The sequence below is a fragment of the Paenibacillus sp. RC73 genome, assembly GCF_044908085.1.
Taxonomy (GTDB): Bacteria; Bacillota; Bacilli; order Paenibacillales; family Paenibacillaceae; genus Paenibacillus; species Paenibacillus terrae_A.
Genome location: NZ_JBIYCV010000020.1, coordinates 1 through 54,774, shown reverse-complemented (window position 1 = coordinate 54,774; position 54,774 = coordinate 1). Strand labels below are relative to the sequence as shown.

General features: G+C 45.5%; 52 protein-coding genes and 1 riboswitch. Of the genes, 45 read left to right on the top strand and 7 right to left on the bottom strand.

The window, feature by feature from the left end:
• The first annotated feature begins 980 nt into the window (after positions 1-980).
• From ABH897_RS26645 to ABH897_RS26630, 4 genes are read left to right on the top strand one after another with little or no spacing between them, the layout of a single operon-like run.
• The gene (locus ABH897_RS26645) at positions 981-1,613 is read left to right on the top strand and encodes a hypothetical protein (RefSeq protein ID WP_283652113.1); all 633 of its coding nucleotides are present in this window, start codon (positions 981-983) and stop codon (positions 1,611-1,613) included.
• Positions 1,591-2,127, top strand: coding sequence for an accessory gene regulator ArgB-like protein (locus tag ABH897_RS26640; RefSeq protein ID WP_404592928.1), 537 nt, complete (start codon positions 1,591-1,593; stop codon positions 2,125-2,127). The genes ABH897_RS26645 and ABH897_RS26640 overlap by 23 nt, the downstream gene beginning before the upstream one ends.
• Complete coding sequence (locus ABH897_RS26635) at positions 2,124-2,270, top strand: cyclic lactone autoinducer peptide (protein ID WP_014281452.1); 147 nt, start codon at positions 2,124-2,126, stop codon at positions 2,268-2,270. The genes ABH897_RS26640 and ABH897_RS26635 overlap by 4 nt, the downstream gene beginning before the upstream one ends.
• Before the next feature lie 17 nt (positions 2,271-2,287).
• Positions 2,288-2,686: a LytTR family transcriptional regulator DNA-binding domain-containing protein gene (locus ABH897_RS26630; RefSeq protein WP_044648284.1), complete on the top strand. Its 399-nt coding sequence runs from the start codon at positions 2,288-2,290 to the stop codon at positions 2,684-2,686.
• A 515-nt stretch (positions 2,687-3,201) separates the two neighbouring features.
• Here the strand turns inward: ABH897_RS26630 and ABH897_RS26625 are convergent.
• The 3 genes from ABH897_RS26625 to lexA form a co-directional block, all read right to left on the bottom strand.
• Complete coding sequence (locus tag ABH897_RS26625; RefSeq protein WP_283652111.1) at positions 3,202-3,342, bottom strand: hypothetical protein; 141 nt, start codon at positions 3,340-3,342, stop codon at positions 3,202-3,204.
• 42 nt (positions 3,343-3,384) lie between these two features.
• Complete coding sequence (locus ABH897_RS26620) at positions 3,385-3,555, bottom strand: hypothetical protein (protein WP_283652110.1); 171 nt, start codon at positions 3,553-3,555, stop codon at positions 3,385-3,387.
• Between the two features lie 563 nt (positions 3,556-4,118).
• Entirely contained in the window at positions 4,119-4,745 is a 627-nt protein-coding gene (gene lexA, locus ABH897_RS26615; RefSeq protein WP_013310545.1) for a transcriptional repressor LexA, read from the bottom strand.
• 190 nt (positions 4,746-4,935) lie between these two features.
• Here lexA and ABH897_RS26610 point away from each other — a divergent pair, with 190 nt between their 5' ends.
• The 4 genes from ABH897_RS26610 (at position 4,936) to ABH897_RS26595 (ending at position 7,241) form a co-directional block, all read left to right on the top strand.
• Complete coding sequence (locus ABH897_RS26610) at positions 4,936-5,304, top strand: LysM peptidoglycan-binding domain-containing protein (RefSeq protein ID WP_404520242.1); 369 nt, start codon at positions 4,936-4,938, stop codon at positions 5,302-5,304.
• A 105-nt stretch (positions 5,305-5,409) separates the two neighbouring features.
• On the top strand, positions 5,410-5,616 hold the full coding sequence (locus tag ABH897_RS26605) for a DUF896 domain-containing protein (RefSeq protein WP_044648282.1): 207 nt from the start codon (positions 5,410-5,412) through the stop codon (positions 5,614-5,616).
• Positions 5,617-5,743: 127 nt separating this feature from the next.
• Positions 5,744-6,253 carry a hypothetical protein gene (locus ABH897_RS26600; protein WP_283652109.1) on the top strand — a complete coding sequence of 170 codons (510 nt, stop codon included), beginning with the start codon at positions 5,744-5,746 and terminating at the stop codon, positions 6,251-6,253.
• Between the two features lie 193 nt (positions 6,254-6,446).
• Positions 6,447-7,241 (top strand): HAD family hydrolase, encoded by a 795-nt coding sequence (locus ABH897_RS26595; RefSeq protein ID WP_283652108.1) that lies wholly within the window; start codon positions 6,447-6,449, stop codon positions 7,239-7,241.
• 111 nt (positions 7,242-7,352) lie between these two features.
• Here ABH897_RS26595 and ABH897_RS26590 read toward each other — a convergent pair whose 3' ends face one another.
• Positions 7,353-7,895 (bottom strand): cupin domain-containing protein, encoded by a 543-nt coding sequence (locus ABH897_RS26590; protein WP_044648279.1) that lies wholly within the window; start codon positions 7,893-7,895, stop codon positions 7,353-7,355.
• Between the two features lie 295 nt (positions 7,896-8,190).
• On the opposite strand from ABH897_RS26590, the gene metH reads away from it, so the two are divergent.
• From metH to ABH897_RS26460, 26 genes are all read left to right on the top strand, one after another.
• A complete protein-coding gene (gene metH, locus ABH897_RS26585; RefSeq protein WP_404592927.1) occupies positions 8,191-11,631 on the top strand; it encodes a methionine synthase in 3,441 nt (1,146 codons plus the stop codon).
• 79 nt (positions 11,632-11,710) lie between these two features.
• The gene (gene rnz / locus ABH897_RS26580) at positions 11,711-12,649 is read left to right on the top strand and encodes a ribonuclease Z (RefSeq protein WP_404592926.1); all 939 of its coding nucleotides are present in this window, start codon (positions 11,711-11,713) and stop codon (positions 12,647-12,649) included.
• A gap of 500 nt (positions 12,650-13,149) precedes the next feature.
• On the top strand, positions 13,150-13,956 hold the full coding sequence (locus ABH897_RS26575; RefSeq protein WP_404580437.1) for a TIGR01457 family HAD-type hydrolase: 807 nt from the start codon (positions 13,150-13,152) through the stop codon (positions 13,954-13,956).
• Positions 13,957-14,029: 73 nt separating this feature from the next.
• Positions 14,030-14,848 (top strand): Fpg/Nei family DNA glycosylase, encoded by an 819-nt coding sequence (locus ABH897_RS26570; protein WP_283652107.1) that lies wholly within the window; start codon positions 14,030-14,032, stop codon positions 14,846-14,848.
• Entirely contained in the window at positions 14,838-15,686 is an 849-nt protein-coding gene (locus ABH897_RS26565; RefSeq protein WP_283656277.1) for a deoxyribonuclease IV, read from the top strand. Before ABH897_RS26570 ends, ABH897_RS26565 begins: the two co-directional genes overlap by 11 nt.
• Positions 15,687-15,759: 73 nt before the next feature.
• Positions 15,760-16,098 carry a cyclic-phosphate processing receiver domain-containing protein gene (locus ABH897_RS26560; protein WP_283652106.1) on the top strand — a complete coding sequence of 113 codons (339 nt, stop codon included), beginning with the start codon at positions 15,760-15,762 and terminating at the stop codon, positions 16,096-16,098.
• Complete coding sequence (locus ABH897_RS26555; protein WP_283652105.1) at positions 16,095-16,409, top strand: thioredoxin family protein; 315 nt, start codon at positions 16,095-16,097, stop codon at positions 16,407-16,409. Before ABH897_RS26560 ends, ABH897_RS26555 begins: the two co-directional genes overlap by 4 nt.
• Positions 16,406-17,179, top strand: a complete 774-nt coding sequence (locus tag ABH897_RS26550; RefSeq protein WP_283652104.1) for an ABC transporter ATP-binding protein — start codon at positions 16,406-16,408, stop codon at positions 17,177-17,179. Before ABH897_RS26555 ends, ABH897_RS26550 begins: the two co-directional genes overlap by 4 nt.
• Before the next feature lie 22 nt (positions 17,180-17,201).
• Positions 17,202-18,260 (top strand): 23S rRNA (cytidine(2498)-2'-O)-methyltransferase RlmM, encoded by a 1,059-nt coding sequence (locus tag ABH897_RS26545; protein WP_404592925.1) that lies wholly within the window; start codon positions 17,202-17,204, stop codon positions 18,258-18,260.
• A 187-nt stretch (positions 18,261-18,447) separates the two neighbouring features.
• Positions 18,448-19,941 (top strand): serine/threonine protein kinase, encoded by a 1,494-nt coding sequence (locus ABH897_RS26540; protein ID WP_404592924.1) that lies wholly within the window; start codon positions 18,448-18,450, stop codon positions 19,939-19,941.
• A gap of 38 nt (positions 19,942-19,979) precedes the next feature.
• On the top strand, positions 19,980-20,966 hold the full coding sequence (locus ABH897_RS26535; protein ID WP_404592923.1) for an SAF domain-containing protein: 987 nt from the start codon (positions 19,980-19,982) through the stop codon (positions 20,964-20,966).
• A gap of 22 nt (positions 20,967-20,988) precedes the next feature.
• Positions 20,989-21,702, top strand: a complete 714-nt coding sequence (locus ABH897_RS26530; protein WP_404592922.1) for a hypothetical protein — start codon at positions 20,989-20,991, stop codon at positions 21,700-21,702.
• Complete coding sequence (locus tag ABH897_RS26525; protein ID WP_404592921.1) at positions 21,699-22,556, top strand: hypothetical protein; 858 nt, start codon at positions 21,699-21,701, stop codon at positions 22,554-22,556. Before ABH897_RS26530 ends, ABH897_RS26525 begins: the two co-directional genes overlap by 4 nt.
• Positions 22,557-24,392: an ATPase, T2SS/T4P/T4SS family gene (locus ABH897_RS26520; protein WP_404592920.1), complete on the top strand. Its 1,836-nt coding sequence runs from the start codon at positions 22,557-22,559 to the stop codon at positions 24,390-24,392.
• Positions 24,382-26,466 (top strand): hypothetical protein, encoded by a 2,085-nt coding sequence (locus ABH897_RS26515; protein WP_404592919.1) that lies wholly within the window; start codon positions 24,382-24,384, stop codon positions 26,464-26,466. Before ABH897_RS26520 ends, ABH897_RS26515 begins: the two co-directional genes overlap by 11 nt.
• Positions 26,467-26,515: 49 nt before the next feature.
• The gene (locus ABH897_RS26510) at positions 26,516-26,995 is read left to right on the top strand and encodes a hypothetical protein (protein WP_014281476.1); all 480 of its coding nucleotides are present in this window, start codon (positions 26,516-26,518) and stop codon (positions 26,993-26,995) included.
• Between the two features lie 41 nt (positions 26,996-27,036).
• Entirely contained in the window at positions 27,037-27,432 is a 396-nt protein-coding gene (locus ABH897_RS26505) for a hypothetical protein (protein ID WP_404592918.1), read from the top strand.
• 1 nt (position 27,433) lies between these two features.
• On the top strand, positions 27,434-27,988 hold the full coding sequence (locus ABH897_RS26500) for a hypothetical protein (protein ID WP_283652096.1): 555 nt from the start codon (positions 27,434-27,436) through the stop codon (positions 27,986-27,988).
• A complete protein-coding gene (locus tag ABH897_RS26495; RefSeq protein ID WP_404592917.1) occupies positions 27,975-28,964 on the top strand; it encodes a hypothetical protein in 990 nt (329 codons plus the stop codon). The genes ABH897_RS26500 and ABH897_RS26495 overlap by 14 nt, the downstream gene beginning before the upstream one ends.
• Positions 28,965-29,168: 204 nt before the next feature.
• Positions 29,169-30,722 (top strand): ABC-F family ATP-binding cassette domain-containing protein, encoded by a 1,554-nt coding sequence (locus tag ABH897_RS26490; protein ID WP_283652095.1) that lies wholly within the window; start codon positions 29,169-29,171, stop codon positions 30,720-30,722.
• A gap of 88 nt (positions 30,723-30,810) precedes the next feature.
• Positions 30,811-30,919: riboswitch (TPP riboswitch) on the top strand.
• A 281-nt stretch (positions 30,920-31,200) separates the two neighbouring features.
• Positions 31,201-31,815 carry a thiamine phosphate synthase gene (locus ABH897_RS26485; protein ID WP_283652094.1) on the top strand — a complete coding sequence of 205 codons (615 nt, stop codon included), beginning with the start codon at positions 31,201-31,203 and terminating at the stop codon, positions 31,813-31,815.
• 64 nt (positions 31,816-31,879) lie between these two features.
• Positions 31,880-33,028, top strand: a complete 1,149-nt coding sequence (gene thiO, locus ABH897_RS26480) for a glycine oxidase ThiO (RefSeq protein ID WP_283652093.1) — start codon at positions 31,880-31,882, stop codon at positions 33,026-33,028.
• Entirely contained in the window at positions 33,025-33,228 is a 204-nt protein-coding gene (gene thiS / locus ABH897_RS26475; RefSeq protein ID WP_283652092.1) for a sulfur carrier protein ThiS, read from the top strand. Before thiO ends, thiS begins: the two co-directional genes overlap by 4 nt.
• Positions 33,229-33,230: 2 nt before the next feature.
• A complete protein-coding gene (locus tag ABH897_RS26470; RefSeq protein ID WP_283652091.1) occupies positions 33,231-33,998 on the top strand; it encodes a thiazole synthase in 768 nt (255 codons plus the stop codon).
• Positions 33,995-35,053, top strand: a complete 1,059-nt coding sequence (locus tag ABH897_RS26465) for a ThiF family adenylyltransferase (protein ID WP_404580423.1) — start codon at positions 33,995-33,997, stop codon at positions 35,051-35,053. The genes ABH897_RS26470 and ABH897_RS26465 overlap by 4 nt, the downstream gene beginning before the upstream one ends.
• A 143-nt stretch (positions 35,054-35,196) precedes the next feature.
• Complete coding sequence (locus tag ABH897_RS26460; protein WP_404520199.1) at positions 35,197-35,892, top strand: response regulator transcription factor; 696 nt, start codon at positions 35,197-35,199, stop codon at positions 35,890-35,892.
• 69 nt (positions 35,893-35,961) lie between these two features.
• On the opposite strand, the gene ABH897_RS26455 is transcribed toward ABH897_RS26460, so the two are convergent.
• Both ABH897_RS26455 and ABH897_RS26450 read right to left on the bottom strand, forming a co-directional pair.
• On the bottom strand, positions 35,962-36,462 hold the full coding sequence (locus tag ABH897_RS26455; protein ID WP_283652088.1) for a C40 family peptidase: 501 nt from the start codon (positions 36,460-36,462) through the stop codon (positions 35,962-35,964).
• Between the two features lie 281 nt (positions 36,463-36,743).
• Positions 36,744-37,385, bottom strand: coding sequence for a thiamine diphosphokinase (locus tag ABH897_RS26450; protein ID WP_283652087.1), 642 nt, complete (start codon positions 37,383-37,385; stop codon positions 36,744-36,746).
• Positions 37,386-37,534: 149 nt separating this feature from the next.
• Between ABH897_RS26450 and ABH897_RS26445 the strand changes: the two genes are divergently transcribed.
• Positions 37,535-37,999, top strand: coding sequence for a low molecular weight protein-tyrosine-phosphatase (locus tag ABH897_RS26445; protein ID WP_404580422.1), 465 nt, complete (start codon positions 37,535-37,537; stop codon positions 37,997-37,999).
• 156 nt (positions 38,000-38,155) lie between these two features.
• Here the strand turns inward: ABH897_RS26445 and ABH897_RS26440 are convergent, their stop codons facing one another.
• Positions 38,156-38,890 carry an alpha/beta hydrolase gene (locus ABH897_RS26440; RefSeq protein ID WP_044648253.1) on the bottom strand — a complete coding sequence of 245 codons (735 nt, stop codon included), beginning with the start codon at positions 38,888-38,890 and terminating at the stop codon, positions 38,156-38,158.
• Positions 38,891-39,145: 255 nt separating this feature from the next.
• Between ABH897_RS26440 and pdhA the strand changes: the two genes are divergently transcribed.
• The 10 genes from pdhA to ABH897_RS26390 all read left to right on the top strand — a co-directional run.
• Entirely contained in the window at positions 39,146-40,213 is a 1,068-nt protein-coding gene (gene pdhA / locus ABH897_RS26435) for a pyruvate dehydrogenase (acetyl-transferring) E1 component subunit alpha (RefSeq protein ID WP_283652084.1), read from the top strand.
• A 110-nt stretch (positions 40,214-40,323) separates the two neighbouring features.
• Positions 40,324-41,304, top strand: a complete 981-nt coding sequence (locus tag ABH897_RS26430; RefSeq protein WP_014281492.1) for an alpha-ketoacid dehydrogenase subunit beta — start codon at positions 40,324-40,326, stop codon at positions 41,302-41,304.
• A 34-nt stretch (positions 41,305-41,338) separates the two neighbouring features.
• Complete coding sequence (locus ABH897_RS26425; RefSeq protein ID WP_404592916.1) at positions 41,339-42,952, top strand: 2-oxo acid dehydrogenase subunit E2; 1,614 nt, start codon at positions 41,339-41,341, stop codon at positions 42,950-42,952.
• Positions 42,953-42,955: 3 nt separating this feature from the next.
• Positions 42,956-44,377: a dihydrolipoyl dehydrogenase gene (lpdA, locus tag ABH897_RS26420; RefSeq protein ID WP_404520196.1), complete on the top strand. Its 1,422-nt coding sequence runs from the start codon at positions 42,956-42,958 to the stop codon at positions 44,375-44,377.
• A 328-nt stretch (positions 44,378-44,705) separates the two neighbouring features.
• The gene (gene thyA / locus ABH897_RS26415; RefSeq protein ID WP_283652081.1) at positions 44,706-45,500 is read left to right on the top strand and encodes a thymidylate synthase; all 795 of its coding nucleotides are present in this window, start codon (positions 44,706-44,708) and stop codon (positions 45,498-45,500) included.
• A 19-nt stretch (positions 45,501-45,519) separates the two neighbouring features.
• Positions 45,520-46,008, top strand: a complete 489-nt coding sequence (locus ABH897_RS26410; RefSeq protein ID WP_404580417.1) for a dihydrofolate reductase — start codon at positions 45,520-45,522, stop codon at positions 46,006-46,008.
• 237 nt (positions 46,009-46,245) lie between these two features.
• Positions 46,246-47,733: a glutamate synthase subunit beta gene (locus tag ABH897_RS26405; protein ID WP_404580416.1), complete on the top strand. Its 1,488-nt coding sequence runs from the start codon at positions 46,246-46,248 to the stop codon at positions 47,731-47,733.
• A gap of 658 nt (positions 47,734-48,391) precedes the next feature.
• Positions 48,392-50,779, top strand: coding sequence for a type IA DNA topoisomerase (locus tag ABH897_RS26400; protein ID WP_404592915.1), 2,388 nt, complete (start codon positions 48,392-48,394; stop codon positions 50,777-50,779).
• 360 nt (positions 50,780-51,139) lie between these two features.
• Positions 51,140-52,150, top strand: coding sequence for an aldo/keto reductase (locus ABH897_RS26395; RefSeq protein WP_404520189.1), 1,011 nt, complete (start codon positions 51,140-51,142; stop codon positions 52,148-52,150).
• A gap of 837 nt (positions 52,151-52,987) precedes the next feature.
• On the top strand, positions 52,988-54,774 hold a 1,787-nt coding region (locus ABH897_RS26390), incomplete at its 3' end, for a condensation domain-containing protein (protein ID WP_404592914.1).

The following is a 54,774-nucleotide window of genomic DNA, read 5'->3' as shown; positions in this document are numbered from 1 at the left end:
CATCGCATTCATGGAACTTTAGGCTATATGACGCCTATTCAGTATCGCCTTGCAGCCCTTAAAAAAGTTGTTTGATTTACTGTTGACAATCCAAACAGATATATTCGGAGGTTCAGTTCACTTCACATTTGTTATTAATGAATAAAAAAGACTCAATGCGCCTATAAATCGCATTGAGTCTGCCCACAAAAACACCCACAAATTACCCACAAATAGTATATACGTTATGCTACTTTGGAAAAATTAATTATCTTTTATTATTTAATTATCGGTGTTTAAGTACCACATGATAATTTAGAAATCCATGGAACTTAAACCGGACCCAAGTGCATCAATGGGAACGTGATCAATATCTGACGCTTTACTAAAATGTGGAATCCCTTGGCGCTCTGAGCGTTGAGGGATTTTTAGTTTGGGGACAGTGAGTAAAAATTATAAATCCGATATATAGTTGCCCTCAAAATGCCCCCAAACTTTTTATTTTCAAAATACTTTTCAGTAAAAGACTCATATTTCTTCATGCTAGCCAATGAAAGAATTACATTAAGGGAAAAGAATTGCAAAGGAAGAGTTTGTGAATTGGATCGAAGTCCGTAAGCAAGAACATCGGTGTATTAATGCCATGTTGTCTTGTCTCTTTTGGCTGATTGTATTTGATGATTTTTTGGATCGTTTGTATCATCCTAAATAATCAAAGAAGAGAACTTGTATGAGTTGGGGCACGATATTGGACACGTTCCATGATCCCAGGTTTTCGAAAGGAAAAATTGGTGGTAAATGGTATTTCCCAGCTCGTGAAATGAGCTTTTTTGAAATATGGCTCTTAGAGCAATAAACACATTATAAGGAAACGATCGAAAAATATTTACCTAAAATAATACATAAAATATTCCAAATAAACAGATAATTGTATTGCCACGCTGTTATAGCAAATATAGAATTATAGTGTTGGTTACAACTGAGTGAAGGGGATATGTGTTATGTGGGAGCCTATACGGTTCTTGCTATTTTCTAATGTTGAAACATTTGCGGCGTTTGTTTTAATGCTTACTATTTTTAGAATCCGAGCTTTAGATTTTGTCTGGCCTGCCTTGTTTATCGGCCTGATCATGAACTTGCAAAGTATGGTGTTGAGAGAAGAAATGTCGTTGTCTTTTTTTGCTCCGACTATAAACATTATATTATTCACATTATTGATAACTACTGTTGTAAGGATGCCCATTATTTGGGCAGCTATCATATCCATTACAGGTACGTTTTTGTATACGCTGTTTCAAGCAATAATCATAGTAATGCTCTTTGGTACATTGACATCAGACATGCAGACCTCTCCAGAGGGATCGTTAGCTCAAGCTGTAACCAGTGCATGGGTGTTAGCTATATCATGGTTACTATTTAAATTCAAAATAGGCTTTACAGCAGATTATGAAAGCTTGCGTTTTAGGTGGGAACATGTACTTGTTGTTATTTTAATAATTGGGGTACTAGCAGCTAGTACATTTATGTTCTACGTCAATAATTTTCCTTTGAGTATTTTATTTATAGCTTTGGCATCTGGAATGTTTCTGTACTATGCGCTAAAAACGGAGCGTGATTATTATAAAAAATCTTGATTCTATCGCTCTTGATATTGCAACTCATATCAAAACAGTTGTACCGGATCATCCAGCTTCTATTGCGGTTTTAAAACATGGAATAGCCGTTGTGATTAATACAGTTTCAATCATTTTGTTAACTATTGGTATTTCATTTATTACGGGTAAGGTGCAGGAAACTGTACTGGCGATGATATCTTTTTCTATACTGCGTCAAGTTGTAGGAGGAATACATTTAAAGAGCAATATAGTATGCATTGTTGTATCTACAGCTTTACTTACCGCCCTGTCCTTTGTGAATTTAAACTATAATTGGATAGTTATTACTTCGATATTAAGTATAATACTTGTCTTGGTTTATGCTCCGTCTAGAATAGACGGGAAGACTCGTATACCTAAACGGCACTACCCATTGTTAAAAATTTGCGGGGTTGCAATAATAACACTTAATTTGTGGCTGGCTTTTCCGGTGGTAGCTGCTAGTTTTTTTGTTCAAAGCTTAACGTTAATAGAGAGGAGGTGCGAAAAATGAAAAGTCCTAAATTTAGTAAATTTAAGATTGGTATGTACTACAATGCTGCCATATTACTAACTTCACTTGCAGTTGTATCAGTGAGTACAGCGAGTTTGTCTTGGATTCACAGTCCCGAACCACCTGAAGAACTGTTGAAATAAAGTGGGAGATATATGAAATGCTAAACTTAACCGTCTCAGCTGATGATTCTCGAGGTATTAACAAGGGCGAAAACATACCAGTGGACAAGGTTCTTTTCATATCTAAAGGACGTAAGAGGGATCAGATTCTAGTTCACACATTCGAAAAAACATATTACATGATCGGCACCCTAAGGCATTGGGAAAGCTTCCTAAATAATAATGGGTTCCATTTCTTGAATGTAGACAGAAGCAATACTCTGAATGTGGAAAAGGTGAAAATTGTTAATGGCATTTTCAAAGACGCTTACTTTGAATGTGAGATAACAAAAACATCGAAGAGGTGTCCGATCTCTTATCACCGATTTGACGAGGTTATAGAGGAAATGGGTTTCATTAATTCGAACATAATCTTCACTGGAGTTGCTACTAGATAGCGGCTCTTTTTTTGTCAAAAATACTCGGCTTATATTGTCGAATCATAAGAGACATTCAGCACCCTGATTTTTGTTCATATGTCCCTAATTTTAGGAATTGATATAGGTAAGAGTTTCGAATTTCATAATCAAGGGAAAAAGAATGGGAGAAGGTAATGGGTTGTGTTGAGTTAACATTTTCGCTCCTTATGTTTATGAAACGAGGAAAAGCATTTCGTTCAGAGTACATAGGATAAATGATCATACAGTAAAGATAAAGACACAATAGTTCACAGGGGAGAATAGACATGAAAAAGCATTTTTTTGAATTTTCTCAGGACTGGGATTTAGATGAAGAGAATACGAAATTTTTATCAGTATTCACTTACTTCAAATGTTAAAATTCTGTTGAAAATGATAAAGTCCTACCGACTGCTAAAGGGCCCCTTAATATTGGTTCAATATCCGTTTTACACTATAATGCGGCACAAAAAAGCGGGAAGAAATCCTTCCCGCTTTTCGCTTAAAAACAATCATTAACGTCTGCGTTGTCTATCATTTACACTAAACAGATTAACAGCCAGTGCGTTACCTCTAGCACGTGCAATCGCTCTCTGATTTGAACGGATCGATAATCCTCTTCTTCTCACGTGACGTTTGAAATGTCTTTTACACATGATATCACCTCCCTTCACAAGAAATGAAGGTACGGATGAATTTTAGAAGTGTTTATGCTTACGGTTACGTTTGGAAATTTTGATGTTCAATGCATTGGTGGCTAGTGCGTTACCGCTTCTTGTTTCGGCGGCTGCGGCCTGAAAGACTTTTACGACCAGAAATTTGTTCTTGCCGATACGGTGCTTATACGTTTTGACTCGATTTTTGATCATCTTCTTATCTCCTTTGCTAAGGTCTACTTTATTCATATGTCAGTAGCGCTAGCAATGTATCAGCATAAATCTATTAAAAGCAAAAAGAAGCTATCACCTATGATCCTAATATTCAGAAACTAATAAAGTATGGAGATACGGAACGTAAAAAAACTTATGCTTACCTGCCGTATCCTTTCCCACTTTACGTTGTAGGAGAAAGTTACAGCAGATTAGCATAAGTAGAATAGTAAAGAATGAAGATAAGAAGCTGGTAAAAGAAATATTACTTATTATAAAGGGTTTTAAGTTTTTTCTCGTAATACGCTTCCTGGTTAAGAATACGATTATTCAGTTGTTCAGATAATATACCATATTTATCTAAAATAATGATATAATTCTTTTGATCCACCAATATACAGAACAGTAATTGCAGGTATAAACCGTTTAATCTATGGGCTATCAAAGGAAAAAGAATAGCTGTGAGGAACATTTTGTGTACATAAAATCAACACAAAACCGGCTTGCCATGGGCAGCCGGTTTTGTTGTAGCGGGAAGAATAACGGGGCTGAAAAATGAAAAATCAGTGGAAGTCCCGGAAGAGTCCTACAACCTTGCCCAAAATACTGACGTGCGTCAGACGAAGCGGTTCAAAGGCCGGATTTTCCGGTTGAAGTCGAATATGATCTTTTTCCTTGTAAAAAGTTTTAACAGTAGCCTCGTCCTCGTCTGTCATGGCCACGACAATATCGCCGTTATCGGCTGTCTGCTGTTGACGTACGATGACATAATCTCCGTTGGCAATACCAGCTTCAATCATGCTTTCTCCTACAACAGATAACATGAATATTTTATCCTCACCAACAAAATGTTGGGGAAGAGGAAAGTAATCTTCAATATTTTCTGTTGCTGTAATAGGCAGACCAGCTGTAACTTTGCCGACGACCGGAACACGACTAATTGAGTAATTAATCAAGTTGCTGTTATCCGATTCGTCTTGGCCGAGTAACTCGATGGCCCGCGGTTTCGTTGGATCACGACGAATCAGTCCCTTTTTCTCCAGACGATCCAAATGACCGTGAACCGTAGAACTGGAGGCCAATCCGACAGCCTCACCTATTTCGCGTACAGAAGGGGGATAACCCTTTAGACGCACTTCATTGCGGATAAATTCAAGAATGGCCTGCTGGCGGCTTGAAATCTTAGACATACCGTATCAACCCCATTTAGTAACGTTTGGGAAAATTATAGCATAGAACCTCCGTTCGTACAAACGTAAGTTCTAAATAATCCTAAAAAATAATCACGAACTTTTGTTCTCTTTTCTATTGAACAAAACAAATGTTCGTGTTATATTGTGAAAAAACATAGGAACAAACGTTTGGAGGACGCGACAAATGATGAAATATAGCACATATCAAAGTATTTTTCCAATGAATTTAGAAAAGATGCAAAATGTCCGGAATGAGAGAAGGGCGCAGCTTGTACGGACCATTTCCAACAGTCTCCTGCCCAAACTTCTTATTCTGGTTATCGTTGCCTGGATTGCGGGTGCAGGTGTACTGACGGTATTCGCGGCTCCTTCGGTTTCGAATGAAGAGGTGACCAAACTTATTGTGCAACCTGGGGATACATTGTGGCGGATTGCCTCCACTCATAAACCGGAACGAATGGATACACGGGTATATATAGAAGGAATTGTTCGGATTAACGGAATGGAAGATCGAGGAGTGCAGGCAGGCCAGCTTTTAAAGCTTCCGCACTTCTGATCAGTCACATTAGAGCTGTCAGGGAACGTGATACGGGAACCTTGACAAGCTCTTTTCTACATGTCAAAGTGTATTATATCTTTGCTTATATGGAGGGGACAGAATTTGGATATAGACAGCTTGGTACAGCGCATCAATGAATTGGCTCGCAAAGCAAAAGCCGAAGGATTGACGGAAGAGGAAACAACAGAGCGCGCCAATCTTCGGGAAATTTATTTGGATAACATTCGCCGTAATTTCCGGCAGCAACTTGATACGATTGAAATTGTGGACGAAGATACGTCGAAGGGAAATGGTGGGCTGACGCATTAATGTCGCTAAAGCGGCTTAGCCCGCGTAATTTGCTTTTCGTTTTTTAAGGTATCTATTTTTGGTATCTATATAGATTAGGATTGGTAGCAATTGTTTTAAGCAATATATTTGGGAAGGGAATTGAGAGATGGCCCGGTCATTTGAAAGAAAAGTTCGCAAAAACACAGCGCATTTGAATAAATCGCGCAAAAAGCAAGGCATCCAAACCATTAGTGGCGCCGGTTCTGCAATGGATATTTTCCGTGGACGTAATATTACCGTGCCAATCATGTTGGCTGGACTTGCAGTTCTGTATATGCTCATGAGTTATTTTTTGACTAAGACTGGTATGCGCGGCATGGACTGGCTTGTATTCGGCTTGTATTTGATGCTGGCTGTTATCTTTTTCATCCGCCGTCCTTATTTGAAGGTTGGAAAGAGCACGCTGTATATGTTGAAGGGTGGCAGAGAGCGTCCAATGACGGCAGAGGATATGAAAGCCATCAAGATTGAAAAGGGTTACGTAACGGTTGAAAGAAAAGGTAAGGGTGGCAACTTTATTTTTACAAAATCACTGGGCCGTTATGATACGGATGCCATTGCAGAGCGGCTTGAGAAGTTTGCGCTATCTAATCAGGTTCAAGTAGACAAAAAATAACGACTTCTGTTGGTTCGAATCGTTTAAATTGTCCGTGGGCCTGTAGCCTCTGTAAATAAGGTCGCATGATGTTATTTCATATAACACATTGCGGCCTCTTGATTAATATGGGCACATAACGATTGGAATGCTTGTAGACGCAACAAGGCAGAACAAGCGTACATATAAAGTGGAAAGAGAGTGGATAATACAGATGACGATTCAAGCGGTAATGTTCGATCTTGATGATACACTTCTGTGGGATGAGCGCAGTGTAGAAGAGGCATTTGACGCAACGTGCCAGACAGGTTCCCTGGAAGCAGGCGTTGATCCGAAAGCTTTGGAAGAAGCAGTCCGCAAGGAAGCGCGTGCTTTGTATGAGTCTTATGAAACCTTTAGTTTTACTCAATTGATTGGCATTAATCCGTTTGAGGGATTGTGGGCGAATTTTACGGCAGGAGAGCAGCCAGAGTTCCGGCAATTGGAACAGCTGGCCCCTGCTTATCGAAAGGAATCTTGGCGTAGAGGTCTCCAACAGTTGGGGATAGATAATGAAGAGTTAGCGCAAAAGCTGGCAACCCAATTTGCCTTGGAAAGACGCACCCGTCCCCATGTTTATGAAGAAACGTTTGAGATTCTGGAGCAGTTGAAAGGGCAGTATAAGCTTCTTTTGTTGACAAACGGCTCCCCTGATCTACAGCAGGAGAAGTTGGATGGGGTTCCGCAGTTAGCTCCATTTTTTGATCACGTTGTTATTTCAGGTTCGTTTGGTAAAGGTAAGCCGGACCCGTCTATTTTTCAGCATGCTTTGGGGCTTCTCGGTATTGAGCCTGAACATGCTTTAATGGTGGGGGATAAGCTGACGACTGATATTCAAGGGGCTCTGGCGGCAGGTGTGCACTCCGTGTGGGTGAACCGCAACGCCAAAACCAATACTACAGAAATCAAGCCAAAGTTCGAAATTAAGCATCTGTCCGAATTGGATGGAATTATTCAATCGTTTAAGTAAGTGCTTTTCGGCTCTTATTATAGTAACAAGCCCAAAATACTCCCTCCGCTCAGGCATCTCAGAGCAGAGGGAGTTGCTTTATCCACATTAGGATGGATTCGTATTATAGTATTATGCCTTAATAAACGATGGATCTTCAAACGGTTCGGCAATCCACCCATTTTCTTCGATGAACAAACGTACTGCGACGATCTTCTGATTTTCCATTAAGGTAAAGAAGTGAGGAATATTTTCTGGTACGGAAATAACGTCACCAGGTGAAAGCTCAACATTAAAATATCCGATTTCTTCAGGACCTTTAATGATGAAAATGCCTTTGCCTGCTACAATAGCACGGATTTCATCTTCGGTATGGGTATGAATTTGCTCAAACTTGGCAAGTAGCTCGTCCAAATTCGGCGTTGCTTCGGACAAGGTGATAACGTCCCATATTTTATACCCACGGCGGGCGGCTAAGTCCTTGATTTCGGCTTCAAAAGTGCTTAGAACAGCCACTTTTTGCTCATCTGTCAGGGTGAAGTTTTCTTGCAGCTCCCCGGACAGCTTGGAATCATCCCAATGCTCGTACAATACCTCTTGACTCTCCAAAAATTCACGTACCTTGTCTTCATCGCTAATTCGTACATTCGTATTGCGTATTAAGATTTCAGCCATAGATTATCCCTCTTTTCCACTTGGTTTAATGTTGTATACAGAATATCATGTCTTGAATCGTTGTACAATATAGGTCTGAAACATTTTATGTTGCAAATGACGGTTCGTCCTATTCCAATATAAAAAGAACCCTGGCCTAAGTGCGTCTCATTATGCAGCAAACTGTAAAAATGAATATCGAGAGTTGTTTTTGTGCAGAAGAAGCCGTATAAAACGTATGTTTTTACTTCAATCTATCTAAATGATACGGTTTCTGCTAAACTAGGATTTAACGTTTTGCGGGGGTGAAGAGATTTTGGATAAAGTTAGCTTACAGAATGCATTACAACGAAGAATACTCATTCTTGACGGGGCCATGGGCACCATGATCCAGCAAGAGGATCTTTCCCCCGACGATTTTGGCGGGGAAGAGCTGGAGGGCTGCAACGAGATGTTGGTCTTAACCAGACCGGATGTCATTCAAGGGATACATGAAGCATACTTGGAGGCCGGATCAGACCTGATTGAAACGAACACTTTTGGAGCGACATCCGTCGTTTTGGCGGATTACGATATACCGGAGCGCGCCCGTGAAATTAATCTGGTTGCAGCTAAACTGGCGCGTAGCGCGGCAGATAAGTATAGTACTGCGGACAAGCCTCGTTTTGTTGTAGGAGCTATGGGACCGACGACGAAAACATTATCCGTGACAGGTGGTGTTACGTTTGCGGAGCTGATCGAGAGCTATGAAGAGCAAGCCTTGGCGCTAATTGAAGGCGGCGTGGATGCCTTGCTTTTGGAGACCTCGCAGGATACGCTTAACGTCAAAGCCGGAAGTATTGGAATTCGGCAGGCTTTTGAGAAGACGGGTACGGAGCTTCCCATAATGATTTCGGGAACGATTGAACCAATGGGAACGACTCTGGCAGGTCAGAATATTGAGTCTTTCTGCATATCGCTGGAACATTTGCATCCGGTGTCGATTGGGCTGAACTGTGCTACAGGACCGGAGTTTATGCGGGATCACATTCGCTCTCTCTCTGATATGTCCTCAGCAGCAATTAGCTGTTATCCGAATGCAGGTTTGCCTGATGAAAACGGTCAATATCATGAATCACCTGATTCATTAGCCCGTAAAATGGCCGCTTTCGCCGAAAAAGGTTGGCTGAATATTGCAGGAGGTTGCTGTGGTACTACACCTGAGCATATCCGGGTTATGAGTGAACGTATGGCGCAGTTTGAGCCGCGCCCGCTGGAAGGCCATCACCCACCGGCTGTATCGGGTATTGAGCCTGTATATATTGAACAGGAAAATCGTCCCTATATGGTTGGTGAACGAACAAATGTTCTCGGCTCCCGCAAATTCAAGCGTTTGATCGTGGAAGGCAAATATGAAGAGGCATCTGAAATTGCCCGTGCTCAGGTAAAGAGTGGGGCACATGTCATTGATATTTGTGTACAGGACCCGGACCGCGATGAAATGACGGATATGGAAGCCTTTTTGAAGCTGGTCGTGAATAAGGTAAAGGTTCCTCTCGTGATTGATACCACGGATATTCAGGTCATTGATACCGCCTTGCAATATTCGCAAGGGAAGGCGATCATTAACTCCATTAATTTGGAGGATGGCGAAGAGAAATTTGAGAAAATGGCACCTCTTATTCATAAATACGGCGCGGCTGTTGTTGTTGGAACCATTGATGAACGTGGTCAGGCTATTTCACGTGAGGATAAGCTTGAAGTGGCCAAACGCTCTTATGATCTGCTGGTGAACCGTTACGGTCTGGCACCCGAGGATCTTATTTTTGATACGCTCGTATTTCCCGTAGGAACAGGTGATGAGCAATACATCGGTTCGGCCAAGGAAACGATTGAGGGTATTCGGATTATTAAAGAAGCACTTCCAGGAGTTCACACCATTTTGGGTATCAGTAACGTGTCCTTTGGTTTGCCGGAGGCGGGGCGTGAAGTGCTCAATTCCGTTTATCTATACGAATGTACCAAAGCAGGCTTGGACTATGCGATTGTAAATACGGAGAAGCTCGAACGTTATGCTTCGATACCCGAGCATGAACGGAAGCTCGCCGAAGACCTGATTTATAAAACGAACGACGATACTTTATCCGCTTTTGTGGCTGCTTTCCGTAATAAGAAAGTGGAGAAAAAAGAGAAGGTGTCCAATCTCTCGCTCGAAGAGCGGCTGGCTTCCTATGTAGTAGAGGGTAGTAAGGAGGGACTGATTCCGGATCTGGAGCAAGCGCTTGCCAAATATTCTTCGCTGGAGATTATTAATGGACCGCTGATGAAGGGGATGGAAGAGGTAGGACGTCTCTTTAACAACAACGAATTGATCGTTGCAGAGGTGCTGCAAAGCGCTGAAGTCATGAAGGCGTCGGTCGCTTTCTTGGAACCGTATATGGAAAAAAATGAATCCTCGGTAAAAGGAAAGATTTTGCTGGCTACGGTCAAAGGTGATGTGCATGACATCGGTAAAAACCTGGTGGAGATTATTCTATCCAACAATGGTTACCATATTGTAAATCTGGGTATAAAAGTACCACCAGAACGCATTATTGAGGCTTACCGTGAAGAAAAGGCCGACGCGATTGGCTTATCCGGTTTGCTTGTTAAATCGGCTCAACAGATGGTGTTGACTGCACAGGATTTAAAAAATGCGAATATTGATATCCCGATTATGGTTGGCGGAGCTGCTTTGACGCGTAAGTTTACGAAAAACCGTATCCGTCCCGAGTATGACGGAATGGTTGTCTATGCGAAGGATGCAATGGATGGTTTGGACATAGCTAACAAGCTGATGAATCCTGAGTCCCGCAAGAAAATGGCTGAGGAAATGGAGGCTGAACGGGAAGCGGAAGCCGCGACGGTCGTGGAAGCCAAGCCGTTGCCTAAACTTACCCGGGCTGTTCGCTCTAAAATCGCTCAGGATTTGCCCGTCTATATTCCGCCGGATACGGATCGTCATGTACTGCGTAACTATCCGCTCAATTATATTTTGCCTTATGTGAATATGCAGATGCTGATGGGGCACCATCTTGGATTAAAAGGAAATGTAGAGCAATTGCTGGCTTCGGGGAATCCGAAAGCGACTCAGTTGAAGGAAACCGTAGATAGCATTATGTTTGAAGCCGTTACGGATGGAATTATTCAGGCACATGCTGTATATCGTTTCTTCCCGGCGCAGTCACAGGGAGATCAGATTTTGGTTTATGATCCATCAGATGTGAGCAAGGTACTGCACACATTTACGTTTCCGCGTCAACAAGTAGAGCCTTATTTATGTCTGGCTGACTACTTGAAATCGGTGGAATCTGGAGTTATGGATTATGTAGGTTTTATGGTCGTTACGGCGGGTCATGGTATTCAGCAGCTTTCCACGCAATGGAAAGAAAAAGGGGATTACTTACGCTCTCATGCACTTCAGTCGGTAGCGCTGGAAGTGGCAGAAGGACTCGCCGAGCGACTTCATCATATTATAAGGGACAGTTGGGGCTTCCCGGACTCGGCAGACATGACGATGAAACAGCGGCATGGGGCTAGATATCAGGGCATACGGGTATCTTTTGGCTATCCGGCATGTCCTGATCTGGAGGATCAGGGGCCATTGTTCCAGCTGTTGAAACCTGAGGATATTGGCGTTGAGCTGACGGAAGGGTTTATGATGGAACCGGAGGCTTCTGTATCAGCCATGGTGTTCAGTCACCCTCAGGCGCAGTATTTTAACGTCGAAAAGGTATAACACCCTTATCAGATGGGATAGCAAAGACCCTCCGAGCTTCGGAGGTTTTTTGCTGGTCAGCAGGAAGAAGGTTAAAGTCATGGAATTTTATTTTCTCGGCACGAATGCAGGTGTGCCTACGATCCAGCGAAACGTGACGTCCATCGCACTCCGTTTGCTGGAGGAACGAAGAAGCATGTGGTTGTTTGATTGCGGCGAAGGAACTCAGCAGGAGGTACTACGTTCGCCGCTTAAGCTAAGCAGGCTTGAAAAAATATTCATTACCCATTTGCATGGAGACCATCTCTTTGGTCTGCCAGGCCTGCTGTCGAGCAGGGCGTATCAGGGAGGTACGACACCGTTAACGGTATACGGGCCGCCTGGCCTCAAGCAGTACATCGAATTATCGCTGGGAATCAGCCAATCCCGCATCAACTACCAACTACATATTGTGGAGCATACGGGAGGACTGTTGTTTGATGACGGGCAATTCCGTGTGGAGTCGGCTCTGCTGGATCATCGTATTGACAGCTACGGTTATCGTATTGTAGAGATGGATAAGCCCGGCAAGCTCAATCAGGAGCTGCTGGAGCGATACGGAATCAAGCCCGGCCCGGTGTATGGTAAGCTGAAACGTGGAGAAAGCGTAGAGGTGGAGGGGGGAGTCATGCTTCATCCCCAGGATGTATTGGGTGCACCGAAAAAAGGACGTATCATCACCATTCTCGGTGACACTCGACCTTGCCTGAATACCGTAGTACTAGCTCAGGATGCAACGGTTGTCGTTCATGAAGCCACTTTTCTGCATGAGCTGGCAGATACGGCGTATGAATATCATCACAGTACAGCGCTCCAGGCAGCGGAAGCAGCAAAAGCTGCAGGTGCGGGTCAGTTGATCATGACGCATTTTAGTTCCAGATATAAAGATCAGGAGCAGCTCCAGCCGTTGTTGGAGGAAGCACGGAGTGTATTCCCTAATTCATTGCTGGCGGAACAGCATGTGTTGTTACCGGTGCCGATATCGGTTCTTAAACGGTAGTTATAGAAGATAGACGTGTATGGGTGCCGGGGCTTGCTCCGGCGCCTTTGTTTTTCCTGTGAAATTATTTTCCGGGAAAGCGCAGGATGTGACAAGAGATGAGGACGACATATGGGTGGGACCGAATGAATTTGTAATACCACATGTGGAGACATGTCATATTCGGTTTTCTATATATCGAATTTTAAGGGGTTTGTATTTTGAGCAGGCTCAGGAGATACAGGAAATTTCTTTTGAAGACTAGGCATCTTCGATGGATTTCGACGGAGATGTAAGCTTATTCAATGGGAAAGCGACGGCTTTTAGCGAGGAATGGCACTATTTTGCACGGTTTACCAGCAATTCATGGACTTCATATGTATTTTTGACTTAAGATAGATAAGATGGAATGGAAGGGCCGACTTATTTTATGACCTGAATGATTAAGGTGGTTAAATAAGAAGGTGAACATCATTCATGGGATGAATTATAATTTCAATGTTATGATGAATTGATTTGAAGTGCGGGAGGGAATTACGATAAAATCGTTACTGATTGATCTGGATGGAACATTGTATCATGGGGACCGGATGATCAAGGGTGCGGATCTGCTCATATCCCAATTGCGCACGAACCAGATACCTTACGCTTATGTTACGAACAATGCTTCACGCACACCCGAGTCGGTGGCTGAGCATTTGGTAAGTATGGGAATTGAAGCGGTTAGTGATGAAGTATGTACTTCGGCGCTGGCAGCTGCACAATATGTTGCACAGCAAGGTCCTGGAGCACGAGTATACTGTATTGGTGAAACGGGATTACGTCAGGCGCTTACGGATGCCGGATTGCAGCTTGTGGAGGATCACCCTGATTATGTGGTGCAGGGGATAGATCGCCAATTTACATATGATAAGCTGGTTGCTGCCATGCGATGGATTCAGGAAGGAGCCACTTTTATTTTGACAAACCCGGATCTCCAATTACCTTCACAAGATGGACTTACGCCGGGGGCAGGAACGATTGGAGCTGCGATTGAGGCGGCATCACAGGTAAAGCCCGTCGTCATCGGCAAGCCTTCAAGCGTGTTAATGAACTATGCGCTGGATCGCTTGAACATTAGAGCGGATGAAGCTCTGGTTGTGGGCGATAATATGCTTACCGATATTGCGGCAGGTGCGGCGGCAGGTTGCAAAACAGCTCTGATTCTATCGGGTGTTTCGACCCGCGCTAATATGGACGGACATATGCGTGCCGTTGGAGTAAAACCTGACCTGATTTTCGACAATCTGGATGAATTGCAGGATTGGCTCCAGGAAGAGTTTAAGTAATAGTAAATATACATTTTAAAAAAATCTGCAAGAATCAAAAGTGATTTGCAGCTACGAAAGGAAAGATGTTGACATGCCGGAACTTCCTGAGATGGAGAACTACAGAACGCTATTGTCAAAACAAATTTTGGACATTCCGATTACCGGAGTGACGGTTAACCGTGTGAAATCCATTAATACCGATGTGGAAACGTTTGAGAAGCAATTGCTGGGAACTACCGTTGTATATATGGAGCGTCGAGGCAAGCACTTGATTTTTCATCTGAACACGGGCGGGCGGCTAGTGCTGCATCTGATGCTGGGAGGACTGTTGTATCTGGGAACGGAGGAGCAGCGTCCTGATCGCACGGTTCAAATTGAACTGGATTTTAGTGGAGTAAAGCTTTATTTTATCGGTCTGCGCTTGGGTTACCTGCACTTGCTGACGGCTAAAGAAACAGAAGAGGCGATGTCTGACCTCGGACCTGATCCGCTGGATCGTCGTATGACATTAGAAAAGTTCACAGCACGTCTAAAGGGACGTCGGGGTATTTTGAAAACAACGCTGGTGAATCAGCATGTTTTTTCCGGTATCGGCAATTGTTATTCGGACGAAATTGCTTATATCGCCGGATTTACACCAGGTTCCAAAGTACAAAACATCGTACAATCGCCAGAAAAAGTGGAAAAGCTGTATCATGCTACGCAATCCGTGCTTCGTGAAGCTACTGCGGAAGGCGGTTATATGGAAATGCCTCTGATGGAGGGGGATACGCTAACGGGCGGCTTTGATCATCAGTGTCGGGTGTATGACCGTGAGGGAGAAGAATCTCCAAATGGCGGGAAAATTGTGAGGGTTGAGCTGGCGGGAAAAAAAGCATTTTATTGCCCGGTACAGCAGCATGATGCCTAAACTGCTGATCGGCTCTCATGTTAGTACGCGAGGTGGTTTTTCCAAAGCCGCTGTACGTGCACGAGAGCAGGGTGGACGTTCTTTTCAATATTTTCCGAAAAACCCGCGTAGTCTTAGGCTGAAGGAATGGAATGCTGCTGATGCGGCTGTTTGCAAAGCTTACTGTGAAAAGCATGAAATCCAATCTATTGGCCACTCGCCATATCCTGTTAATCCAGCTCACGGGCGCGAACGCGGGCAGGAGCTTTATGAGCTGACAGTTGCTTCATTGCGAAACGATCTGGATATCGCTGAAGCCTGTGGCTCAAAGGGGACTGTCGTTCATTTTGGGCATACCCATGCGTCTGATCCGCTGGAGGGCTATCGAAATATCATTGGTTGTCTTGATGATGTGCTGGAAGGATGGCTGGGAAAGGCTAAAATACTGATTGAAAATCAGGCAGGGGATCACGGCCCGATGGGAACCACGTTGGAGGAAATGGTGCAAATTCGCCAGTTGTGTCAATATCCTGATAGCATTGGCTTTTGTCTGGATACCTGTCATGCGTATGCAGCAGGATTGTGGAACGGTGGACGTGATGAGGCGTTGATCGAAAAAGGGGATCGTCTGGGCTATTGGCCAGCCCTGTGCGGAGTTCATTTGAACGATTCCAAATACCCGTATGGCTCAAGAAAAGACAGACATGCGCGTGTTGCGCAGGGATGTATTGGTCTGGAGGGTATGCGTTGGATGACGGAACAGGAGCCTGTAAGGGGCATTCCAGTCGTTTTGGAAAGTGAAACGGGACATGATGGGACCCATCGCGAAGATATTCAATTAATCCTAAGCTGGCAGTAATACAGTTTGGCGGATGTTCTTCATCTTTAAGGCTTAGGAAGCTTGCATCCTTGGGAAAAAGGAGGAGACGTTAATGCATTTGTTTATGGACGATTATCGGCCTTGTCCTCCGGGCTTTAAGCTGGCAAGGGATGCGGAGGAGTGTTTGTTATTGCTTCATGAATACCCGATTTCGGTGTTATCGCTGGATTATGATTTGGGGCCGGGTCAGCCAACGGGGAAAGATGTGGCTGCTGCCATTGCAGGGAAGCAGTTGTATCCGCGTGAAATTTATTTGCATTCCTCTAGTGCGGAGGGCCGACGAGCCATGTATGAGCTGCTGTATGCCAATAAGCCGGAAGGAGTCACCGTGCATAACGGGCCGATGCCGGAGGAACGCATGCGCGAGATCCAAAAAGAGTCGGAACGATGAAGGAGTTGGGACAAAAGGAGGTGCGTCGCGCCATATGGGAGGGATGCAAGCTGGCATTGTTTGTGTACACTCCCATGTGTGGAACCTGCGCGGCTGCCCGGCGGATGCTGGAAGTGGCAGAGCATTTGCTCCCCGAAGGAGTCGTGGTGCAAAGCAACATTAACTATATTCAAGAACTGGTACAGGAGCACCGGATTTCCAGTGTTCCTGCGCTTCTTTTATATAACGGTGAGAACGGAAGTCCTGAAATCATCTACAAAATGGAATCTGTGGAACACTTGCTGAGCAGGATAAGGAGCGTGGTGGAATGATATCTATGAAGAACATCACATTGCAGCGGGAAGATAGACGAATATTAGACGATGTGAATCTTGAAATACGGGAAAATGAGCACTGGGTCATCCTGGGGCGTAACGGCTCTGGTAAAACAACATTGCTGGAAATGATGACCGGGTATATGTTTCCGAGTCGTGGAATGGTCAAAGTGCTTGGGCAAACATATGGTCAATGTGACATACGGGAAGTACGCAAGCAGATTGGATATATCAGCCAGACGTTAATGGAAAAATTGGCTTTAAAAGATCCGGTATGGGAAGTAGTTGCTACTGGAGCGTATGCTTTTTTACGTTTTTATCAGGAGATTCCGACAGAGACAAAGGAAAAAGCCGTATCTCTGCTGGAGGGGATGAATTTAGGTGCGCTGATGAATCATCCGTTGGGTACTTTATCTCAGGGGGAACGCAAAAAGGTAATGCTCGCTCGTTCGTTGATGGCGGAGCCTCGTTTGCTGATTATGGATGAGCCTTGCGCCGGGCTGGATCTATTTGAGCGGGAAAAAATGCTGGTTGAAATTGATCGGCTTCGCAAGCGGGATTTGTCAGTGGTCTATGTAACCCACCATATTGAGGAGATAGTTCCCCTCTTTACCCATGTGGCACTTATCCGTGATGGCAAGGTGGCAGCAGCCGGACCGAAAAAAGAGGTTTTAACGAAAGAATTGATTATGCATACCTATGAAGTTCCAGTTGAGCTGGATTGGGATGGCGAACGTCCCTGGATTCGGGTGTGCACTGGAGGGTAACGTTATTTTGGAGGAAATATATATGAGTACAGATGAACAGGGTGGAACCGCTTTGTCATCATCAAGATTTGTTTGCACGGCTAACCATGGGTTTGCACCTTATGCCCAGGAAGAGCTTAGAAGAATGTTTGGCTCGGTGAAAAGCACAATACTTTTACCTGGTGAAATTTTTCTGGCTACATTACCTGCGGATGCAAGTGAGGCTGTGGGAACGATTACGGGTCAGCCGCCAATGTTTTTGCGTCACTTATTTCCTGTGCATTTTCAGGAGGAAGGAACGAACTTGGCTCAGGTGCTGGAACGTTTGGTTTCTTTTATCCGTAACCGCCGAGAACTGATAGATCAGCGCGTTTCTTTGCAGGTGCGCAAAGGAGCTGACAGTAGTTGGGCTGAAAGCGCAGGTGCGCTCAAGCAGGCTTTAAGTGAGCAATTAAGTGATCTTCCTATGGAGCTTACGGTGCAGGGAGCAGAGGTTATTGTGTCCATTTTTGCGGATACGGATACATGGTATGCAGGTGTGTCGCATCCTCAGGATAATCTATCGGATTGGAGCGGAGGCGCAGTTCGTTTTCAAAAAGAGGACGGGCAAATCTCTCGTGCCAAATTCAAGCTGCTGGAAGCAGAAGCGACGTTTGGCATTGATTTTAGCGCTTTTCATCAAGGACTGGATATCGGGGCGGCGCCGGGTGGATGGACTTCCTTTTTGCTGGAGCGTGGACTCAAAGTAACGGCGGTTGATCCGGCAAAGATGGAGCCTTCGTTGATGAAGTATGCCAATCTGACTTTTTTGCGTAAAAATGCGAGTGAGGTCAAATTCAAAGAAAATACATTTGATCTGCTGGTCTGTGATATGAGTTGGAGTCCAAAGCAGATGGCAAGGCTTGTCACTGATTTGCTGTATAGTTTACGCAGTGGAGGTACTGCCATCGTAACGGTCAAGCTAATGCATAAAAAGCCTCTGGCGCTTATTCATGATGTGATCGCTTCGTTCGAGCAGTCCGGCATGCAGATTCAGCGGGCCAAGCAGCTATTCCATAACCGGGATGAGATTACACTGTATATGATCAAGTATGGAAAATAATGCTTTACAATCGGTATAGGTGTGCTATATAATAAATCCAAATTGTTCCTTAAAGTATAATAATCACGTTTAAATAAAGGGAAAGCATCCCGCGAACATCGTTTTCATGGTTACATGAAGATTGTGTTTTTGCGGTAGACTTTCCCTTTTTTGCGTTGTTTGCTTGTAGAAGGGAGGTAGGAGAGAAATGAAAAAACAATCGAATTTGGAATACGGTTCGATTGTGGGTGAGCGTTACCGGATTGTCCGCACGTTGGGTACGGGAGGTATGAGCAGCGTGTTTATGGCAGAGGATTTGAAGCTGCCAGGCAAGCAATGGGCTGTGAAGGAGTCCGTTGCCGACCCGCAACTGATGAACCTTGTACGCGCGGAGGCAGAGATGCTGATTTCGCTGAGCCATCCACGATTACCGAGAATTGTTGACTTCTTCGAGTATCCGCCATCCGGGGCGGTATATCTGGTTATGGACTATATTGAAGGAATTACGCTGGAAGCGTATATGAAGGGTTATCAAGGCCATATTCCGCAGGAGCAAATTGTTCCATTAGCTTTGCAGTTGCTGGATGTGCTGGATTACTTGCACACTCGCCAGTCCCCTGTCATCTACCGGGATCTGAAACCAACGAATATTATGCTGACACCGGAAATGGAATTTAAGCTGATTGATTTTGGCATAGCGCGGAGCTATAAGGCTGAACTGGATCAGGATACGGTAAAGCTGGGCACAGTGGGCTTCGCAGCCCCGGAGCAATATGGAGCAGGCCAAACGGATGCCCGTTCGGACTTGTACAGTTTGGGAGCGTTGTTGTTGTATCTCTGTACAGGTGGCAAATATAGCGAGTGGACGGCCGGAGTAGAAGGATATATTCGTGGAGAATTACCTCGTCATTTGATCCCGGTGATTCGTAAGCTGCTGCGTCATCATCCAGGGGAGCGATTTCAGTCTGCCGGAGAGGTGATTGGGGAGCTTCGACGCAGTGCAGATTTTCAGTCTGCTCAACAAGGAGTGTCCGTTGGCGATGCTTCTATCGAATATGGAGGTACAAGGGTTGTAGCTGTGCTGGGCGTGTCTTCTGGTTCCGGTGCAACGCACACGGCGATTGCGGTGAGCCACTATCTGGCACGAAGGTCCCGTTCAGTGGCTTTGGTCGAACTGCATAGTACAGCCAAAGCATTTGCCCGGCTTCAAGAAGTGGTAGACGGAGTACCCGTTGGGCGAGCGAGTTCAAGACGGCGCTTTGAGGTAGATGGAGTACATTATTGGCGGCAAACATCCCGTGCGGATGTCATTGCGTTACTGGGTGGCTCTTACCAATTTATCGTGCTTGATTTGGGGAGTGGGCAGGACAATGAGCGGCTGGAAGAATTTTTGAGAGCGGATTACCCGCTAGTGGTCGGTTCTGGAGCCGAGTGGAGAATTCAGGATATAGTCGGGCTGTCCCGCTCACTTCAGCGCCACCCACAGCATAAATGGAATTACTGCTTGCCGCTGGCAGCATCGGAGGCTGTGCGCAGGCTACGTAAGGAATTAGATCACGATCAAGTATTTGCTTTACCGTTCCATTCCGATCCATTTGAGCAGGAAGAAGAGATGGATCAGGTGCTGGATGAGATGTTTCGTGGAGCCATTCCCGATACCCGAAAGAAACGCTTCGGATTCCTCAAACGCAGTCACCGCTAGATAAAAGGTATATATCAAAAAGGCAGGGGAGAAGTTGTGTGTCCAAACTAAGAAAAAGCAGTAAGCAAAAGCTTTACGCCGGTTGTATTGGTGCGGGTATTGTTGGCGTTGTCTTCGCGAGCTACCTTATAATTAACACCCATCAATTAAATGATGTCAGGAAACAGGCCGAAGCAGAGGCAGCACAAAAATGGAAAGGTTATGAGCAAGAACAACGAACCGCGAAAAAGGGCTGGGTTGTTGTTCGTGACATTTCTCCGGGTGAACAGATTACACCTAGTGATCTGAAGGGAATCACGGTTCCTGGCTCTCAGGCTCCAGCCAATTTGGTTGCGGGTAAGAATGAAGCTTCCGGCGCCACGGCTAAAATTGAACTGAAAAAAGGGTCCGTACTTACATCAGCTATGATTACCGCCGATGAACCCACTCCTAAAGACCTGCGTAACCGGGAGCTGAAGGTGGTGGTCCTCCCAAATAGCCTGAAAGCAGGAGACGAAGTGGATATCCGCATTCAATTTCCAACGGGTCAGGATTATATTTTGCTATCCAAAAAGCGAATTTCCAAACTGGAAGGTCCGATCATCTGGGTTACTTTGAATGAGCAGGAGATATTATCGCTTTCGAGCGGAATTGTTGATGCCTATCTGCATAAAGCATCTATCTATGCATTAACGTATGTCGATCCGCAGTTCCAGCCGAAGGCGATCCCGACCTATCCACCCAATTTGAAGGTGTTAGAGTTAATGAACAGTGATCCTAATTTGATCCGCGTTGCTGAACAAAAGCTGTCCAAGCAGTTGCGGGAGTCTCTTGAAAATGCAATTAGTGCATCAAACAATGTAATATCGACACCTATAGAGAGAAGCCTGAGTGAGGAAGTTGCAGCACAGCATGCGGGAGCGAATGCAGATGGATCTTCGAGCGAGCGTACAAATACAGGGGACGGATATGGAAACGGGCAGGATGCCAAAGAACAAGCAGATATCTTAACGCAGAGCGGTAGCTCTGATCCATATGGTAAATAAATCAGAGAAAAGGGACAAACGTATGAAAACTTGGATATTTGCCGGGCTATGTGATAAAAGCGATACCTTGTTATACATCAGCAGTATATTGGCAGCATCCGGTCAACAAGTGTTGCTTGTGGATGCTACGCTGCGGGGACAGTATCGATATAGCATAGGGATGCTCGACAAACCCCTCCCCATTGTGCAGTTTGGCGATTTTGATGTGGCCATGGGTTTTACATCTTGGGAGGATCTGCATATCGGTATGATGGCTGATCGGAAAGCAGGTTTGACTTATGACATCGTTATTCTGGATGTAGAGTCGCCGGATTTCTGCCCCGTATCTGTTTGGCAAGAGGCAGAACAGCGGGTTTGGGTCAGTGACTATAGCCGGATGTTAATGGACAACGGACAGGTGTGGCTTGAGCATTTGTTTAGTCAACCTGAATTTCCGAAGAATCTTGTATTTCACAAGTTATTTATACAGGCTGTAGATTGTGGCGTGGAGGAGCCGTATTTGTGGGAATACATGAACCGCTTTCCGGCCTCTTGGCAGCAGGAGCCGTATATACTGCCATGGGATGAAGGGCATCTTGCCCTGAAGCTGGAAAATGAGCACAAACAACAGCTCAAGCTTAAGCCATTGTCCAGAATGTATAAGAAAGAACTGAGTCGTTGTATTGGAGAATTAATGGGTTGGGAACCCAAAGAGAGCCGTCATGCGTTAAAGCGTGCGGAAAGGAGGAAAGCATGAGTACCATTTTGTTTTGGAGCCCGGTTAAGGGAGCGAGTGGAAGCAGTTCTTTGGCGGCATCCATCGCTGTTACCATAGGTAATCTATATAGAGGGCGACTGCTGCTGACCCATCTGGGGCGCAGACAGAGCGGGATTGAGTCAGGATTTCCCATACAAGAACATCGGATGGACGATCCAAGCTTACAGCTTCAGGAGGGAGGTTGGGATGCTCTTGCACGATTAGCTCTGCGAGGGACATTATCCAGAGAAAATATTCGTAATTATACGACGCCTGTACTGGAGCAGACTCTCGATGTGCTTGAGGGAACCTCAAGCTTTGGAGCCGCTCCGCCCCTGTTATCCTCTGCTCTTGTAAGAGCAGTGATGGATACGGCGGATCAATATTATGATTTGACGCTGGTTGATGCAGGGAGTGGAGCAGGATGGGGAGCTGTACAGCATGAAGCATGTGTGCGATCCAAGCTGGCGGTTCTTTCGCTAACTCAAAATATGAGGGAGCTGGATGCCTACTTTGAATCTGTGTCTCCATTATCTACTTACTCGGAATTGCCGCTATTGATCGTGCTTGGGAAATATGATGTGCATTCTCAAGCAAATGTGACGAATATTCGCAGGAGGTATGGCTACAAGGGAGCACTCCATACTGTTCCTTATAGCACCGAATTTATGGATGCGTGGAACCGCAGAGACGTGATAGGTCATGTGCAGCGGGATGTACGAAGCGGGAAAGAGAAGGACCGTAAGCTTTTTATGCCAGTGGGATGGGCACAGAGCATACGGCAGATTAGCAAGGCTATTCTGGAGGCGGCAGAGTCCGATCTTCGGCTCAAAGCTTTGGAGAGGGGCGCTTAAATGCTGTCCCCTCAAATGATCAACGGGCTAATTCTTACATGCATCATTCTGTTGTGTATCATACTGGTTATCGTTAAATACCGAGGGAGCCTTCGCTTGCGGCATTCAACTATTCGAGTAGCTCCAGAGAGTGAAGATGCCACATTGGAGGTGCTGATGGAGTATATCAAAAATGCGCTGCACGAGCTAAGTCATAGTCAGATGGCGGATGCCGGATTACATGAGGAGGAATACAGGCGGCGTATCCATCAAAGGGCCGAACTGCGCAGGGCGTTAAAGGACTGTGCCAATGGCAGCAGTGGAGACAAACGTTTTGTTAAAAATTTGATGGCTGAGCTGCTGATTAACGGTTATGGCTTGAATGAAAAGATCGTTGATACCGTTATGCCATTCTCCAGACCAGAGCTGTTTAGCGTACAGGACCAATTCGAAATTGTATTTTACCAATATCAGCAAAAGTTTGGTGTCGATGCTCTTTCACGCTTACTGGATACTTATGATTTGGCGGAAATGAGATATTCGCAGCAAGATGAAGAGGATGGAAGCTATCATATCACAGCAGAGGATATCCGCTATATCTATGACTGTGAGCATCGCCCTCTCTCCTTTCTGGAGAAGGTAGATATTATTGTGCAGCGGATTTATCAGCACTATAAAGGCTTTTCCGTCATTGATGATATTCGTGACCAGCGGATCGACGGTGTCAGCGGGGGCGTTAGCGGTGTGCCGGAAGGCGGAATCCCTGTATCGGCCGATTGGCCTCAGGATCAATATGCATTTGAACCAACATCTGAACCGATAGCGAATGGTTATGAGAGTGTGTGGATTTTTTATAAAGGTAAGACCATCCACCTTTCGTTCCTTTCCTTCGGTTCAGAGCGGGAGCTTAAAAGGGTGTGCCAAAATATTTACAAATACAACTACCCGGGGCAGCTTTCCGAAGCCAATGGTTATAAGGTGAACGAAATGAAGGATGGGTCACGGGTTGTTGTGGTACGACCTCCTTTTTCAGAATCGTGGGCTTTCTTTGTCCGTAAATTCGATATTCAAAGCGCATCGCTTGAGCAATTAATTAAGGGAGAAAATGCCGAGTTTCCAATACAGTTACTTTCTTATTTAATGAAAGGCAGCCGCATCACAGCAATCACCGGAGCGCAAGGTTCAGGTAAAACGACGTTGCTGATGGCGATGGTCAAGCATATTTACGCTTCGTATACGCTTCGTGTGCAGGAAATGGCCTTTGAGCTGCATCTGCGTAGCATTTACAGCCGCCGTAACATTCTGACCTTTCGGGAAACGGATCATATTTCAGGGCAACAAGGGCTCGATTTGCAGAAAAAGACAGATGGAACCGTCAATATCCTTGGTGAAGTAGCGAGTGACGAGGTAGCCGCATGGATGATTCAAATGTCGCAGGTTGCCAGTCTGTTCACCATTTTTACCCATCATGCCAAAACCTTTCGCGATCTTGTGTTCTCTCTTCGTAATTCACTGCTTAAAACAGGAGTGTTTCAGCATGAAGGTATTGCTGAGGAACAGGTCGTTCATGTCATTAACTTTGATGTGCATCTCAAGCGTGATGCTGAGGGACGGCGATATATTGAACGGATTACGGAATGTGTGCCGCACGATTCCGATCATATAGATTCAGGCTCCAACTCTGCGTCGAGTTATAGCTATCGTCATGTTATGGAATATCGGAATGGGAGATACATCGCGATCGAGCCTCTAACAGTCAAAAGTGCAGAAGAAATGTGTGAGCAGATGAACGTCAAGGATGCCGGAGATTTTCGCAGATTCCTGACTCGCTATTGGGAGGAAGCCTATGAGTCTTAAAGTAATGTTACTGTGGGTTTTGCTCATTTCGGGTGGATGCTTTGCGCTCCTCTATGTGGCTTTGTGGTGGCTGCGTAAGCGCAATGGTCATGCAATCCGCGGAGGGCGAATTCATTCTGTGCGAGAGGGACGGAAGGGAAAAGCAGTGCTGCAACGGCAAATGCAATCTGGAATGCACAAGTTGTATACACTAGGCATGAGATTCCCTGTTACATCCGGGTATATCACGAGTGTACGCAAGCGATTATCCGGTTTGCACGCTTACGATGAATATAAGCTTCGCCTTGAGACGATGAAAATGACGCTGTTCATCTGGGTGGCTTTTGCTTGTAGCGGCGTTGTGTTGCTTATGATGAAACCGGGGCTAGAGTTTGCCGTACTGGCTCTGTTATGCGGAGTGGTGATTAACAGTCTCATTTTGGATATGGCGATTAGCCGGATGGAAAAAAGACTGCTTGCACAGATGATCGAATTGTTCGCCAATGTACGCCATCATTATCATCAGCACGGCATGGTGGAAGAGGCAATATCCGAGGCGGCCGATTTGGCAGGGGCTGAGGCTGGAAGGCATGCGCGACTTATTCATGAGGCGCTGACGGACGCTGATCCGCACGAAGCGCTGGAAAGATACTATGAGTCCGCTCCTAATCGGTTTTTAAAAGCATTTGCCGGTATTTCATATATGGTAATGGAGTTTGGTGACCGGATTGAAGAGGGAGGCTCCATTTATTTAAAGGGACTTGGCAGTCTTGCGCGCGAAATCCAACTGGAACTGCTGCGGAGAAATAAACTGGACTACCTGCTCAAAAGTTTAAATGTGATCGCACTTGCACCTGTTTTTTTTACAATGCCAATCGAAAGATGGGCAAGGTCCAGCTTTCCATCTATGGATGAGTTTTATCAGGGGAAATGGGGCTTTATCACAAAATTGTCCGTCTATATTGTAATTATTGTATCTTACTTCCTGCTACAAAAGCTGCAACAGACTGACGAGACTGGATATCGTGCGGGCAAAGGACGGCGGGTCTGGGAGCAAAAGCTGTACCGTTTGCCCATTATTCGTAATGTGGTGGATGCTTTAATTCCGCAGCAGCATATGCCCTCTTATTTCCAACTGACCCAGCTGCTAAAGGAAAGCGGTGCAGAGGTCAAGCTGGAGTGGCTGTACATACGCAGAATCACTCTTTTTATCGCAGGATTGGTGCTCAGCATTAGCATGGTATTTATTTTACATGAAGCTGAGAAAACACATATTCTCCACGCTCCGGTTCAATCGGGCCAAATGTTTGGACGTTTGAGTCCGGTGGAGGAAAAAGAAGCTTTAAAGCAGAGTGAGATTGACCGCAAAATGATGCATGCGCTAAATATGAAGGCGGACAGCACCTATGAGCAGACGTACGCAGCGCTGGAGCACGTTTATGGTGGCAGAAAAACTCCGGAGCAGCTTTCAGAAAATACGCGTCGTATTCTGCAAAAGCTGGGAGCGTGGAACGCGGAATACATCAAGTGGTGGGAAGTGCTGATTAGTTTGGTTGCCGGGTATGTAGCCTATCAGATGCCTATGCTCTTGTTGTATTTGCAGCGAAAAATGCGGCGCTTGGATATGAGGCATGAGGTTTACCAGTTTCAGACGGTCATTTCAATTTTGCGAGCCATGGAACGAATGTCTGTTGAGGAAATATTGGAATGGCTGAACCGATTTTCGGTTATTTTCAAAAGACCTTTACAAAAATGCTTGCTTCATTATGAGCACGGGCCTGAGGCAGCACTTGACTTGTTGAAAGAAGAAGCGCCACTCCCCGAATTTCAACGCTTGGTGGACAAGCTGCATCTGTCTTTGGGCAAAATTACGATTCGAGAGGCCTTCGACGATTTGGATTCCCATATGTCTTACTATTTTGAACAAAGAAAACAGGAGTATGAAAAAATTATAGACAGCAAGGCCATCTGGGGAAGGATGATCGGTTTTGCTCCGATGTACGGTCTTATCTTTTTATATTTGGTCATCCCTTTGATCGGTATGAGCTTTGTCCAAATGGATAGCTATTACGAGCAAATACAAAAAATTCAGTAAGTAGTTCTATTTCGACTATTACGATATCACAGCTAAGGAGAGAAAAATAATGAATAACGCATCAACAGCCTTAAAAGTAGCTGCTGGCATATTTTTGACCATTGCACTGATCACAATTGTAGTTATTTTGTTTATTTCGGCACAGGAGGCAACCAAAACGGCACAAAACAATTTTGCCGATATCCAGACCGAGTTGTCTCAAGCCTCTTTTACGGTATATGACGGTACAACGATCAGTGGGTCCCAAGTGACCAATGCGCTGCGGAAGTTTCAAGGTAAGGACCAATTCGGAATTCAGATTAAAACCGGAAAAAACATGACGGGTCAGTGGTATGGTAATGCTCTGAACATTAGCCCAGACAGTGAACAGTATGGAGCGGTGAATGGTGGAAGTGATAAGACAGGAAAAATAACGAATACACTGAATGAGAAAGAAAACGAATATGTAAATCCAAGTGGTAAATTCAAGGCGGAAATCGTCAAAGATAAATCAAACGTTGTACGGGGGCTGTTGTTCACCCAATCCTAGGAAGAAGAATAAGGATATCAATTGTAAGGGAGATGGGTAGCATGTCTGATCACGCTTCAAGTATGCTGCGGCTTGGTGTGTCAGTTACGCTGTTTATAACCGCATGTGCAGCGGCAGCAGAACTGTCCAGTCAGATGGGTACTGCACTGGAATTAAGATCGCAGCAGGAGGAGCATTCCGAGGGGCGTATCAATCGTACTTTAGAGGTGAGTATGCCAGAACGGGTCAAAGGAACTCAAGTTATGCAGGCAATTCGTATGAACTTGCAGGAAGGCATTCCTGTTCAAGTCGATGGTACAGTGTACGATATGTATTCTGAACCGTTCGAGCCCGATGTATCAGCCCTCGATGCTTCCTCTTTATATTCCATGCATCCACAGCGTGATCAGTATGGAGATATACAATCCATACGTTTTGAGAAATTGGGGGAGGACTGAAGTGGTTCAATCTATATCCAAGCTGTTGGGGGCACTGCTCGCTGTATTGCTCTTGTACATAGTGCCCGCAGCTCAAGCCGCTGAACGACAGGACGATATATCCGGGTTAAATACGTATCATTCAACCGTACGTTTTGTTGATATGGTGAGAACCAAGGGATATATTACACCGACGATGTATAACGATTTTATGCGTGAGCTAGAGCTGACGGGTAATACGTATGAGGTTGAATTGGAGCATATGCACAAAAAATATGTACCGGACTATGCAGATGCGGCGAGGCCGGATAGCTTTCTCGGCTACTATTCCTCCGTATATGACGGTTACTATAACCCGCAAATCTTGCCTGTACTGTTTCCAGACAATCAGCAGCCAAAGTCAGATCAAACACGTCGGTATACCATAATGTCAGGAGATTATTTTACAGTGCGGGTGCACAATACGAATCGCACTCCTGCGGACTTGTACAAATCATGGCTTCTTGGTGGGGCAGATAGCGGCAAACCGGCGGTTACAGCTTCTTACGGGGGCATGGTTCTGAATGAAGATTACTGATTTTGCAATTATATTTATCCTGCTGTTTTTGCCCTTTGGCGTAGTTAGTGACCTGCGGGTGCAGAATCAGCGCGAAGTACAGCAATTGGAAATGAAATATACCTCGGCCCTCCGTACCGCAGTTCAGGATGCAGGTGTCGTGCTTTCACAGAATGAGCGTCAGGAACGAGAGGCTGGGTATGGATCGGACAAGTTTTTTCGTGTAGATAAAGAAGAAGCGCTGCACACGTTCCTGCATACCCTTTTTCTTAATATGGGAATTGATGGGGATACAGTGGCACAACGCGCATTATTGGATTATATGCCTGCACTTATGATTCTGGACTATGACGGCTATTATGTGTTCGCTTCCGTAACTTACACAGATAAGCATGGACAAGCTGTCCAAGGACCCAAATGGAGTGAAAAAAAACCTTATGCCTACGTTGATTCAGCAGGTAACAGTGTAGGGTTTACTTTGGATAATTATGTACATGCCTATGATGCGAGGAATCACAGGTGGATAGAAGGCTTTCAGAAGGAGCTTCAGGGACAGACAACGATCTCGTTGCTTAATGACCCGGAAGCTTTTGAGCAAGTACGACGTTCCACTATTGTCCACAGCATTCAGGAGGATCTGGGCCGACTCATTAATCTCCATAACGAAAAGGCAGCACATAATGGTATATCCTATACATTCACGCTACCGCTTATCTCACAAGAGGAATGGTATAACACGGTAGATGATGTGGGGCTGATGGCGTTTATCCAGGGAATCCCGGTTGGAGACAGGTACTATAATAACTATGGGTTTGGTGGCGGAAGAGTTGTGAGGAAGCAAGCCATGATCGGCGGCGTAGAGCCGGATACCGGAATGAAATATTTTTACAGAGATTCTTGTCCAGCTCCCTTTAAAGCGACAGAGCGTTTTACGGATGAAAAATCTGCGGCGGCCGCAGGGTATTTTGAATATAAATGTTATAATGTTTATAAATAAATCTTTAAACAATCTTTAAATAAATCACTCCCATGAGTGGTTTTTCTTTTTTTATAAGCAGGCAATATCAAAATCCTTCAAATTCACCCATTTTCAATATTCCGATAAGGCTACTGGATGTGCTACAATAAGGCTTTGAAAGAAATGCATATGAAATAAGAACAGTCGGCATTGCCGATGACAATAAGGAGCCAAAAACAGCTTATGAGTTTATTGACTGTAGAAAATGTATCCCATAACTTTGGGGACCGCGCATTGTTTAAAAATGTATCCTTCCGATTGCTTGGAGGGGAACGTGTAGGTTTGGTGGGAGCCAATGGTGTTGGTAAATCGACACTGATGAACATCCTGACCGGAAAATTGCTTAAGGATGAAGGCAAAGTGGAATGGACTCCACGTGTACGTTATGGGTATTTGGATCAGCACACCAAGCTGACACCTGGTAAAACGGTGCGGGATGTACTGAAGGACGCCTTTCTCCCATTGTTGGAATTGGAAAAGGAAATGATGCAGATCACTGACAAGATGGGGGAAGCTTCTCCTGAAGAACTGGAAGTGCTGCTGGAACAGATGGGTGAAATTCAGGAACAACTGGATATGGGGGATTTTTATCTCATCGATGTGAAGGTTGAAGAAATGGCGAATGGATTGGGCCTTTCCGCAATAGGACTGGAGCGGGATGTTTCCGCACTTAGCGGTGGACAACGGACGAAGGTCCTACTTGCCAAGCTGCTATTGGAAAAGCCGAATGTGTTGCTACTGGATGAGCCTACCAACTATTTGGATGTAGAGCATATTGAATGGCTTACACGTTATCTGAAGGATTATCCATATGCGTTTATTCTTATTTCTCATGATACTGAGTTTATGAATCAGGTCGTTAATGTCATCTATCATCTTGAATTTGCCAAGCTGACCCGTTATTCAGCCAACTATGAAAAGTTCCTTGAAATGGCAGACCTGAACAAAAGCCAGCATATTGAAGCTTATGAGAAGCAGCAGGATTTTATTAAGAAACAGGAAGATTTCATTCAACGCAATAAGGCGCGCGCCTCTACGTCAGGTCGGGCGAAGAGTCGTGAGAAGCAGCTTGATCGAATCGAGCGCATCGATAAACCGGAAGAAGCGGCTAAGCCAACATTCCAATTTAAAGAAGCACGTGCGAGTGGGAAAACGGTGTTTGAGGGTATTGATTTTGAAATTGGCTACACCCATGCCCTGTTGCCTAAAATGTCCATGACGATTGAACGCGGCGATAAAATTGCGATTGTGGGCTACAATGGTGTCGGTAAATCGACATTGCTCAAAACCATTCTGGGAAAAATTCCGCCGATCAGCGGCAAGACCTATCAAGGGGATTTCTTGCAGCCAGCTTATTTTGAGCAAGAGGTACGAGCAGAGAAAGTTACACCGATTGAGGATGTGTGGAATGAATTCCCGCACTTGAACCAGCATGAAGTACGGGCGCATTTGGCGCGTTGCGGTTTGAAAAATGAGCATATCACCCGTCCGCTATCCGCGCTCAGTGGTGGTGAGCAGGCCAAAGTCCGCCTATGCAAACTGCTAATGCGGGAAAGCAATTGGGTGCTTTTCGATGAGCCTACCAATCACTTGGACATCAAAGCAAAGGATGAGTTGAAACGTGCCTTGAAGGAATACAAAGGAACGGTGCTGCTCGTATCTCACGAACCGGACTTTTATGAGGATTGGGTAACCAAAACGTGGAATGTGGAAGAATGGACAAGTAAAGTCAACTAAATATCCAGTTCTGTACCAAGCTTCACAAGAAGCAGGGTTTGCAGGATTAGGAAATTATGCTAAGCTATCTTTAGCTGATACAATAAAATAGTTACACTAGGGGAGCCGCCCATGCGGCTGAGACGGAATAAACGGATTTCGGACCCTTTGCACCTGATCTGGGTTATGCCAGCGTAGGGAAGTGAGCGCCGTACAAACGAGGTAACGAATTTATTACTTTGTTTGTATGTGGGACGATATACGTATACGGATATAATGATCCGTTTGGTTATTGGACGTACGTTAAACCACTTCCTTCGGGAAGTGGTTTTTTTGCGTTTTCGTTCTTGTTCATATATTCGTATTCATATACCGTACCCCTTCATTTTTTTGCTGGTAAACGTGGTTAGTCCATAACGTATAGCACGATATGAGACTGTAAAGATACAGGGTCAGCTTACAACCATTTAGTCCATTGTGAGGTGAGAATAAGATCGAATTGCACGTAATTACGATGGAAGGCGATTTTAGTGCACATGCACATACTGCCCAAGTGGCTGCTGCTATTCATCCGTATGTTCATTATGTACACGTGCGCTTGAAGCAGAAGGGCGCATCTGAATTGCTTGCTTTAACCCGCAGTATGGTGAATCGAGGAGTTCCTTTACAGCAAATTGCAGTAAATGACCGGGTGGATGTTGCTTTGCTTACCTCCGTTGGAGCTATCCAGCTACCGGCTAACGGATTACCTGTTGCAGCTGTCAAAAGCTTACTTTCAGAGGATATGCGCTGTGGGGTGTCGGTGCATTCCTTGGAGGAGGCACAGGCTGCCGAACGGGCAGGAGCGCATTATGTACTCTATGGCCATGTGTATGAGACTCACTGCAAGCCTGGTGTTACTCCGCGAGGTATAGCACAGCTTGAGCGCATATGCAGGCTGCTGAACATTCCTGTGATTGCTCTAGGCGGCATACAACCACGCCATATTCACGAGCTGTATACTGCGGGTGCAAGCGGAATTGCGGTGATGTCCGGCATCTGGGAGGCTGAGTCCCCCGTTGCGGCTGCGATGGCGTACAAGCGAATGGTGGATCGGGTAGTGCACAGCATGTAGTGGTGAAATGAAAGTAGGAGATCGCTGCAAGCAGAATCGTTAGTGGAGAGGAGAGATGGAACATATGCCAGAGATAAAAACAGAGGTACAAGCTATTGGACACGCTGAATGCTTGGTGATTGGTGGAGGTGTCATCGGTAGTTCCATTGCTTATCATGTGGCCAAGGAGGGTCGCAGTACGATATTGGTGGAACGATTCATTCCGGGCGGGGGAGCCTCAGGGGCTGCGGTTGGGATGCTGGCAGCAGAGAGTGAAGAATTCACCGACCCTGAATTGGCACAGTTCGCTCGCACAAGCCGGGATGCATTTCCCGAGCTGGTTCGTGACCTAGAGCGTTTGTCTGGTGTTTCGGTGGAATTCCGTACAGAAGGATTTGTGACTCCCTTCCGTTCGGAAGCAGAGGGGCAAAAACGCTGGAATGCGGCTATTGCGCAAGAGGTTGATCATCCTGTGTGGTGGGATGCCAGAGAATTGGCTCGCCGAATTCCAGGTTTGGATGGTCAAGTGATCGGGGCTATATACCGATCAAAGGAGACACAGATTTCTCCTGCCCAGCTTTGTCGTGCTTATACGGGGGCAGCTGTCGTACTGGGAGCAACAATATGCTCTGGTACACAGGCGGAGCAACTTGTAGTACAGCATGGGCGAGTTTGCGGCGTACAAACAGACAGTGGCTTTTTTTCCTGTGATCAGGTCATTATTGCTGGAGGCTTGGATAGTATGAGACTGCTGGAGCAGGTCGGTTTTGAATATCCGCTTTATCCGGTCAAGGGTGAGGCTGTTTCAGTCTCCTTGAAGGAACATCCGTTGGAATATACCCTTTACGCCGATGATATTTACTTAGTGCCCAAGCGGAACAACGAGCTTTGGATTGGAGCGACGAGTCTGCCGCATCAGTTTGACAAAGAGGTGAGCATTGGAAGCCTGGAGGGGCTGCTGGCCCGTGCTTCTGCCTGGTTGCCTCGCGTCCGTGAAGCTTCTTTTATATGCACTTGGGCGGGCTTGCGTCCGCAGGCAGTGGCGGGGCGTCCTTGTATTGGGCCTGTTCCCGGCGTAGAAGGAGTATATGCCGCGGTCGGGCATTACCGGAACGGTGTGTTGCTGAGTGAAGCTACCGGGCGTGCGATAGCAGCTCTGTTAAAAGGGGCTAGTGTGGCTGAGCTTGGAATAAGCGGCTTTTCTCCTGAACGTATAAAGGAGGCGAGCGAATGAAGCTGACGATTAACGGTCAGAACATGACCTTTTCCAATCGGATCATTCATGTGGATCAACTGCTGAAAGAGCTGGATTTGAAAGTGAAAACTGTAGTGGTGGAGCTGAATCATCATATATTGACTCGTGAAGATCATGATGAAGCGGTACTGAAGGATGGAGACAGCTTGGAAATTGTACATTTTGTGGGAGGCGGTTAATCATGTTAACGATTGGTAAAGCATCTTTTACGTCAAGGCTGTTATTGGGTACAGGAAAATTCCCTGATCTGGATATTCAATCCAAAGCTGTGGAAGCTGCGGAGACCGAAATATTAACATTTGCCGTGCGAAGATTAAATTTGGAGGAACGGGATAAGCAACATTTTCTGGATACACTGGATTTGAGTCGTTATGCGCTGCTTCCCAATACGGCAGGAGCGACAACGGCGGATGAGGCAGTGCGTATCGCTAAGCTGGCGAGAGCCTCAGGTCTGTGCGACATGATTAAGGTGGAGGTCATTGGGGATAGCAAGACATTGCTGCCTGATCCTTTTGAAACACTCAAGGCCAGTGAAAAACTGCTGGAGGAAGGTTTTATCGTGCTGCCCTACATATCGGATGATGTGATTCTAGCCAAAAGGCTGCAAAAGCTTGGCGTACATGCTGTTATGCCTGGAGCTTCACCCATTGGTACAGGACGCGGCCTGCTAAACCCATTCTCATTGGAACTTATTATTGAACAAGCGGAGGTTCCGGTTATCGTCGATGCCGGCATTCGCTCACCTGGAGATGCAGCAATGGCGATGCAACTGGGGGCAGATGCCGTGCTGTTGAATACAGCTGTATCAGGAGCTCAGGACCCTGTGAAAATGGCTGAGGCGATGAAGCTGGCTGTTCGCGCGGGCAGATACGGCTTTGAGGCGGGCCTGATTCCTGTAAAACGTTATGCATCTGCAAGTAGCCCGACAGAAGGCTTGGTTCAGGCATGAAGGCGACTGAAAAAGCTGGTGTACAAGTACAACCAAGTGATCGCTATTCCAGACAGGAAAGATTCGCCCCTTTCGGGCCGGAAGGACAACGCCGACTAGCTTCGTCCCACGTACTGATCATAGGCGCTGGAGCGCTGGGTACCGGAATTGCGGAAACGCTCGTTCGCGGAGGCGTAGGCACTGTGACCATCGCAGACCGGGATTATGTGGAGTGGAGTAACTTGCAGCGCCAGCAGCTTTTTCAGGAGAGTGACGCCGCAGAGAGGTGTCCCAAAGCAGTAGCTGCCCAGCGAAGACTAAAGGAAATCAGTTCGGAAACGATCATACACGCACATGTACTGGATGTTGGAGTAGAGGAATTGGAGGAGCTGATTCAGGGAGTAGACCTCATTATGGATGCCACCGACAACTTTGATACCCGGCTACTTATGAACGATATGGCACAAAAGCATCGCATTCCCTGGATTTATGGGGGATGTGTTGGCAGCTATGGGGTAACGTATACTATTTTACCAGGGAAAACACCTTGTCTTCATTGTCTGCTTGGAGCTGTACCGTTCGGCGGTGAAACCTGTGATACCGTAGGGATCATTCCACAGGCGGTGCAGATGGTTACGGCCAACCAGACCACGGAAGCTTTCAAGCTACTCGGCGGATATCCTGATGATCTCAGGGGAAAGCTGCTTTCGTTTGATCTGTGGAAAAATGAGTATGTAGCGATAACAGTGGATAGCGCCAAAAAAACGGATTGTCCTTCTTGCGGTAGCCACCCGACGTATCCGTATTTGTCGGCAGCTCATCGCCAGAAAACAGATGTGCTGTGCGGCAGGGATACCGTTCAAATTAGACCAGCAGAGTCGATACAGGTGAATCTTAAAGAAACAGCAGACAGGCTGGCTTCTTTGGAAGAGGGAACAGTGGAGCACAATCCGTTTCTGGTTTCTTTTAGTGTAGGGACGCACCGTTTGGTTATTTTTGAAGATGGGAGAGCATTAATACACGGAACAAAAGACGTCACAGAAGCAAGGAAAATCTATCACCGCTATTTAGGCTAAACCGTAAAAGCAGGAAGTCTTCCTTCGTGGAATGATTTCACTGCTTTTTTGTTACAATATAATAAATAGGTTCGAATCGTTTGTATCAAATACGTCTGTATCCATATTGCAGTCCTATGTCCAAACACAGGTGGGTGAGAAGAATGAACCCGTTAATTTTACTCGTGGATGGGAATGAAGCATCTGCTACTACGTATACACGTCAGTTGGAGCAGGAAAGCTATCAGGTGGTTAACGCCCGCAATATAGCGGAGGGAAAGTCTTATTTAGACGAGAATTCTGTGAATTTGCTGCTTCTGAATATGGATAATGAGCAGCCTGATACACAAGGCTTGATCCGTACCATGCAACAAAATGATCCCACTGTTCCAATATTCATAATGACCTCATCAGATGATGAGAACCATATTGTTTCCTGTTTTGAGCAGGGGGCACACGATGTGATTGTCCAACCCTTTTCCCCTAGAGTGTTTCAAGCCAGAGTGGCTAATTTATTGCGGATTTTTGGTGCTGCACGTGTTGTGAAAAGGCCGATACAGGCGGGTGATTTACATATTGATAGTGGAAGCAGACTGGTAAACAGAGGCGGGCAGAAGCTGGAATTAACTCCGAAGGAATTTGATCTTTTGCTTCACCTGGCTATACATCTTAATCAGGTTTGCAGCAGGCAGCAAATTTTGAAGGATGTTTGGAAGCATGATTATATTGTAGATACGAACGTAGTGGACGTGTATATCAGGCATTTGAGAGTCAAGGTAGACAAAGGGCAAAGATTCAAAATGATTCGCACGCAACGAGGTATCGGCTATTCACTCAGAACACCCCCGGAAGCAGAGTAGTATAGTATTGGAAAATATAAAAAAGCCGAGACCCTGTGTCCCGGCTTGAATACGTTAATCAAATGAATGCTACAGCACGCGGCGTGCTTTGATGTATGTTCTTTTCCAGTTGCCGGAATTCAAATCGGAGAGTGTAACGCCCGGTTTACCGTATGTGTGTAAAATTTTACCTCCGCCTGCATAGACCGCTACATGTGTAATGTTGCGACCTGTGGCGCGACTACCGCTCGAAAAGAACACAAGGTCACCCTTTTTCAGATTGGACTTGGATACGGCATGTCCAACATTCGATTGTGCAACAGAGGTGCGAGGCAAGTCAACGCCGTATTTCTGAAATATGTGCTTCATGAAGGAAGAGCAATCAAAATTGCGTGTAGTGCTTGTGGAAGCTCCAAATTTGTAAGGAGTCCCCATATAGTTTTCACCGTAGTTAATTATTTTTTGACCTACAGAAGTAGTAGCGGTGGCAGCTTGAGCCGTATTTGTTCCCTCTAATGCAAACGTTCCAAAGCCGATAGTAGCTGCCATTCCTGTGATAATTGCCTTTTTTATGATTTTATGCATGTTCATGTTGTAAGTACCTCCAGAAATTGATTTGTGCAATATTTTGCTGAGTTGCTAACTAACTTACAGCGTTGAGTATAACAGCTTTAAAGTCGCCTAATAGTTGGAAAAGCACGCTCAAATGCTTGAGGGACAAGGCTTACAAGCCAATTATTAAAAAACGATTAAAAATTACAATTTGTAAAAAATATCGAATCTCAAAAATCGGAATACATGATAAAAACTCTTGATTATCAAGGGTTTCAAACGAAAAAAGTTCTTTTTCAAAGGTTACAATAATGTAATAATTAATCTTTGCTTTGGATCACAAGCAGCAGTCCACTTTCGATGGAAATCGTTCCTTTTGGAGCGATCAGCTGGTTGCTGACACCGCGCGATTGTCCCATTTTAAGTGTGGCATTATGCAGTGGGTACATGAATCCATCCAGTTCTATACCGGTTACTTCGGCAGTCATAGGAATTAGCGATGTATATGTATAGCCCATAGGCTCAATCTCCAGCGTTGATCCAGTGAGTTCAATATAGTTATGGGCGTCCATAATGGCACAGCCTATATGATGTTGCATCGCACGTACCAATATTTGAACATTAGCCAGAGTATGATCCATCCGCGTACCCGTAACGCCAAGCATAAGCACATGCTCTGCCTGCTCATCCATGGCAATTTCCAGAGCAAGCTCTGTATCTGTCAGGTCCTTGAGTACCGGATCGCACGAAAGCATACGTTTACTTGCAGATTCAACCCGTGACTTTTCCTCAGGTGTTACTGAATCAAAGTCTCCTACAGATACGTGTGGCGTAATGCCGTGTTCGATCAGGAAAAGGGCGCCTTTATCTGCACCAATAATGAAATCCCCGGGTTGTATTTGTTGTAGCTCTTCCTCGCCAAGACGACCGCCGGAAAATACAATTGCGCGCTTCTTCGTCATATCCAACATCCTTTCTTCTGCCATACGTCTACATAGCTCATCAGCTTTTAAGTATAACGCGTTAAATATGGCTTGCACAATTTTGGAGGGCATAGCTACAATGGAACAGGAAAAAGGAATTGTAATGTGTAATTAGGAAGGAGAGCGAAATGATTAACGTTTTGTTTGTGTGTTTGGGTAATATTTGCCGTTCCCCTATGGGGGAGGCGGTACTGAGACATAAAGCGCAGGAACGGGGACTAGATGCGAAAATTCGGGTAGACTCGGCAGGAACAGGAGACTGGCATATCGGAAATCCCCCGCATGAGGGAACGCTAAAGCAACTCAAGCTGCACGGAATTAGTGAACAAGGTATACAGGCGCGACAGATGAAAGGCCATGATTTTGAAGCGTTTGATTATATTGTGTGTATGGATGATTCCAATGAACGAAACATACGCAAACTCGCGGGCGGAGCGGAGGCTGACATTTTAAAATTCATGGACCTGCTGCCACAAGAAAAGCTGAGAGAAGTACCGGACCCGTATTTTACCGGGAATTTTGAAGAAACATACCGATTAATGGACGCGGGTTGCAATGCCTTGCTGGACAAAATCATAGAAGAAAAGCTATAATGTGAACGACAGAAGACGGCAAAAAATGCCGTTTTTCGTTACAATTTTGAAAGCGTATCCAACATGCGGAGAAAAAAGAGGAAAGAGCATAATGACCTAATCTGGTCAACAAATGCCCAATCCCCGGTAATCTCTGTAGCTTTGGAAAAGCTTCACTCAGGCGCGATCTAAAAAATACATTAGCGCGTCAGGCAGCTCATTTTGCCAAAAGCCCCACAAATGCTTGCCGTCCTTTTCTCGATAGGAAACCTCGGCGTTCCGCTCGCGCAGCAAATCAGCGCATTGGCGGTTAAGCTCTACAAAATTGTAAATGCCGGTGTCGCTCTCAAACGCATCTTCTTGAAGACCAACCGTCATCCACACCCGCAGATGGGACAGATCACGCTCACGAGCGATAATTTCTTGTGAAGCTTCATAGTAAGCACCGGACAGGCTGATAATACGATTGAACAGTTGGGGATATAGCAAGGCTAAATGCAGAGACACACTGCCCCCTAGTGAATCTCCAGCCAGAATCCGGGACGATGCATCTCTTCTTATAGGATACTTCTGTTCCACATAGGGAATAATCTCTTCTGCAAAACAGGCGGTATACGCCTCAAAGCGATTGCCGAAGGGAGCATACTCCTGAGTTCTGATTTTCGTGTTGACTTCAACGCCGACGATGATGAAAGGCTCAACGCCTTCGTCCAGAATGAGACGGTTTGCCTGTGTTGCTATACGGCCAAAATTGAAAAATTCCTCTCCGTCCTGACAGTACACAACCGGATAGCTCAAAATTTCATTATAGCCGGGCGGTAAATAAATACGGAGTGTTCTGGTTTCGCCAAGAAAGCGGCTGTTTATTTCGTCTTTTAGGATGGTTCGTTTCAAATACCGGGAATCCGTCATTATTTGTCACCTTTCTGGGGTATAATTTTGCATTCGGGATCACAATAAGTTAAGATTACCCTGATTGCAATAGATGTTTAAAATTTCAATCATGTACTAAGCTGTTATAGTAAAAAGTGTTACCTGTTACATACACAAAAATGTGGCGAACTCAAAAAAAATAACTAAATCTTTGACGCAAGCGATATAACAGGTGTATAATAATCCTATAACAGCGGAACTTGATATTCAAATTTTTTTGTTGAGGTGAAGAAAATGAGCAAGGTTCCTTATGAAGTGTACACAGAGGAAGTTGAGGCTCTGTCCGTGCTTTCTCCGGATGGTGAAATTATCAATAAAGATAAATTGCCTGAACTTACAGATGATCAGTTGAAAGAAATTATGTATCGCATGGTATTTACACGTACTTGGGATGATCGTGCCGTTAACTTGGGTCGTCAAGGACGTCTCGGCTTCTACGCTCCGGTATCCGGACAAGAAGCAACAATGATTGGTAGTGAATATGCACTCCAAAAAGAAGACTTTATTGCCCCAGGCTACCGCGATATTCCGCAAATCGTTTGGCATGGCCTGCCATTATATCAAGCATTCCTGTATTCCCGTGGTCATCAACATGGTGGCCAAGTGCCGGACGGTGTTAATGTATTGATGCCGCAAATCATCATCGGCGCGCAAATTTTGCACGCTATGGGTATTGCAATGGGATACAAACTGAAAAAACAAAAACAAGTCGCCATTACATATACAGGTGACGGCGGTTCTTCCGAAGGTGACTTCTACGAAGGCCTGAACTATGCTGGTGTATATAAGCTGCCAGTTATTTTCTTTGTGCAAAACAATGGCTACGCAATCACAACTCCATTTGCGAAGCAAACGGCTGCTCTTTCGATCGCTCACAAAGCGATTGCTGCCGGTATCAAAGGCGTGAAAATCGACGGAATGGACGTACTCGCAGTTATCAAGGCTGTTCAAGAAGCTGCTGAACGCGGACGTAACGGCGAAGGCGCGACGTTGATCGAAGCTGTAACTTACCGTTTCCGTCCACATTCCCTGTCTGACGATGCAAGTAAGTATCGTTCGAAAGAAGAAGAAGGCGAATGGAATGCGAAAGATCCGATTGCCCGTTTTGCGAAATATCTTGAGAAAAAAGGTCTTTGGACTGAAGAAGATACAGCACGCGTAAAAGAAGAAGCTAAAGCGAAAGTGAACGAAGAGATCAAAAAAGCCGAGAAAACAGAAAAAATGACCATTTCTGGCCTGATCGACAGCATGTTCGAATCTACGCCTAAGCATCTGGAAGAACAAAAAGCTGATTTTAAATAATTGAGCTTGAAATAAATCAGAGAGACCGGGTGGGATCCCGATCCGGTCTCTCTTTCAATTGGACCTGAACTGAAACTGATCTGTCAATGTTTAAGGAGGAAATGAAGCAAATGGCACAAATGAACATGAAAGAAGCGATTCGTGACGCACTGCGCGTAGAGTTGAAACGCGACCCTAACGTCCTGCTTTTCGGTGAAGATGTAGGTCATGTAGGCGGTGTATTCCGCGCAACAGAAGGTCTGCAAAAAGAGTTTGGCGAAGAACGTGTATTTGATACTCCGTTGGCGGAATCCGCAATCGGGGGTCTTGCTGTGGGTCTGGGTGTCCAAGGATTCCGCCCTGTAGCTGAAATCCAGTTCGTAGGCTTTATCTTTGAAGCACTCGACCAAATGGCGATTCAAGCATCCCGTATGCGCTATCGTTCCGGTGGACGTTACAATTCTCCAATCGTATTCCGTACGCCTTTTGGCGGCGGGGTTAAAGCGGCTGAGCTGCATACAGATTCCCTGGAAGGACTTCTGGCTCAAACACCGGGTATCAAGGTTGTTGTCCCTTCCAATCCTTACGATGCAAAAGGTCTGATGATCGCGGCTATTCGCGATAACGATCCAGTATTTTTCATGGAGCATTTGAACTTGTACCATGCATTCCGCGCTGAAGTTCCTGAGGATGATTACACAGTTGAGCTGGGTAAAGCGAACGTAGTTCGTGAAGGTTCCGATGTTACAATCATCACTTATGGTTTGATGGTACACACTTCTGTCAAAGCTGCTGATGAACTGGAAAAAACAAAAGGTATTAAAGTCGAAATTATTGACCTGCGTACCGTTAGCCCAATTGACATTGATACAATCGTGGCTTCCATTCAAAAAACAAATCGTGCCATCGTTGTTCAAGAAGCGCAAAAGAGCTCTGGCGTAGCTGCTGAAGTGATTGCACAAATTAACGAAAAAGCAATTCTGCATCTGGAAGCACCAGTTCTGCGTGTGGCAGGTCCAGATACCGTTTATCCTTTTGCTCAAATTGAAGATACTTGGTTGCCAACGCCAACACGTATCATTGATGCGGTTAATAAAGTACTGGAATTTTAATTAAAGCACACCGTAAATTTGGGAGGTTTTAAACGTGGCTAAATTTGAATATAAATTCCCGGAGCTGGGTGAAGGTCTTCACGAAGGCGAAATCATCAAGATGCACATCAAGCCCGGCGACAAAGTAACAGATGAAGATATCATCATGGAAGTACAAAATGACAAGGCTGTAGTTGAAGTTCCATGTCCGGTCAATGGTACGGTTCAAGAAGTATTTGCCAAAGACGGAGACGTCTTTAACATAGGTCAAATCGTAGCTGTAATTGATGCAGAAGGTGAACTTCCTGAACAGGAAGAAGCACCGGAAGCACCAGCTGCTAGCTCTGAGCCGAGTGCTGCTGCACAAGGCGGGGCTGCAGGTACAGCTAGATTTGAATATAAATTCCCGGAGCTGGGCGAAGGTCTTCACGAAGGCGAAATCATCAAGATGCACATCAAGCCCGGCGATAAAGTAACAGATGAAGATATCATTATGGAAGTACAAAACGACAAGGCTGTAGTTGAAGTTCCATGTCCGGTCAATGGTACGGTTCAAGAAGTATTTGCCAAAGACGGGGACATCTTTAACGTAGGTCAAGTTGTGGCAGTAATTGCTGCAGAGGGTGAGCTTCCTGAACAAGAAGAAGCACCGGCTGCCGCTAAACAAGAACAGGATGCTGCACAAGGCGGAGCTAACACAAAACCAGCTGCAACTCCTGCTGCAACAAACAAAGACGTGCTGGCTACTCCTAGCGTACGCAAATTTGCACGTGAGCAAGGTGTAAACATCGCTCAAGTGAGTGGATCTGGAAAAAATGGTAAAATCACTAAAGAAGATGTAGAAGCCTTCAAAAATGGTGGAGGCCAAGCGGCTGCACCAGCAGCGAAAGAAACTGCAAAAGCACAAGAGCCAGCTAAAAAAGAAGCGAAAGCTGCAGCGCCATCTGCACCAGCAGCAGATCCGCGTGCTGAGGAAGATCGCGTACCATTTAAAGGTATCCGCAAAGCGATTTCCAACGCTATGGTTAAATCGGCTTACACAGCTCCACACGTTACGATTATGGACGAAGTGGACGTAACCGAGCTGGTTGCTTTCCGTACTCGTATGAAACCAATCGCTGAGAAGAAAGGCACGAAAGTAACATACCTGCCATTCATCGTAAAAGCATTGGTTGCAGCTTCCCGTCAATTCCCGGCTCTGAATGCCTCGATCGACGAAGAAGCAAACGAAATCGTCTACAAAAAATACTACAACATCGGTATTGCTACAGATACAGACAACGGTCTGATCGTTCCTGTAATTAAAGATGCTGACCGTAAGAGCATCTGGATGATCGCTGATTCCATTCGTGATCTGGCTGTACGCGGTCGTGATGGTAAACTGGCTGCCAATGAGATGAGAGGAAGCACAATTTCTATCTCTAACATCGGTTCCGCAGGCGGTATGTTCTTTACTCCAATCATCAACTTCCCTGAAGTTGCGATCTTGGGAACTGGCCGTATCAGTGAAAAAGCAGTCGTGAAAAACGGTGAAATTGTTGCTGCTCCTGTAATGGCTCTTTCCTTGAGCTTTGACCACCGTATTATTGACGGTGCAACTGCTCAAAACTTCATGAACTATATCAAACAGCTGCTCGCTAACCCTGAGTTGCTTGTTATGGAGGTGTAATCAATGGTAGTAGGAGACGCTTCTCTGGATATTGACACATTGGTTATCGGTGCGGGTCCTGGCGGCTATGTAGCTGCTATCCGTGCTGCACAATTGGGACAAAGCGTATTGATCGTTGACCAATCGGAGTTGGGCGGTGTCTGTTTGAACCGTGGATGTATTCCTTCCAAAGCTTTGATCTCTGCAGCTCATCAATACGAAGCTGCCCAACACGGCGAGTCTTTTGGTATTACTGCTGAGAACGTAAAAGTTGACTTTGCTAAAACACAAGAATTCAAAAACAGTGTTGTTAAGAAAATGACTGGCGGCGTAAGCGGTCTGCTCAAAGGCAACAAAGTTGAAGTTTTCAATGGTGAGTGCATGTTCATCAACGAAAACGAAGCGCGTGTATTCAACGAACATGAATCACCACGCTACCGTTTTAAAAATGCGATTATCGCAACAGGTTCCCGTCCAATCGAATTGAAACCATTCCCATTCGGCGGACGTATTCTGTCTTCTACAGAAGCGTTGAACCTGCCTGAAATTCCAAAAAGCCTGATCGTAATTGGCGGTGGATACATTGGTGCAGAGCTTGGACAAATGTACTCCAAATTCGGTTCCAAAGTAACAATCATTGAAGGTATGGATACCGTTCTTCCTGGCTTCGACAAGGATATGACTTCGATCGTAGCGAAGAGCATGAAGAAAACTGGTATTGAAATCTTCACTGGCGCTAAAGCGGAAAGTGCAGAGCAAACAGATAAAGACGTAACGGTGAAATTCTCCGTTAACGGCGAAAGCAAAGAAGTAACTGCTGATTACCTGCTTGTGACCGTTGGACGTCGTCCAAACACGGACGGTGAACTGGGTCTGGATATGATCGGTGTAGAACTGGATGAGCGCGGACTGGTGAAAGTTGACCACCAAGGACGCACTAGCATTCCTCATATCTTTGCAATCGGCGATATCGTTGCTGGTCTTGCTCTGGCTCACAAAGCTTCTTACGAAGGTAAAGTGGCTGCTGAAGCGATCGCAGGCGAACCGTCTGTAGTAGACTACAAATGTATTCCGGCTGTTGTTTTCACAGATCCAGAATGCTCCAGCGTAGGCTACACTGAGACACAAGCCAAAGAAAAAGGCCACAATGTCAAAGTTGGCAAGTTCTCTTATGGAGCAAACGGTCGTGCCGTTTCCCTGAACGCTACTGAAGGCTTTGTTAAAATCGTAGCTGACGCAGACACAGGTCTGGTACTGGGTACGCAAATCGTAGGTCTGGAAGCTTCCAACCTTATTGCTGAGCTGGGTCTGGCGATTGAAATGGGTGCTACACTCGAAGATATCTCCTTGACTATTCATGCTCACCCTACATTGGGCGAAATCGTTATGGAAGCAGCGGAAGTCGTGCTGGGTCATCCGATCCATGCATTGGCACCACGTCGCTAATCCCAATTCATTATCTTGTTTTTGATTTTCATACATGGAAAGAGAGGCAAGGAGCGCTATATCTGCGTTCTTTGCCTCTTTTTTTCATATTTTAGGATTTTCAGGACGACGATGAAAATTCACACAGTGGATAGTCAATAATGCGTAGTCCATGATAAACTAAATATAGATATGGGTGCAGAATAGCAGGTCTTTTCTAGATTAGAATTTGACGCTGCGGGCTTTGGAATACTGGATGCTGTTCGTTAACGTGAAACGGTTTTACGTTCAGTTACGTCCAGATTTTATGAATACTGGTGTTTATTCATGCTTAAAGGAGAGAAATAAAGTGCGCAATTACTTGGAACTGCTGGAGGATATATTGGAGAATGGAGTGAAAAAAGAGGACCGTACAGGGACGGGAACACTTTCTGTTTTCGGAAGACAGCTCCGCTTTGATCTGGCCAAGGGCTTTCCCTTGATGACAACTAAAAGAGTACATTTGAAATCCGTTATCCATGAGTTGCTGTGGTTCTTGCGGGGAGATACTAACATTTCTTACCTCAAAGAGAACGGGGTTACCATTTGGGACGAATGGGCAGATGAGCAGGGGAATCTGGGCCCTGTGTATGGCTCACAATGGCGTGCGTGGGAAACAACAGACGGACAACATATCGACCAGATTACAAATGTCATTGAAGCGATTAAAAACAACCCGGATTCCCGACGACATATCGTCAGTGCCTGGAATGTGGCTGAAATCGATTCAATGAAGCTCCCGCCATGCCATTTCGTATTTCAGTTTTATGTGGCCGGAGGGAAGCTTTCCTGCATGCTGACCATGCGCTCAGTCGATACCTTCCTTGGCCTTCCTTTCAATATCGCCAGTTATGCATTGCTAACGCATATGGTTGCACAGCAGTGTGGTTTGGAGCCAGGCGAATTCATTTGGTCAGGCGGCGATGTGCATATTTATTCAAATCATATGCAACAAGTGCATACGCAGCTAGAGCGTGATCCTTATCCATTGCCTCAGCTCAAAATCCTTCGTAAACCGGATTCGATATTTGATTATACGTACGAGGACTTTGCTTTTGAGAACTATGAATATCATCCGGGTATCAAGGCGCCTGTCGCTATCTGATTTGGGGGAGCTGTGAGTTATGAGCATTTCGATGATATGGGCTATGGCACAAAACGGCGTCATTGGCCGGGATAACAGTCTTCCTTGGCGCCTGCCGAGAGATATGACATTTTTCAAGGAGCAGACCATCGGTAAAACCGTACTCATGGGGCGCAAGACATGGGAATCCTTTGGTGGAAAAAGCCTGCCTATACGGCGTAACGTTATTTTGACCCGCGATCAGAGCTATCTGGCGGAGGGCGCAGAAGTGATCCATTCTCTGGAAGCAGGTCTCCAATTGGCGGCGCAGGGAGAACTGATGATCATCGGCGGCGCAGAGATTTATTCACTGTTCTGGACACATGCTGATCGGCTAATCGTTACCAGAATTGATGAGAATTTCGAGGGAGATACGACTTTTCCTGAGCTGGATTGGAACGGCTGGAATGTAGTCAGTGAAACTCCCGGTGTCAAGGATGAAAGAAACCCGTACGACTACCGTTTTGTCGTTTACGAGAGGACGAAGTAAGATTGGATACATTTGACCTCGCTCATTTGAAAAATTAATGAACCATATAAAAAATCCTTTTGGCTGTTGATGCAGAAAGTTGCATAAGTTTTCATTACTTTTGTGCTGTATTGTGATACAATAAATCAAATTCAACGAGAATAGACCCTTTCATGATACAAACAGACAAATTCGAATTTAGCTCAAATTCTGAATGGATGAACGGGGTTCATAAGCGAAGAGATGGGGGAACGTAACATGTCTACACCAACTGGATTTATGGAATACACACGACAGCTTCCTACAGATCGGGATCCGGCAGAGCGTATTAAGGATTGGGAAGAATTCCATAAGCATATGTCCGAAGAAGAGCTGCGTACCCAAGGGGCACGTTGTATGGACTGCGGAACTCCTTATTGTCATACGGGAATGGACATTATGGGGGCGACTTTGGGCTGCCCGGTTCATAATCTTATTCCAGAATGGAACAATCTCGTATATCGCGGTTTGTGGAAGGAAGCACTGGATCGGCTACACAAAACAAATAATTTCCCGGAATTTACTGGGCGTGTCTGTCCTGCTCCTTGTGAAGGCTCCTGTACGGTCGGCCTGATCGGGCAATCTGTTACGATTAAGACGATTGAGGAAGCTATTATCGAAAAAGGCTTTGAGGAAGGCTGGATTGTCCCTAATCCGCCTGAAAAGCGTACAGGCAGACGGGTAGCTATTGTCGGCTCGGGTCCCGCAGGACTGGCTGCTGCTGCGCAGCTTAACAAAGCAGGACACAGCGTAACCGTGTATGAGCGTGCGGATCGTGTTGGCGGGCTGCTGATGTATGGCATCCCTTCCATGAAGCTGGACAAAAAGGTTGTTCAGCGTCGTGTGGATTTACTGGAGGCGGAGGGCATTCAGTTCATTACGAATACAGAGATCGGAAAGGATATTCCTACCGATCAGCTGATTGCTGAGTATGATGCGGTTGTACTGTGCGGTGGCTCTACGAAGCCGAGAGAATTCAATATTGAAGGTAGCGATTTGAATGGCGTTCATTATGCGATGGATTATTTGAATGGTACCATCAAGAGCTACCTGGATTCCAATCTGGAAGATGGCAACTATTTGTCCTCTCAAGGTAAGGATGTTATTGTGATCGGTGGTGGTGACACAGGTTCGGATTGTGTAGCTACTTCTTTACGTCATGGCTGTCGAAGCGTCACTCAATTTGGCACACATGCCAAAGCTCCTTTGGAACGTGACCCAATTGCCAATCCTTGGCCACAATTTCCAAACGTGTACTCTCTCGATTATGCACAGCAGGAAGCGAAGGCGATATTCGGGGAAGATCCGCGTGAGTTCTCCATCATGACAACGAAGTTTGTAGGTGATGAGAACGGTAATTTGAAAGAGCTACACACGATTCAAATTCAGCGTATTGTCGATGAAACGGGGCGTAAAATCTATCAGCCGGTTCCGGGTACGGAGCGTGTATTCCCGGCACAGATTGCTCTCATTGCTATTGGATTCGACGGTCCTGAGCAAACGATTGTTGAGCAAATTGGTTTGGAAACTGATCGTCGTTCCAATGTTAAAGCACGTTACGGGAAATATGTTACGAATGTAGATAAGGTTTTTGCTGCTGGTGATATGCGCCGCGGGCAAAGCCTTGTTGTGTGGGCCATTAATGAAGGTCGGGAAGCCGCACGTGAGGTCGATAAATACCTGATGGGCGCTACCGTTTTGGTGTAAATATAAGTTATCCAGTCAAAGCTCCATCCTCGGATGGGGCTTTGTTGCGTTTAAAGGACTAGCGTGCTCAGGTTTGTAAAATGCGAATGGATAACCATTGAATTACGAGATTTTTCTAAAACATTATTTGTTATCATTGTATGTAAAGGATTGTGAATTTAATGTTATATAATATGACTTATAAAATATTTTCCAAATCTCTAAGTCTGTTTTATACAGCGATCATAACATATAACAGGAATGAAGTGTAGCTTTTTTATTGAACAATGAAATTATTTTGCGGAAATAATCAAAAAAACGTTTTATGTGTTATATATAATCACATAAATATAACTCTCGTGGTTATGTGGGGAGTGATTTTAGATGAAAATTCATTTAAAACATCATCCTTTATAGCTCTTACATAGACCTTATAGATAATGACAGTAACTATTAACGTTACAAGGTTTCGTAAATCATCACCTGAGAGAATGATGGTATCTATGGTATAATACACGTATATTGTTGGAGCGCTAGACCAAGTGAATGGACAAAGGAGCTTTCGCCGGGAGAAGGCTCCTTTTGCATGAGGCCCTGCCTGTATTTCATTTACCTTTCGTTTATTACGTGTGAGTCAGGGAAGGGAAGCAGAAGGCCGTCAGGAAGGAATGGAATATGAATGAAGACGTTAATTATTGCTGAAAAACCGGATATGGGACGCACTATTGCGGCTGTTATGGAGCCGAGGGCCAAAAATAACCGTACCTATCTGGAGGGGGAGAAATACATTGTAACTTGGGCGATCGGTCATTTGCTGGGTCTCGCTGAGCCGGATGCATACGATGCCAAATACAAACGCTGGAATATTAAAGATCTTCCCATTATCCCCGAGCAGTTTAAAATTGTACCGAATCCGAAAACAAAAGATCAGCTGAAAATAATTGGTGAGCTGGCCAAACGCTGTAATGCAATCGTGAATGCTTGTGATGCGGGGCGAGAGGGGCAATATATTTTTGCCTTGATTCAACAGCAGTTAAAGCTGCGTCAGCCGGTCAAGCGACTATGGATCTCAGATTTAACGGCGGAGAGTATTGCAGTAGGCTTTGAACGCTTGCGAGATGCATCGGAGTTTGAGTTTCTAACTCAGGCTGCGCGGGCACGAAGTGAAGCAGACTGGTTGATCGGTATGAATGCTTCCAGAGCCTTTACAACACGGCATAACGCGTTACTGTCGGTCGGACGGGTGCAGACTCCTGTACTGGCATTGATTCATGACCGGGAAAAGGAAATTGAGGCGTTTCAGTCTCAAACCTTTTATGACGTGTGGGCAGAGTTTAAGCAAGATCAAACCAAGTATAAAGGTGCGTGGCAAGGAGATCGGTTGACCAAGCCGGAAGAAGCTGAGGCGATAGCAGCGGCAGTTCGCGGAAAAACAGGTGAAATCACAAAATATGATGTGAAGCAGACGAAGGAATATCCTTTCAAGCTGTACGATTTGACACTGCTTCAACGTGAGGCGAATGCCAAGTATAGTTATTCAGCCAAAAAAACGCTGGATGTTGCACAAGCGCTCTATGAGCGGCATAAGGTCATTTCCTATCCGCGTACCAATTCCAACTATGTAACGGAGCAAAATATAGACGGCATGCACAAGGCGCTTCGTATGCTGGGCACAGGTCCTTATTCTGATCTGGTACAGCAAGCGAACCCCAATTTGGTCCATAAACAGAATAAAGCTGTCTGCAATCCAGCCCGTGTTGAGGATCACCATGCTATATTGCCTACGCTGAAAAGACCGGGAACGCTCAGCAAGGAGGAACAAAATGTATATGACCTGATCATCCGCAGGTTTTTGTCACATTTCTTCCCGCCTGCCGAATATAAAATGCATACTGTGATGACCCAAGTGGACAAGCATTTGTTCAAAACAAGCATTAAGGAGCTTCTGTCCTTGGGCTGGAAAGTAGTTTTGAGCAAGGCTGATCAGGATAAAGGCAAAAAGAGCAAAGCACCGAAGAAAGAGGAAGAAGAGGAAACAGACGAATGGACGGACAAAAAGTTTGAGATTGATGCAGGCCGTCCGGTGGATTGTATTCGCGCCGAGATGAAAGAAAAGGTGACACAGCCGCCTAAAAGCTACACAGAGGGCACATTGCTAAAAGCAATGGAGAGCGCAGGCAAGCAGATGGAGAACGAGGAATTACGTGAGGTCATGAAGGATGCTGGATTAGGTACACCTGCGACACGTGCCGCCACCATTGAACGTTTGAAGAAGGTCGGCTATATTGAAATGAAAGGCAAAAAGATTCTCATTACGGATAAGGGGAAAATGGCAATTGACCTGATCCGCAACGCGGGGGTCGACCTGCTAGCTTCGCCGGAGATGACAGGACAATGGGAACGCCGTCTGCATCAAATTTCAAAGGGAGAAGCTGCCCAGGAAAAGTTTATGGATAACGTTAAAAAGTTTACGTTATCCATTATTGACAAGGTGAGGCAGCAACCACCGGCTCCAGCAAACGCTTTTGGCGAGGAAGCGAGGGGCAAGCGTACGGGTAGTAAGGGAGCCACCCGTAGTGGAGGCGCAAGCGGAAGCATCACCACCCAAAGGGCTGCACGCGCTCCGTCACGGCGTACCAACAACTCGGGCGGAGCATCGTCACTGGAGCAAGTGCCATCGGGCGCAGGAGGGCGTACTGCGGCTGCATCGGGTTCAGCTGGGAGTAGTTCAAGCGCGAGAGCAGCGCGAGCTTCGTCCGCCGAGCCGTCGGGCACTTCGCCGGGCCAAAGGCAGGCTTTAGGCAGCTGCCCGCGGTCGAATTGTGGCGGGAGCATTATCGAAGGCCGCAAAGGATATGGATGCAGCAACTACAAGCAGGGCTGCGGCTTTGTCGTCTGGAAGGAATATGCTGGCAAGCAGATTACGGAAACGATGCTCAAGTCTCTGTTGACGAAGGGGCAGACACAGCTGCTATCTTTTAAGCGTAAAGATGAATCGACCGTCAAAGCAAGAATTGTTCTGAATGAACCAGGTACAGGGCAGCTTAGCGTTCGTGAGGAAAACTGATACAGGTACAGAGTATGATTTTCGACAGATTGAAAAAGAAGGCCTTTTTAGCTGTCATCAGATGATTTCTGAATTCATCAGGAGTCATCTTTTTTTATGTTCCGTACCCCAAAATTACCCATAACAGATGCTTGTATAACATTTTATTAAACATTTGTAAGCTTCCAACCGATAAAACAAATAAGGGTTATGCAAAAGTATTTTTTCTAGGTAGTTTATAAAGCGAACTCTATGCATAGCGTTCAAAAAACTTCCCTTAGCGGACTGTGCAAATCAGGAAGTAAAGTTGTGTTATGTGTTTAAAACGTGAACGCGATCGCTTCACATGAAAACTTTTTTAAAGGAGATGATGGAAGGATCGTGGAAGAGAAAACGGTAAATGTAGCAGGCTCACTGCAATTACGCAAGCTGGGCAACTCGGATTTAAAGCTGTCACCGCTTGGGCTTGGGTGCTGGCAGTTCAGCAATGGAAAAGGGATAGTCGGGAAATTCTGGCCGGTGCTGCGGCGGGAGGATATACGGCAAATCGTACAGACCAGTTTAGAAGGTGGAATTAATTGGTTTGATACCGCTGAAGCATACGGTGGCGGACAGTCTGAACAGCTACTGGCGGGCACGCTGAATGAGATCGGAGGACCGCTCGCAGAACAGGCGAATATCGCTACGAAATGGTGGCCGGCCTTTCGCACCGCAGGCAGTATCACAGCAACGATTGATGAACGTATTCGCCATTTGGATCAACGGACAATTCACCTCTACCAGGTGCATTCGCCTTACTCCTTTGCTTCGGTTGGCGCCGTGATGAATGCGATGGCTAAACTGGTTGGGCAAGGAAAGATTAAATATGTGGGCGTAAGCAACTTTTCCGCGCAACAAATACGTGAATCCGATCGTGTGCTGCGTGAGCACGGCCTTCGCCTAGTTTCGAATCAAGTGAAATACAGCCTACTCGACCGGAGAATCGAACAGAACGGAATTCTGGATACGGCCAAAGAGCTCGGCGTGGCAATCATCGCATACTCTCCGTTAATGCAGGGGATCTTAAGTGGAAAATTCCATAAAAATCCTTCTCTGGTCAAGTCGATCAAGGGCCCGCGCAAGTGGACGGCGGCATTCCGGGATTCGGGGCTGCGGAGATCGAAGCCGCTGATTGAAACATTGGAACAGCTGGCTCAACAATATAATGTGACGCCAACGCAGATTGCCCTGAATTGGCTGATTAACGCTCATGGAGAGGACGTATTTGCGATACCTGGGGCTTCAAAAGTACATCATGCCGAGGAAAATGTGAAGGCGATGCAGTTTACCTTGACAGCCGGTGAGATTGAGATGGTCAGCCACGTTTCCAACCAGGTGCTGAGATCGAAGTAATCGTCGCTAAAACACTGGAATATTTCGTTGGGTAATGAACTTCGCCGATACGCTGTCTAACACCACCATGACTAGGGTGATATCGTCCATGTGCGCTCCTAGACGCCTGGTTGACACGAATGCTTCGTTCACAGGCGGAGGGGGGTTCCCTCTTGTTTTCCTGGTTTGATTTTGGCTTTCTCCTAAAAACGTTGGAAAAAGCACGTTTTACTCTTCCGAAGTTACACTCCAACTGTCAGTCACTCCCCGTGTACACTCACGTCGCTATTTTCGGCGAAACGTCGAATGCGAGAGAAGCTTTGGAACGTCATTTTGTCGTAACCTCATAGAATGTCGCTTGTGAAAACACAGATATTAAAAACTTAGAACTAATTGACAAAATGAGATATTTTTCATATTATACAATTAATTTGATATATGTATCAATATTAGGGTGTATACTAGGCGGATCACATATCCATCATTTAGAAAAGCTAAGCCGCTAAAGTTGTGCAGGTTGGTATCTCTGAATCTTGGGAGGGGGGGGATGAGAGGAATTTAGTGGCTCGATATAATGTTTTAATCAGCATCTAACAACGTATTGTGAATATTTATAAAAATAAAACGTTTCGAAAATTCAACCGAACTGATAACAAAGCTTGCTGCATTTTGGTGCTAAGGAACCTAAAGGTGTGGATACAGCGACAGATCATACTTACTTTTTTTGGCACAACCGGGTGAAGTCTGCTGTCTGTTCCTGTGCTTTTATATGGGAACAGGCTTCTTTTATTTGTAGCGGGAAATGACTGGGCATACGGAGTAGAACGCATGAAATGATTAACAACAGGAGGGAATTTTATGCAAACGAGCGTAATAAGTGTCAAGGAGTATCCGTTAAGTTCCTATCAGAAAGATATATGGTTCGAACAGTGCATGTACCCTGGGAAGCCCATTTACAATATTGGTGGGTATGTTGAGGTTAAAGGAAACCTGAATACCGCTATCATTAGCCAGTCCATGCAGTTGTTAATCAGACAAAATGATTCTCTGAGTGCCCGTTTTATTGATAAAAAGGGAGAGCCTTATTTAACATTTCTGCCGGAAGCTGACTATGAAGTTCCGTTTCATGATTTCTCGGTGAAGGAAAACCCAAACTCTTTTTGCATCAACTGGATGAAAAATGAGTTTTTAAAACCTTTTCAACCAGAGGACTGCTATTTTCAATTTGTTTTGTTGAAAGGTGCCCCGAACACATACTTCATTTTACTTAAAGTTCATCATTTGGTGATCGACGGATGGGGATTTGCTCTCTTAATCAGTCAAATGTTTGACAATTACAATAAATTGGTGCAAGGAATTGGCGAAATGAACAGAACGCTCTATTCCTATGCTGATTTTATTTCCGATAATCAGAATTATCTGAATTCTCCGGCCTTTTTAAAAGACAGGGCGTTCTGGCAGAACAAATATCTGACCATTCCCGAGCCTCTGTTTAGCAGAGGCATGGATATCGATGATGGTGACGGTGATTCCGTTTGGAGTGCTCGGCGAACCTTAACTATAAACAAGGCGTTATACAATCAAATGATTGAATTTTGCAAAGAGGAAGGATGCTCGTCGTTCCACTATTTTTTAGGCATACTGTTCCTGTATTTCAGCAAGATTTGCAATCGGACCGAAATGGTGATCGGCGTCCCGGTTTTTAATCGGAGCAAAGCGAAATATAAGCAGACTATGGGACATTTCGCCAACGTGCTGCCGCTGCGGATCAGCCCCGAGAAAGATATAAGCTTCAAAGAACTGATTAAGAGCATCAAACGTGAGCTTATGCAATGCTATCGACATCAGAAAATGTCTTTCGGTGAAATTTACCGGGCGGTTTACGAGAATAGCAATGAGAAAGGCAAACTGTTTGATATATCGCTTTCTTTCGAAGAACAGGAAACGAGAGAAGCATTGATCGGCGCAGCAAGCCGGATTGTAAGTATGCCGCATCATCATGAAAGAAATGCACTCAATCTCCTGATATGGGGACAAGAAGGTGAAGCGGATGTAGCCGTTAATTTTGACTATCAGATACAGGCTTTTGAAAGATTCATCCCCATTGAGAACGTTATCTCCCACTTTGAATATTTATTTGCTCAAGTCATGGAGCAAAGTGAAACTCTTATTTCGCAAATCGAAATCGTGCCAGAGGAAGAAAGGAGTACGCTAGTTCGCGGTTTTAACCATACGGAGGCGGAATATCCGAAGGATCAAACGATCCACGGGTTGTTTGAGAAACGAGCGGAGCAAAGAGCAGATCACCCGGCTTTAGTCTGGGGAGAGCAAACGCTGACCTACTGGGAGCTGAACGAGCAGGCGAATCAGCTGGCTACAGTCTTGAGAGAGCGGGGAGTGAAGCCAGATGATATCATCGCCATCATGGCGGAGCGTTCCATGGAAATGGTCATCGGCATCCTGGGAACACTCAAAGCGGGCGGAGCCTACCTGCCGATAGATCCGAATTATCCGGAGGAACGGATTCACTATATGCTGGAGGACAGCGGAGCGTCCATTTTACTGACGCAAAAGCATCTCCGGGACAAGCTCACCTATCACGGACCGATCATGGATTTGGATGGCGAAAGCCTAAGGCATATAGA

Coding starts and splice junctions, on each gene's coding strand:
- ABH897_RS26645 (WP_283652113.1), top strand. CDS start 981: ATGTGGGAGCCTATACGGTTCTTGCTATTTTCTAATGTTGAAACATTT.
- ABH897_RS26635 (WP_014281452.1), top strand. CDS start 2,124: ATGAAAAGTCCTAAATTTAGTAAATTTAAGATTGGTATGTACTACAAT.
- ABH897_RS26630 (WP_044648284.1), top strand. CDS start 2,288: ATGCTAAACTTAACCGTCTCAGCTGATGATTCTCGAGGTATTAACAAG.
- ABH897_RS26625 (WP_283652111.1), bottom strand. CDS start 3,342: ATGTGTAAAAGACATTTCAAACGTCACGTGAGAAGAAGAGGATTATCG.
- ABH897_RS26620 (WP_283652110.1), bottom strand. CDS start 3,555: ATGATCAAAAATCGAGTCAAAACGTATAAGCACCGTATCGGCAAGAAC.
- lexA (WP_013310545.1), bottom strand. CDS start 4,745: ATGTCTAAGATTTCAAGCCGCCAGCAGGCCATTCTTGAATTTATCCGC.
- ABH897_RS26610 (WP_404520242.1), top strand. CDS start 4,936: ATGAAATATAGCACATATCAAAGTATTTTTCCAATGAATTTAGAAAAG.
- ABH897_RS26600 (WP_283652109.1), top strand. CDS start 5,744: ATGGCCCGGTCATTTGAAAGAAAAGTTCGCAAAAACACAGCGCATTTG.
- ABH897_RS26595 (WP_283652108.1), top strand. CDS start 6,447: ATGACGATTCAAGCGGTAATGTTCGATCTTGATGATACACTTCTGTGG.
- ABH897_RS26590 (WP_044648279.1), bottom strand. CDS start 7,895: ATGGCTGAAATCTTAATACGCAATACGAATGTACGAATTAGCGATGAA.
- rnz (WP_404592926.1), top strand. CDS start 11,711: ATGGAATTTTATTTTCTCGGCACGAATGCAGGTGTGCCTACGATCCAG.
- ABH897_RS26570 (WP_283652107.1), top strand. CDS start 14,030: ATGCCGGAACTTCCTGAGATGGAGAACTACAGAACGCTATTGTCAAAA.
- ABH897_RS26565 (WP_283656277.1), top strand. CDS start 14,838: ATGATGCCTAAACTGCTGATCGGCTCTCATGTTAGTACGCGAGGTGGT.
- ABH897_RS26560 (WP_283652106.1), top strand. CDS start 15,760: ATGCATTTGTTTATGGACGATTATCGGCCTTGTCCTCCGGGCTTTAAG.
- ABH897_RS26555 (WP_283652105.1), top strand. CDS start 16,095: ATGAAGGAGTTGGGACAAAAGGAGGTGCGTCGCGCCATATGGGAGGGA.
- ABH897_RS26550 (WP_283652104.1), top strand. CDS start 16,406: ATGATATCTATGAAGAACATCACATTGCAGCGGGAAGATAGACGAATA.
- ABH897_RS26545 (WP_404592925.1), top strand. CDS start 17,202: ATGAGTACAGATGAACAGGGTGGAACCGCTTTGTCATCATCAAGATTT.
- ABH897_RS26540 (WP_404592924.1), top strand. CDS start 18,448: ATGAAAAAACAATCGAATTTGGAATACGGTTCGATTGTGGGTGAGCGT.
- ABH897_RS26530 (WP_404592922.1), top strand. CDS start 20,989: ATGAAAACTTGGATATTTGCCGGGCTATGTGATAAAAGCGATACCTTG.
- ABH897_RS26525 (WP_404592921.1), top strand. CDS start 21,699: ATGAGTACCATTTTGTTTTGGAGCCCGGTTAAGGGAGCGAGTGGAAGC.
- ABH897_RS26520 (WP_404592920.1), top strand. CDS start 22,557: ATGCTGTCCCCTCAAATGATCAACGGGCTAATTCTTACATGCATCATT.
- ABH897_RS26515 (WP_404592919.1), top strand. CDS start 24,382: ATGAGTCTTAAAGTAATGTTACTGTGGGTTTTGCTCATTTCGGGTGGA.
- ABH897_RS26510 (WP_014281476.1), top strand. CDS start 26,516: ATGAATAACGCATCAACAGCCTTAAAAGTAGCTGCTGGCATATTTTTG.
- ABH897_RS26505 (WP_404592918.1), top strand. CDS start 27,037: ATGTCTGATCACGCTTCAAGTATGCTGCGGCTTGGTGTGTCAGTTACG.
- ABH897_RS26495 (WP_404592917.1), top strand. CDS start 27,975: ATGAAGATTACTGATTTTGCAATTATATTTATCCTGCTGTTTTTGCCC.
- ABH897_RS26490 (WP_283652095.1), top strand. CDS start 29,169: ATGAGTTTATTGACTGTAGAAAATGTATCCCATAACTTTGGGGACCGC.
- thiO (WP_283652093.1), top strand. CDS start 31,880: ATGCCAGAGATAAAAACAGAGGTACAAGCTATTGGACACGCTGAATGC.
- thiS (WP_283652092.1), top strand. CDS start 33,025: ATGAAGCTGACGATTAACGGTCAGAACATGACCTTTTCCAATCGGATC.
- ABH897_RS26470 (WP_283652091.1), top strand. CDS start 33,231: ATGTTAACGATTGGTAAAGCATCTTTTACGTCAAGGCTGTTATTGGGT.
- ABH897_RS26465 (WP_404580423.1), top strand. CDS start 33,995: ATGAAGGCGACTGAAAAAGCTGGTGTACAAGTACAACCAAGTGATCGC.
- ABH897_RS26460 (WP_404520199.1), top strand. CDS start 35,197: ATGAACCCGTTAATTTTACTCGTGGATGGGAATGAAGCATCTGCTACT.
- ABH897_RS26455 (WP_283652088.1), bottom strand. CDS start 36,462: ATGAACATGCATAAAATCATAAAAAAGGCAATTATCACAGGAATGGCA.
- ABH897_RS26450 (WP_283652087.1), bottom strand. CDS start 37,385: ATGACGAAGAAGCGCGCAATTGTATTTTCCGGCGGTCGTCTTGGCGAG.
- ABH897_RS26445 (WP_404580422.1), top strand. CDS start 37,535: ATGATTAACGTTTTGTTTGTGTGTTTGGGTAATATTTGCCGTTCCCCT.
- ABH897_RS26440 (WP_044648253.1), bottom strand. CDS start 38,890: ATGACGGATTCCCGGTATTTGAAACGAACCATCCTAAAAGACGAAATA.
- pdhA (WP_283652084.1), top strand. CDS start 39,146: ATGAGCAAGGTTCCTTATGAAGTGTACACAGAGGAAGTTGAGGCTCTG.
- ABH897_RS26430 (WP_014281492.1), top strand. CDS start 40,324: ATGGCACAAATGAACATGAAAGAAGCGATTCGTGACGCACTGCGCGTA.
- lpdA (WP_404520196.1), top strand. CDS start 42,956: ATGGTAGTAGGAGACGCTTCTCTGGATATTGACACATTGGTTATCGGT.
- ABH897_RS26410 (WP_404580417.1), top strand. CDS start 45,520: ATGAGCATTTCGATGATATGGGCTATGGCACAAAACGGCGTCATTGGC.
- ABH897_RS26405 (WP_404580416.1), top strand. CDS start 46,246: ATGTCTACACCAACTGGATTTATGGAATACACACGACAGCTTCCTACA.
- ABH897_RS26400 (WP_404592915.1), top strand. CDS start 48,392: ATGAAGACGTTAATTATTGCTGAAAAACCGGATATGGGACGCACTATT.